The organism is Streptomyces sp. NPDC037301 (assembly GCF_055602785.1).
The window spans coordinates 1-57671 of the sequence record NZ_JBVJWD010000024.1 but is presented as its reverse complement, the minus strand read 5'-3'; the positions used below and the strand labels follow the sequence as shown (position 1 = coordinate 57671).

The window sequence follows — 57671 nt, the reverse complement described above, 5'->3', positions numbered from 1 at the left end:
GATCAGCCAGCCCGCGACGAACAGCAGCACCAGGGTGAACAGACACCCCTTGAGGCAGCCGAGGCCGGGGATCTTCATCGGGTTGGCGCTGCGCTGCCGCGGCTCGCGGGGCTGCCGCGGGGCCGGCTGCTGGGGCGGCGGCTGGGACGGCGGCTGCTGCGGGGGTGCGTACTGCTGCCGCTGGTACTGCTGTTGGGGCTGGTGCTGGGGTTGCGGCTGGTACTGCTGCTGCCGGGGCTGGGGGTACTGCTGCGGCTGCTGCTGGTACTGCTGCGGCGGGTGCTGGCGTCGCTGAGGCTGCTGCTGGGGCTGGGACCGCTGGGGGCGGCGGCGCAGCGGGTCCTGGCTCGGGTCGAGGTACTGGACCTGCGTCTGCTCGTTGCGATCGCGGGCCGCCTGGAGCTGGGACTGCCAGGGGTGCGGCCCCTCGGGCTGCGGAGGGCCGTCCGGGTGCGGCGGCACGGGCGGCATGACCGAGGTCGGGTCGGCGTGCCCGCCCGGGCCGGGTGCGTGCTGCATGACGCTGGTCGCGGCGTTCGGATCGTACGAGCCCGCGTTGCTGGGCAGCACCTGCGTCGGATCTGCCGCACCGGGGGCCTGAGGAACGGCCGCGGGCGCCGGGTCGGGTGCGAGCAGGGCGCCCACGCCGTCCGCCGCGGCGATCTGTGCCGAGCTGGCGTGCACGCCGATGCCCGCCGCGACGGTACGCAGTCCACGGGCCAGGTTCTCGGCGCTGGGCCGCCGGTCGGGGTCCTTGCTCAGGCAGCGCTCTATGACCGTCCACAGCGGCGCCGGGACGGTGGTGGGGCGGCGGGGCTCCTCGCTGAGGTGCCGGTGCAGGACTTCGAGGGCGGTGCCTCCGGAGAACGGCGGGCGCCCGGTGACCAGCTCGTACAGCAGGATGCCCGCGCCGTAGATGTCGACCGCGGACGTCTGCGGCCGGCCCTCGGCGGACTCCGGCGCCACATAGGCCGGCGTGCCGACGAACTCATGGGTCCGGGTCAGCCCCGGGGAGTCGGCCAGGCGCGCGATGCCGAAGTCGGTGAGCATCGGGTGCATCTGGCCGTCGCGCTCGTCGAGCAGGACGTTGGCGGGCTTCAGGTCGCGGTGGACGACGCCGTCGGCGTGGCTGGCGGCGAGCGCGTCCGCGATCTGCGCGGTGAGGAGCGCGGCGGCGACCGGGGTGAGCGGGCCGTTCTCGCGGAGGTAACGGTGCAGGTCGGGGCCGTCGACCAGGTCCATGACGAGGGCGAGGAGGTCCCCCTCGACGACCAGGTCGCGGGTGCGCACGATGTTCTCGTGGGTGAGCCGGAGCAACACGGAGCGCTCGCGCAGGAACCGCATCACGACGTCCGCGTCGTTGGCGAGCTCCTCCTTGAGGACCTTGATCGCCACGGTCTCGCCGGGCTGGCCGGCGACGGCCGCCTCGGCACCTGCGGTCTCCCGTTGGCGGGCACGCCAGACGGTGCCCGTGGCGCCGCGTCCCAGCGGCTCCTCGAGCAGGTACTTGCTGCCTACCGGCCGCACGTCATGCGCTCCCTGCTGATCGTGGTGCTTGCGGTGCTCCCGGATCCCCCGGGAGTTCCGGCCCACTCTAGTGGGGTGACCGGCGAGGTCGGGCGGGTCCGCCCGGTTGCCGTCGCCGTCCTTGCCCACCGGGCCCGATTACCTCCTGAAGGAGGTACCGGCCGGTTGCGGAACAAGACGCTCACACCGGGCGGATGGTTGCCGCACGCACATGCGATGAACCGTTCCGGGCGCTCACCCGGATCCGTTGCGCTGCCGCGGAGAACGTTCCAAGCAGGCACTTATGGGCGCACAGCCGACCTTTCAAGATCACTTAGCGGTGGCCCCCGGGCGTGTTGTCAGTGGCAGGTGCGAGGATGCCTCCAGCACGGACTGTGGGGTAGGGAGCCCTGTGGCACGTGACGAACCTGTACCGGACGACGCGTCCGGGTCGGGTGGGGGGAATCACAGGGCTTCCCCTGCCCGGCGCCCCGCGCAGAAGGGACCGCTGACGGCGATGCAGATCCGGCTGACCGTCCTCGCGCCGCGCAGCGGCCAGACTCCGGCGCGCGCCTGCGACGTGCTGGTCACCGCCCCGACGGGGACGGCGCTCGCCACGGTGGCGTCCAATCTGGCCGCGGCCGTCTCCGGGCCCGACGGCTCGCTCGGCAGCGGTGCGGTGGTGCTGTTCGCCGGGCGTGAGCGGCTCGACGCGCAGCGGTGCGCACTGGGCGAGCCCCCGCTGGTCGACGGAGCGGTGCTCTCGCTCCAGGTCCCGGGCGAGGACGAGGTGGCGGACGACGCCGTTCCGGCGCAGCTGCACGTGGTCGCGGGGCCCGACGCGGGCGGGGTCCATCTGCTGCACGGCGGCCGGATCCGGATCGGCCGCTCCGCCGACGCGGACGTCCCGCTCGACGACCCCGATGTGTCCCGGCTGCACTGCACGGTGACGGTCTCCGCGGACGGCCTGGTCTCGGTGGCCGACCTGGGCTCCACCAACGGCACCCTGCTCGACGGCACGGAGGTCCGCGCCCGCCCGGTCCGTCTGAAGCCCGGCGCGCTGCTGCGGCTCGGCGAATCGACGCTCCGGCTGACCTCGGGCGCGCGTACGCCGACGCTGGCGACAGCCCCGGACGGCGAGGGGCATCTGCGGGTGTCCGGTACGGCAGGCGCGGCCGCCGCCGATGGCGGCTTCACCGAGGAGTACGGCGCCGGCCACGGGTACGCCCCGGCCGCCGCCGACCCCGCGCCCGCCCCGTACGAGGGGCCCGGCGACCGTCACACGTACGAGAGCGGCGAAGGCGGGTGGACCGACACCCGCCGCCAGTCCCCCTCCGAGCGCTCCCCCCGCTTCCCGGGCGACGGGACACCCCGGCGGGGCGGGATAGGCGCCTGGGCGCGCAGGCTCGCGGGCAACAAGGGCGAGCCGGTGCACGAGGCGACGCCCGACGAGACAGGCGCGGCCGAGCTGCCGTTCCCGGCCGCCGCCTCTCCCGCGACACCATCGGGATCCGCCGCGGAGAGCATCTGGCCCGACCCCGCGGCCGTGCTGCTTACCGCGCTCGGACCCGGCCCCCGGCTGTGGGAGCGCGACACCGCGCACCCGGAGGCGCTCGTGGTGCGCCTGGGGACGACGGACCGGTCCGAGCTGCCCGCCGTGCCGGTGACCGTGGGGCTGCGGGAGGCCGGTTCCCTCGGGCTCGCCGGTCCGCGGACCCGGCTGGCCGGACTCGCCCGATCAGCGGTGGCGCAGCTCGCCGCGCTGCACTCCCCCGCCGATCTGGAGATCGTGCTGATCAGCACGGACCGCGCCCGCGGCGCGGACGAGCGCAGGCGCGAATGGGCCTGGCTCGGCTGGCTGCCCCATCTGCGCCCCATGCACGGCCAGGACTGCCGGCTGCTCCTGGCGTACGACCGGGAGCAGGCCGTCGCCCGTACGACGGAGCTGGTGCGCCGGCTGGACGACGGGCCGCTGGGGCCCGGCTGGGCGAGCCTGGACCGCAGCACGGTCGCCGAGGCCGCCGGGCGGTACTCGGGCCCGTACACCGTGGTGATCGTCGACGGCGACCCCGGCTCGGCGGTGCTGCGCGAGAACACCGCCCGGCTGGCCGCCGCGGGTGCCGCTGCCGGAATCCATCTGATCTGTCTGGCCGAGACCCCGGCCGCCACGCCCACCTCACCGGTCGCGGCGACGTACGAGGCCGCCTGCCACGCCTCGATCGCGTTCCGTGAGTGCGGGGCGGTGGCGATGCTGAGCGGCGATGTGGCGACTGCACTGCGGCTGCTGCGCACGGCGGACGGCCGGGCCGCGGGCCGCGGCACGGTCGCCGCGGTGGACGCGGTGTCGGCGCACTGGGCCGAGCGGTTCGGCCGGGCGCTGGCCCCGCTGCGTACGGAGGGTTCGGCGTCGGCCCACGGCCGGCCCGCGTCGGCCGCGCTCCCGCCGACCGCCCGGCTGCTGGACGAACTGGGCCTGGCGCGTGCCACCCCGGCATCCCTGATGGCCCGCTGGGCCTCCACTGCGGACGACCAGCCCGGCGCCACGGTCCGCGGTTCGGGCCGCTGGGCGGGCGGGCCGGCGGGCGCCGGTGGCGGTACGGATGCGGCCGACGCGGATGCCCGCGGCTCGGAACGCACGGAGTACCCGGGCAGTGCGGGCCCCCGCGTGGGCGCCCAGCGCACAGGCAGCGCACCGGGGCCGGACCGCGCGGGCGGGTACCCCCCCGGCTCGGGGCGCACCCCGTACCCCGGCAGCGAGACCACCACCCACATCGGCACCGCGGGCCACGGCCTCATGCGCGACGACGCCCACGACACCGGTGGTTCCGGACGCACCCCGTACCCCGGCACCTCCCGTGCCGGCGGCGGGCGCTACGGCAGTTCGCCCGGAGACACCCCGAGCTCCCGCACCGTTCCCGGGTCCGGTACCTGGGGCGGAGGTGATGTCCAGGGGGCCGGCAGTCTCCGTTCCGCCGGATCCGGGCGGACCTCGAACCGGGTCAGCGGACCGCGCGGCGGAGACACACCCCCGGTCGCGGCGCGAGGCGCCGGGAGCGGGGCAGCAGCCGCACGTACCGCAGTGGAAGCGAACACGGGCACCGGCATGCCCGCAGCCGCCTGGGCCGAAAGCACCGCTGCCGTGGCCGCCGGGCGGCCCGTCGTGGTGCTCGGGGCCGGGCCCCGGGGCGCGGTCAGTGTGGATCTGACGGAGGAGGGCCCCCACCTTCTCATCGAGGGGCCGGCCGGCAGCGGACGTACGGAGCTGCTGCGGGCCGTCGCCGCCTCGCTGGCCGCGGCAGCCCGGCCCGACCGGCTGGGCATACTCCTGGTCGACGGCGCCGGCGGCGAGCGCGGTGAGAGCCTGCGCCCGTGTACCGAACTCCCGCACGCGTTCACACACCTGGTGGCCTCGGATCCGGTACGGATGCGCGAGTTCGCGCAGGCGCTGGGCGGCGAACTGAAGCGGCGCGCCGAACTGCTCGACCAGTACGACTTCACCGAGTGGCACCACCGGCACGAGGTGGCGCAGCGGATGGTCGGCCAGCGCCCGCCGAGCGCCGCGGAGCAGCGCGGAGACCTCGACTCCCCGATGAGCGGGACGCTCCGGCTGCGGCCCGCCGCAGCACGGTCCACGGACCCCGGCCCCTCCCCGCTGCCCCGGCTCGTCGTCCTGGTCGACGACTTCGACGCGCTGGTCGCCCCGGCGCTCGGCAGCCCCGGCCGCCCCGCCGCGGGGTCGGTCGTACGGGCCCTGGAGGCCGTGGCCAGGGAGGGCGGCCGGCTCGGCGTCCACCTGGTCGCGACGTCCGCTCGCCCGGACCGTACGGAGGACACGGACCTGGCCCGTGGGGCCCGGCTGCGTATCGTGCTCGACGCACCGGTCGTCCCGCCGTCGCCGGAGGATCCGGCGCCCGGACGCGGCCGGCTGGGGCATCCGGACGGGCGGGTGACACCGTTCCAGGGCGGCAGGGTGACGGGACGTATTCCACGTACGGCGACCCTGCGCCCCACCGTCGTCCCGCTGGAGTGGGAGCGGATGGGTGATCCGCCGGCCCGGCGCCCGGTCCGCGAGCTGGGCAACGGTCCGACGGACCTGGCGCTGCTGGCCAGTGCGCTGGAGCGGGCGGCCAGGTCGGTGAACGCCGAGCCGATAGCCCCGTTCGGGCCCGTCCATTCCTGAGGGGCGCCGGGTCCGGACATCCACTGACATCACGTCACGAGCCCATCACGATCAAGGAGTTGACACGAGAAGCGGTATTGCGGCACCCGTACACCGGGCGTAGGACTGTGCGCACACAACGATGTGAGAGACGGGGAAGCAATGCGCACAACCCTTCGGATCAGCAGGGCCGCTGCGGTGTTCACCGCCATCGGCGCACTGGCCCTCACCGGTTGCAGTGACGACGGCGGCGGAAAAGACAAGACGGACAAGAGCTCCGAGGGCGGCAAAGGGAGCTCGCCGAGCGTCGTACTGCCGAAACTGGACGGCGAGAAGCTCTCGGTCGCGGCGGTCTGGACCGGAGCCGAGCAGGCCAACTTCGTCAAGGTCCTCAAGGAGTTCGAGAACCGCACGGGGGCCACGGTCACCTTCGTCCCGGCGCAGGACCCGATCGTCAACTTCCTCGGTACGAAGATCGCGGGAGGTCAGCCGCCGGACGTCGCGATGATCCCGCAGGTGGGCGCGATCCGGCAGGCCGTGGAGAAGAAGTGGGCCAAGCCGGTCGGCAACGAGGCCAGGGCCCAGCTCGGCCAGAACTACTCGAAGGTCTGGCAGGACCTCGGCGCGGTGGACGGCACCCAGTACGGCGTCTACTTCAAGGCCGCCAACAAGTCCCTGATCTGGTACAACGCCAAGGCGTTCGAGAACGCGGGCGCGAGCGAACCGAAGACCTGGAAGGACTTCCTGGCGACGGCCGAGACGGTCTCCGCCTCGGGTGTCACCCCGGTCTCGGTCGGTGGCGCGGACGGCTGGACCCTCACCGACTGGTTCGAGAACATCTATCTCTCCCAGGCCGGCCCGGAGAAGTACGACCAGCTGGCCCAGCACAAGATCAAGTGGACGGACCCGTCCGTCAAGGACGCGCTGACCACGCTCGCGCAGCTCTTCGGCAAGCCGTCGCTGATCGCGGGCGGCGCCGACGGTGCGCTGCAGACGGAGTTCCCGGCCTCGGTCACCCAGACCTTCACCGGCGGCGACCAGCCCAAGGCCGCGATGGTCTTCGAGGGCGACTTCGTGGGCGTCAACATCGCACAGACGAAGGCGAAGATCGGGACCGACGCCAAGGTGTTCCCGTTCCCGGCGGTCGGCGCCGAGTCCCCCGTCGTGACGGGCGGCGACGCGGCGGTGGCACTGAAGGACGGCAAGGGCGCCCAGGCCCTGCTGACCTGGCTGGGCTCGACCGACGCGGCGAAGATCATGGCCGAGCAGGGCGGGTTCATCTCGCCGAACAAGGCCCTGGACGCCGCCGCATACCCGAACGAGGTACAGCGCACGATGGCGAAGGCGCTGGTCGCGGCAGGTGACGCCGTCCGGTTCGACATGTCCGACCAGGCCCCGCAGTCGTTCGGCGGGACGCCCGGGAAGGGCGAGTGGAAGACCCTCCAGGACTTCCTGAAGAACCCGAAGGACATCGCGGGGACTCAAGCCGAGCTGGAGTCCGACGCGGCCAAGGCGTACAAGAGCTGACGGGATGACGACAGCCGCAGCGGGGGACGCCGACGCGGTGCCCCCCGCCGACAAGCATCCGTCCGGACAGTCGTCGGTACCCGCGCCCAGGAAGCCGTCCGATGCCTCGGCCGGTGGCCCGGGACGCAGCCGCAGAAGTGTGACCGGCACCCGCCGGGTCATCGCGGCTCTGTTCCTGGCGCCCACGCTGGTGCTGCTGGGCGCGCTCGTGGTCTATCCGATCGTGTACTCCGTCTACCGGTCGTTCTTCGACCAGTCGGGTACGGGCTTCGCCGGACTCGACAACTACAAAGCGCTGTTCACGGACGACACGATCCGTACAGCGGTCAAGAACAATGCGATCTGGGTCGTGTTCGCGCCGACGGTGTCCACCGTCCTCGGGCTGATCTTCGCGGTGCTGACGGAGCGGATCCGCTGGGGTACGGCGTTCAAGCTGATCGTCTTCATGCCGATGGCGATCTCCATGCTCGCCGCGGGCATCATCTTCCGGCTGGTGTACGACGCGGCCCCGGAGCGCGGGGTCGCCAACGCCGTATGGGTGGGTGTGCACGACACATTCGCCGAGTCGGCGGGCTATCCGAAGGCGCATCCGCTGCCCGTCCACCCGCTCAAGGCGGGCGCCGGCGGTTCGTTCGTCACCAAGGCGCCGGTACGGGCCGGGCAGCCGGTGCAGCTGCCGCTGGTCGGTGTGGCACCGGCGAAGATGCCGACGGACGCGAAGCCCGCGAAGGCCGCGGCGGCGGGGGCCGGAAAGATCACCGGTACCGCGTGGCTGGACTTCACCAGGGGTGGCGGCGGCAGCCCCAATGTCATCGACGCCAAGGAGCTGGGGCTCAAGGGCATCGAGGTGGAGGCGGTCAAGCACGGCAAGGTGGTCGCCTCGGCGACGGCGGCCGCGGACGGTACGTTCACCCTGCCCGCTTCGGCGGACGGCGCCGAACTCCGGCTCCCCGCCTCCAACTTCAAGGAGCCGTACAACGGAGTCGAGTGGCTCGGCCCGACCCTGGTCACACCGGGGATCATCGGTTCCTACGTGTGGATGTGGGCCGGGTTCGCGATGGTGCTGATCGCCGCGGGCCTGGCGGGCCTGCCACGTGAACTCCTGGAAGCGGCCCGGGTGGACGGCGCGAACGAGTGGCAGGTGTTCCGCCGGATCACGGTGCCGATGCTCGCGCCCGTTCTCGCGGTGGTGCTGGTCACCTTGATGATCAACGTTCTGAAGATCTTCGACCTGGTCTTCATCATCGCGCCGGGCTCCTCGCAGGACGATGCGAACGTGCTGGCGCTCCAGCTCTACCGCTCCTCGTTCGGCACGGACGCGGACCTCGGGATCGGCAGCGCCATCGCCGTGCTCCTGCTGCTGCTGGTACTCCCGGTGATGTATTTCAACGTCCGCCGGATCCGGAAGGAGGGGCGCCGATGACGACAGCGTCGAACACGACCGCCACCCCCTGCCGGGGGTCCGGGGGTTGTCCCCCGGGACGGCACAGCAACGTCCGCCGGATCCGGAAGGAGGGACGCCGATGACGACAGCGTCGAACACGGCCACGAGCACGACAGCCGCAACCGAACCGGTGAAGGCCGAACAGTCCCTCGGCGCACGCATCGCCGCCCGTGCCGGCGGCGGTGTGATGCGGGTCTTCCTCATCCTGGTGGGCCTGTTCTGGCTGATGCCGACCATCGGGCTGCTGCTGTCCTCGCTGCGCGGTGCGGACGACATCGCGTCGACCGGCTGGTGGAAGGTCTTCACGGCCCCGTCCCAGCTCACCTTCGACAACTACTCCCGGCTGCTGGACAATTCGACCATCACCCACTCCCTCCTCAGCACGGTCATGATCACCGTCCCGGCGACCGTCCTGGTCGTCGTGATCGGTTCGCTGGCCGGATACGCCTTCGCCTGGATGGAGTTCCCCGGCCGCGACTGGTGGTTCCTCGTGGTCGTGGGGCTGTTGGTGGTGCCGGTGCAGGTCGCCCTGGTCCCCGTCTCCAAGCTCTTCGGCGCGGTCGGGATCTTCGAGACGACCTTCGGTGTGATCATCTTCCACACGGCCTTCGGTCTGCCCTTCGCGATCTTCCTGCTGCGGAACTTCTTCGCGGAGATCCCGAAAGAGCTGCTGGAGGCGGCCCGGCTCGACGGGGCCGGCGAGATCCGGCTCTTCACCCGGGTCGTGATGCCGCTGGGCGGTCCGGCGATCGCCTCGCTCGGGATCTTCCAGTTCCTCTGGGTGTGGAACGACATGCTGGTCGCACTGATCTTCGCGGACTCCGACTCCCCGCCGATCACGGTGGCCCTGCAGCAGCAGGTACGGCAGTTCGGCAACAACATCGATGTGCTGGCACCCGGCGCCTTCGTGTCGATGGTCATTCCGCTTGCGGTCTTCTTCGCCTTCCAGCGTCAGTTCGTCTCCGGCGTGATGGCGGGCGCGGTGAAGTAGTCACACAGCTGCACGTCAACACGGGGTGGTCCTGTTCACCGCAACAGGACCACCCCACCTGCAATTTTGCGGATTTGCCACGTTTTGGCGTAACCCTGTCACTCCATCGGAAGTTTGCGGAGCACCCGCCCGCGCTGCGAACGACCCATGGATGTGTTGTGCCCCGGTTCAGTGTCATCGTGCCCGCGTACCGGGTTCAGGCGTATCTGCACGAGAGCCTGGACTCGGTGCTGACCCAGTCCTTCGAGGACTTCGAGCTCATCGCGGTTGACGACTGCTCACCCGATGCCTGCGGCGCCGTCATCGACGAGTTCGCCGCCCGCGACCAACGGGTGCGGGCCCTGCATCTGCCGGAGAACGTGGGTCTGGGCCGTGCCCGTAACGCCGGGATCGCACAGGCCACCGGCGACTATCTGATCTTCCTGGACAGCGACGACACCCTCGCCCCCGGCGCCCTGCGGGCCGTCGCCGACCGGATCGAGGAGACCGGGGAACCGGACGTCCTGGTATACGACTACGCCCGTACGTACTGGACGGGCGAGAGCGTACGCAACACCTTCGCCGAACACCTCGCCGAGACCGGCCCCGCCACCTTCACGCTCGCCGGCCGGCCCGGGCTGCTGAAGGTCCTGATGGTCGTCTGGAACAAGGCGTACCGCCGGGCGTTCGTCGAGGCCGAGGGATTCGCCTTCCCGCCCGGCTACTACGAGGACACGCCCTGGACGTACCCGGTGCTGCTGGCCGCCCGCTCGATCGCGGTACTCGACCGGGTGTGCGTCGGCTACCGGCAGCGGCGCCAGGGCAACATCCTGGCCACCACCAGCCGCAAGCACTTCGACATCTTCGAACAGTACGACCGGGTCTTCGCGTTCATCGACGCCCGCCCCGAACTCGCGCCCTGGCGGCCGCTGATCTTCCGCAGGATGCTCGACCACTTCTGCACCCTGTTCACCACCCCCGGCCGACTGCCGCGCCGCAGCCGCGCCGAGTTCTTCCGCCGCGCCCACGCCCATTGCGGCCACTACCGCACTCCGGGCGCCCCCGCCCCGCGCCGCGCCCGGCTGCGCCACGGCCTGATCCGGCTGGGCGCGCACCGCACGTACCGTGCGCTGTGGACCGCGCAGTTGCTGCACGGCCGGCTGCGGAAGGTCACCACGGCTGTCCACCGGGTGCTGCGGGCCGCCGCGCTCCAGGCGTACTACCGCATCCAGCTGCGGCTGCCCGTCCAGGCGGACCGGGCGGTGTTCGCGGCGTACTGGCACCGCGGCTACGCCTGCAATCCGGCCGCGATCGAGGCGAAGGCCCGCGAACTGGTCCCCGGCCTGCGGACCGCCTGGATCTGCCGCCCCGAGGACGCGCACACCGTGCCCACCGCAACACAGCGGCTCACCCCCGGAACGTACGGCTACTGGCGGGCGCTGGCCCGCTCCAGGTATCTGGTGAACAACGTCAATTTCGACCGGCGGCTGGTCAAGCGGCGCGGCCAGGTGCTGCTCCAGACCCACCACGGCACACCGCTCAAGACCATGGGCCTCGACCTCCAGGACCGGCCCGCGGCGGCCCGCGGGATGGACTTCGGCCGGCTGCTGGCCAATGTCGACAAGTGGGATTACTCCCTCTCCGCGAACCAGCACTCCACTCTCGTCTGGGAGAAGGCCTATCCGTCGGCCTCCGCGAGCTGCGCGACGCTGGAGTACGGCTATCCGCGCAATGACGTCTACCAGCGGGCAACCGCCGACGACGTGGCGCGGCTGCGCGAGTCGATCGGCATCCCCGAGGGCACGCTGGCCCTGCTGTACGCGCCCACGCACCGCGACTACCGGCGCGACCAGCACATCGCGCTCGACCTGGCACGCGTGCTGCGGGTCCTCGGTCCGGGCTTTGTGATCCTGAGCCGCGCCCACTACTCGTACGCGGCTCCGCCGGTCCGCGAACCGCACCCGGGGATCATCGACGTCAGCGGCCACCCCTGCGTCGAGGCGCTCGCGCTCGCCTCGGACGCGCTGATCACGGACTACTCGTCGCTGATGTTCGACTACGCCAATCTGGACCGGCCCGTCGTCATCCACTGCGCCGACCGCGAGGCATACGAAGCGGCCCGCGGCACCTACTTCGACCTGCACTCCTGCCCGCCCGGCGCGATCGCGCACAACGAGGACGAACTGCTCGACGTCTTCGCGACCGGCCACTGGTGCGGCACCCGCTCCGCCCGGCTGCGCGCTGCGTTCCGGGAGCGTTTCTGTCCGTACGACGACGGGCACGCGGCGGAGCGGGTGGTGCGCCGGGTCTTCCTGGGCGACACGTCCGCGCAGCCGCCCGCGATTCCTCCGGCAGTGCGGCGTCCCGCACCGGCGGCGGGCAACCCGGCGCAGGTCCCGGTCCCCGCACCGGCCACGGCCACGGTCCCGGTCCCGGCGGACCGGCAGGCGTCCGAGGGCCTCGGCCTCGCCGGGGCACAGCCCACCAACCACCCCTGAGCGCACCCCTCCCCCGTAGACCCGAGTCCGAGAAAGAGCCTGTATGCCCCGGCTGAGTGTCATCATCCCCGTCCGCCGCGCCCGAGGGCAGTTGCGCGAGTGCCTGGAGTCGGTGCTCACGCAGTCGTTCACGGACATCGAGGTGATCGGGGTCGTCGACGGTTCGCCGGACGGTTCGGGGCTGCTGTTCGACGAGTTCGCCGCACGGGACGACCGGGTGCAGGCCATCCATCTGCCGCCGGGGGCCGGGCCGGACGGGCGGCGCAACGCCGGGGCCGAGCGGGCCGTCGGGGACTATCTCCTCTTCCTGGAGGGCAACTTCGTCCACCTGCCGGGCGCCCTGCAGGCCGTCGCCGACCGGCTGGACGCCGCCGGTGACCCCGAACTGCTGCTGTTCGGCCATCACAGGCGCCCGTTCCGGGGCCGTCCCCGCCCGACCCGGTCGCTGGAGCTGCTCGGCGAACTGCCCGAGGGCCGGCTCACCCTGCTCGAACACCCCGTACTCCTGGACATCGCACCGGTCTCCTGGAACCGCGCCGTGCGCCGCACCCTCCACGAGGGCGAGAAGCTGTCCTTCGGACCGGGGCAGCACGGGGAGCGGATGTACGCACTGCAGACCCTCGCCGCGGCCGAGTCCGTCGCCGTGCTCCCCACCGCCTGCGTCGAGCACCGCAGCCGGCGCCACCTGCCCGTTCCGGCCGACGCGACGGAACCGGCGGACGGCTCGGCACCGCACCAGCTCGTCGACGCGTACGCCGGTCTGATGGAGTTCGTACGGGACCGGCCGCTCCTGCATCCCGTGCGGACCCTGGTCTTCGAGCGGGCGGCCTGGGAACTCCTTTCCGGGTACTCGTCGGTGCCCCGGCGGCGCAGGCGCTACGTACGGTCCGTGGCGGCGTTCCACCGTGCGCACCGGCCGGAGGGGCACCGCTTCGCGGGCGGCGCCCAGGGCCTGCGGCCGAAGCTGATGGGCGGTGGCCGGTACGTCCTGCTCGGCGCCCTCGACACGGTCCTGGCCCTGCGCCGGGGCCTGCGGGCGGCGCCCGGCGCGGTCCGGGCCCGGGCCAGGCGCACCCTGTCCGCGCGCTACTACTGGTGGCAGCGCAGGCTTCCGCTGGACCCCGGGCTCGCCGTCTACGCCGCATACTGGAACCGCGGGATGAGCTGCAATCCGGAGGCCGTCTTCCGCAAGGCCCAGGAGCTTGCCCCGCAGGTGCGCGGCGTGTGGGTGGTGTCGAAGAACCAGGTGGACGCGGTGCCCGAGGGCATCGACCACGTGGTGCCGGGAACCCGCCGCTACTGGCAGTTGCTGGCCCGGGCCACGTACTTCTTCAACAACGTCAACTTCCCCGACCATCTGGCCAAGCGCCCCGGCCAGATCCATGTGATGACCCATCACGGCACCCCGCTGAAGATCATGGGGCTCGACCAGCAGGACTATCCGGCGGCGGCCCAGGGGCTGAACTTCGACCGGCTGCTCCAGCGCGTCGACCGGTGGGACTGGAGCGTCTCCGCCAACCCGCACTCCACCGAGGTGTGGGCACGCGCCTATCCGGGCGCCGCACGGTCCCTCGAATCGGGCTATCCGCGCAATGACGTCTTCGCGACGGCGACGGACGAGCGGATCGCACAGATCCGCGAGGGCCTCGGCATCCGGCCCGGTCGCCGCGCCATCCTGTACGCGCCGACGCATCGCGACTACGAGGCGGGGTTCACCAGCCGGCTCGATCTGGTCCGCCTCTGCGAGGCGCTCGGCCCGGACACCGCGGTGATGGTCCGCGCCCACTACTTCTACGAGGGTGCCGGGCTGCCGGAGCACCCTTCGCTCGTCGATGTCTGCGACCATCCGCGGATCGAGGAGCTGTGCCTGGCGGCGGACGCGCTGGTGACGGACTACTCGTCGGTGATGTTCGACTACGCCCATCTGGACCGTCCGATCGTGGTGCACGCCCCCGACTGGGAGACGTACCGCACAGTCCGGGGAGTCTGCTTCGATCTGCTGTCCGGGAAGCCCGGCGACACCCCCGGGGCAGTCTCCACCGATACGGACGAGCTGGCCCGGATCTTCCTCGACGGCAGCTGGCGGAGCCCGGCGAACGAGGCACTGCGCGCCGCGTTCCGGGCCCGGTTCTGCCCGTACGACGACGGGCGCGCAGCGGAGCGGGTGGTGCGTAGGGTGTTGCTGGGCGAGTGTGCTGTGCCGGGCCCGTCCGGCGGCGTGTCCTCGAACGCCGGACGGGCTTGACTCTGCTCAGCGTTGCTGGCCCGCCATCACCGTGAAGAGGCCGACGACCACGAGCAGCGAGCCTCCCCAGGTCCACATCGAGGTCCGCTCGTGCAGCACGGTCGCCCCGGCCAGCACGATCAGCAGATACCCGAGGGCGTTGAACGGATAGGCGATGGACAGCGGCACCTTGGCCAGGGTGGTCATCCAGGCGACGGCGGACACCGCGAAGACCACCAGGCCGAGGACGACCCAGGGGCTGGTCGCGGCGCGCACGGCGAGGGACCCGCCGCCCTGCGCGGCGGCGGCCGCGGCGCCCTTCATCCCGTGCTTGAGCATGATCTGGCCGCCCGCCGACGAGAACACGGCGAACAGCAGCAGCATCAGACTGGGGAGGGTCAAGGCCTTGCTCCTGACTGCGGCGACCGGGGTTTCGGACGTCGGGGCGGGGGTGGGACGGGGGACGGCGGCCTCAGACGCCGACCCGGTCGGCAGGGGCGTACTGTCGGTCGAGGATGTCCTGTACATCGACGTGCTCTCCAGCGATGATCGTCTCGGCCGCATGCGGGGTGAGCAGTGCGACGTGCTGATAGCCGAACAGCGTCGGCCGGATCCGGGTGAGCAGCTTCGACACCCCGCCGAGGACCGCGGGGAGCGGTCCGCCTCCGAGCAGCGCCCAGAACGGGGCTCCGGTGGAGGCGATGTGGAGGACGTCGTAGCCCGCGTTCCTGACCGTGCGGCGCAGGCTGGCCCGGGTGAAGAAGCGCAGATGCGTTTCGTCGAGGATGCCCCGCCGGTCGTAGTCGAAGACGCCGAGCGCGACCCGCAGCCGTGAGTACCAGTGGCTGAAGTTCGGTACGGAGAGCAGCACATGGCCGCCGGGCCGCAGCACGGTGGCGACCTCGGCGAGCACGCGCTCGGGGCGGGAGAGGTGCTCGATGACATCGCCGGCGACGACGTAGTCGTAATCGGTGCCGATCTCCGCGGGCAGCCCCTCCTCCAGGTCGGCGAGGTGGAAGTGGGTGCATTTCTCGCGTACGCCGGGGACCTCGACGTAGTCCACACCCGTCACTTCGTGGCCGAGGGCTTCGAGTCGCTGTGCGAACAGGCCGCCGGAGCAGCCGAGATCGAGGACCCGGCCGGGCGGGAGGCTGCGCATCTTCTCCAGGATGACGGCGTGCGAGGAACCGTCGCCCTCCTTGAATGCGTACTCGACGGGCTTGGGGATCCAGGCGCAGGTGCCGAATCCCTTGACGGCGAGCCGGTATTCGAGGACGTCCTTGACGACGTCCTTCGCGTACTTCATGCCGTTGACGTAGCAGATCTCGTCGCCGTAGTAGGTGGGGACGGGGATCTCCTTGATCCGCATTCCTTCGTTGAGCAGCTGGACGATGATCTGGGTGTCGAAGTCGAACGCGTCGGTGTTCCGGTGGATCGGCAGCCTCTTGAGTGCCGCGACGCTGTAGGCGCGGTACCCGGAGTGGAATTCGGTGAGCTGCGAGCCGAGAAGGGTGTTCTCCAGGCGGGTGAGAATGCGGTTGCCCAGCCATTTGTACATCGGCATGCCGCCCTTGAGAGCGGATCCGGGTTTCATCATCCGCGAGCCGAACACGGCATCGCATTCGCCGCGTTCGATCGGTGCGACCATGTCGGGCAGGAATTCGGGGGCGTACTGTCCGTCGCCGTGCAGCAGCACGATGATGTCGAGTCCGTGTTCGGCGGCCAGCGCGTATCCGGCCTTCTGGTTTCCGCCGTATCCGAGATTCTTGGTGTGCCGCATCACCACGGTCCGCGGCAGCCCCTCCGTCTGCGACCAGCGGCAGCCTGCGGTGAAGGTCGCGTCATGGCTCGCGTCGTCGAGAATCAGGACCTCGGCGACCTTGGACCGGAAGTCTTCCGGAATGCGGTCGAGGGTTCTCTCCAGCGTCGTCTCGGCGTTGTACGCGACCACCAGGATGCCGATCCTGGGGCTCGGGCTTTCCTTCACGGGGCGTTCTCCAGTTGCGCTCGGTGCATGGGAGGGGCGGTCAGTTGACGGGGGAACCGGTGGGCCGCGGGGTGCAGGGCGCCGGGACCGAGGTCCGCTCGGCGGGGGATTTCGGGGGTGCGGCCGGCTGCGCGGCGAGGATCTTGCGGACCCCGCTGACAAGGCCGGCGGCGAGGACGAACCAGCCGGCCTCGCCCAGATGCAGCACCGTTTCGCTCCAGCGCACGGCGGAGCGCCCCTGGTATCCGAGGACCGCCGTCAGGCCGAGCAGACAGCCGTACGCGGCGCCCTCCCAGAACCCGATGACGAACAGCCCGGCGGCCGCCCAGGTCAGGTACTGCAGGGCGGACGCGGTGGAGAGCAGCAGCAGGAGGCCCATCGTTACGGCGACGACACCGGGCAGCTGCGCGGGCCGCAGCCAGGCGAGCCAGACCCCGACCGACACGCAGACCAGCACGAAGAGGAAGTGGCCCTCGCCCTGGATGAAGGTGATGAAGGACTGCGACAGGCCGAGCGCATCGGCGAACCGGACGAGGCCCCAGAGCCGGTAGCTGCCGCCCGCGTACTCCAGGACGTTCTCCTTGAGGCTCTGCGGCACGGTCACCAGGACCGGTCCCCAGACGAGGGCCACGAGGGCGGTGAACCCGGCGGTGAAACGGATGAGCGCCGGCCGGCCGCAGCGCAGCGCGACGATGAACAGCGCCGGGATCACCACCACCGGGACGAACTTGACACTGATCGAGAGCGCGGCACACACCCCGGCGGCCAGCGGCGACTTCCGGTCCACGAGCAGATGGGCGGCGGCCAGGGCGAACGTGATGGCGACCGCGTCGGTGTTGCCGTGATAGCCGGAGGTGGCGATCAGTACGGGACTGACGGCCACGCCCACACCGCAGGCGACCGCCGTACCGGCGGAGCTGCGCCGGCGCACGATTTCGAACACGAGGAGAGCGCAGAAGAAGTCGGCGATCGAGGCGGGTGATCTGATCAGCGTTCCGAAGGGAATTCCGAGTTCGGAGAGTTCATGCAGACCGAGGAGCATCCAGCCGGCCAGTGGCGGATGGTTGTAGACGGGCAGTCCCGGCAGCGGCTGTTCGTAAATCCGAATGGGGCCGTACCGCACGATGGCCTTTGCGAAACCTTGAAAGATCCGCACGTCGGCCGGTCCGGGCGTGTTCGCCGCGATCAGCATTCGGGTGAGGAGGCCGGCGGCCGCAGCAATGAGCACCACCGCTCTCGCCCGTCGTACGTCCCAGGTTTCGCATCGCATTCGGATACCCATGAAAACAGAACGTAGCAACCCGACGACGCTGAGCAACACACCGATGACCACACTTACATGGCTCGCGACTTCGATGCCCTGCGCATCTGTGCAAACGTCCGAATCCCTGAATCACTCGAACGGTTCAGGCGGGGCGTGATGGCCCCGGGGCCCCTGCCCGGCCGGCACCGGGACCGGCCGGGCTGCACGTGCCGCGGTCCGGCGGATCAGGGCCGGTCAAGGCCCAGGAGCATCCGGTCGACCACCCGCGCCGCCGCGTGTCCGTCGTCCAGGTCGCAGAAGTCCCGGAGAAATGCCTCGTACGCCTGCGCGTGTCCCCTGGTGGCCCGCTCCGGGTCGCGCAGCGCCTCGATGAGTCCGGCGGAGCCGGGGATCAGGGGGCCGGGGGCGCGGGCCTCGAAGTCGAAGCAGAAGCCGCGCAGGGTGTCGCGGTAGTGCGCCAGATCGTGGGTGTGAAAGAGCATCGGTCGGCCGGTCTGCGCGAAGTCGAACATCAGCGAGGAGTAGTCGGTGACCAACGCGTCGCTGACCAGCATCAGCTCGCCGACGTCCCCGTAGCGCGAGACGTCACGGACGAAGCCGCTGCCGCTGTCCGGGAGGCGGTCGGTGACCAGATAGTGGCGGCGGACCAACAGGACAGTGTCCGCGCCGAGTTCGCGTTCGGCGACGGCCAGGTCGAGCTGCAGGTCGAGGGCGTAGCGGCCGCCGCCCTGCGGCCGGTCCTCGCGCCAGGTCGGCGCGTACAGCACGACCCGCTTGCCCTCGGGGATGCTGAGCCGCTCCCGTACCGCCGCGGCGACCTTGGCCCGGTCCGAGGCGTGGAACAGGTCGTTGCGGGGATAGCCGCACTCCAGGACCTCGCCCCGATAGCCGAACGAGCGCCGCAGGACGGGGGTGGAGAAGCGGTTCGGGGAGACCAGGAGGCTCCACTGGCGGGCGCGCCGCTCGATGGTGGCGATATAGGCGGTGTTGGCCTGGGCGGTGCCCGCGAGGTCGAGACCGATGCGCTTGAGGGGGGTCCCGTGCCAGGTCTGGACGACGCACTGGCCCTCGCGCCGCTCGAACCACTCCGGCAGCTGGGTGTTGGTGACGATGTGACGGCTGCGGGCCAGCGCCTCGTGCCAGGCGGCGGAGCCGTGCTCGACGGCCGTGGCTTCCGCCGGGATACGAGCCTGCTGGTCGCGCACCGTCCACAGATGCTCCAACTCGGCTCCCCGCCGTGCCACTTCCTCATGGATCGCGCGCGGCGAGTCGGAGTACTGGCGTCCGTCGAAGCTGCTGTACAGCACGGTGTCGCGCAGAGGTGCCATGCGCAGGCCCCGGTACGCCTCGCGCAGCAGCCGCTTGCCGCGTGCACCGCGTTCCGCGGCGGTGAGCACCGATGCGCAGTTGATCAGCAGCTGGTCGTGGAAGCGCCGCTCGATGAGGTACTTCCGGCCCGCGAGGGTGCGGGCGGCGGGCAGGGTGCGGTGGGCGGCGGCCGGGATGCGCAGCGGGGCGTCGTACGCGTCGTCCCTCGCACCCTTCTCGCGGAGGAAGAGGTACCAATGGCCCTGGCCCAGCGGCAGTTTCCCACCGGGTCCCTCGACGGCGTCCGGCCGGAGCGCGGCCCTGAACCGCCGCGCCCCGACGGCCCCGGAGGAGGTGAGGGGGAAGACGGCCTCCTCGCCGTGCCCGCTGTGCCGGGCCACCAGCTCGACGGGCCGTTCCGGGTCGTCGGGGAAGGTGCCCTCCAGGAGGAGCAGTCCGTCCTCCGTCCAGGTCGCCAGGTCGACGGCGGGTTGTACGGTGCGGTCGCTGATCAGCAGATTGCCGCGGGAGCTTGCGGTCAGACCGAGTTCGCGCCGCTGGTCACCCTCCCTGCCCAGCGGGTAGCGGCCCGGCAGTACGGGCCCCGGCACATCGATCGGTGTCCTGCGCCCGTCCGGGCCGACGAGTTGCAGGCTGTACGGCAACTGTGCGGGCGCCGCCCCCTCCCCCGCTCCCTGCCGGGCGTCGGCGAAGGCGCCGAGCGGGACATCGGCGGTGAAGCGCCGCCACCCCGCCGCCGACGGCACCGCCCCCTCGTGCACGGTCACCGGGCAGTCGAAGGAGGTACCGGAGGCCCGGTGGATGAGTGCGAGGCGCAGCGGCCCCTTGCCGAGACGGTCGCGGATCATCCCGTGGATCACCACGGTGCCTGCGCCGTCGCCCGTGCCGCCCGCGCGGTGCGTCTCGAAGCGGGCATCGATCCGCTCGGCGTGCAGCGCGAGCCTGCCGCTCTCGAAGGCGGGCACGATCCGGTGGTCGCCGTCGGGCCGGTGCACGGGCGGCGGTGCGGCCGCCTCGCTCGTCGAGAGGCCGGAGCGGCGCAGCATGCCGTGCCCGGCGATGCCGATCTCCAGGTGCCAGGTGAGCCGGTCGAGGCTGCCGGCCGCATCGATGCGGAGCCTCGCCGGGTCGATGACGGTCTCGAAGCCGGAGCGGTCGTAGTCGTGCAGGCTCTGCCGGGACCGGGCGGTGGCCTCGGGTTCGGCGACCGTGCGCAGCCGGAGCGGCAGCACATGCCGTCGCCCCGCCCGCAGCCAGCCGGCCCGGAACTCGGTGCCGCGCGTGGTGGCGGGCAGATTCCGGATGTACGCGTACCCCTTGAGGTGCAGCTTGCCGCCCCGCCACTGGGCGTCCCGCAGCCGGGCGGTGAGGGGCAGATCCCGGTCGGTGACCCGCAGCACCGAGCGCGGCACCTGCCGGATGAGGGCCGGGAAGGAGGCGCTGCGGCGCCGCACGCCCCGTACCGCGAATGCTCCCGGCTCGGCCTTGTCGAAGGCGAGCAGGGCCAGCAGTTCGTCGGTCCGCCGCTCGCGCACGAGGTGCCACATCAGGCGCAGCCGCAGCGGGAGCGCGTCGAGGACGGCCGGGTCGACCTGGTCGGTGAACTCGTTCGTGTAGGTGAGGAAGGCGCGCCGGTACTCCTCGTCGCCGTCGGGCAGCGCCTCCATGAAGTACCAGAGGTCGTTGGCGAGGACGTGCGCCTCGTACTGCCGTTTGTCGGCGGCGCCGCGGTGCTCGTCGAGGAAGGTGGAGACGCCCAGCACGTGCGAGGCCCGGTCCTGGATACCGCGGACGACGGCGCGACGGGTGGTGATCGAGCCCGCCCGGTCGCGCCAGTGGTAGACCGCGTCCTTCAGCACATCGACGGAGCAGGCCAGGAAGTGGGCGGGCAGGACGACCGGGATGTCCTCGTAGAGGGCGCCGACCGGGAAGGCGAAGGCGTGCTCGTCCCAGAAGGACCGGCGGAAGACCTTGTTGCAGGCGATCCGGTCGGCGGCGAGGTCCCAGTCGCGGGAGATGTGGGTGCGCAGCCGGGTCGTCGCCATGGGCTTGCGGAAGTTGGGCGACTGCTGGAGCTTTCCGGAGGCCCGCAGCCGCAGCACATTGCCGGACGCGATGTCCGAGCCGGTCTCGTCCAGGGCGCCGACGAGGAGTTCGTACGCGCGGGGCGGGAGCACATCGTCGCTGTCGACGAAGGCGAGATGGCGGGCGCCCGGGTCGCAGTTGCGGACCCCGGTGTTGCGGGCGTGCCCGAGTCCGCCGTTCTCCTGGCTCACCAGCCGGAACCGGCCGTCCTGTTCGGCGAACTCGGCGGCCAGGGCCGCGCTGTTGTCGGTGGACCCGTCGTCGACCATCACCACCTCCAGATCGGCCATGGTCTGCTCCGCGAGGGACTTCAGGCAGTCCGTCAGATAGAGCTCGACGTTGTGGACGGGTACGACGACACTGAGCCGTGGCGGCATGTTGAGCACGTCCGTTCATCGGGGGCCTGGTTGTCCGTACGGCTCAACCCTGTGCAGGGCCGGGGGTCACCGGTTGCGGTCTTTCCCGAACGGGTGACATCGGCTGCGCCGCGCTTACTCTCTGTCGCTCAGGAACAGCCGCCGCACCACGCGCTCGGCCGCGTGTCCGTCGTCGTACGGGCAGAAGCGCACCCGGAACGCCGCCCGCAACTCCGCTGTCCGCGCCGAGCGCCACTCGCCCGTCCTGAACAGTTCCAGCAGCTCGTCCTCGTCGGTGGCGACCGCGCCCGGAGTGTCGCCGGGGAGTCCGGACAGCAGATCGAAGTAGGTGCCGCGCGAGGCCCGGTAGGCGGCCCAGTCCGGGGCGTAGCTGATGATCGGGCGGTCCAGGCAGGCGTAGTCGAACATCAGCGACGAGTAGTCGGTGATCAACGCGTCGGAGACCAGGCAGAGTTCCTCGACGGACGGATATGCCGTCACGTCCACCACCCGGGCGCCGTCCAGCTGCGCCGAGCGGCCGTAGAAGTAGTGCGCCCTGACCAACACGACGTAGTCCGGTCCGAGTTCGCGGGCGAGTCGTTCCAGGTCGAGGTGGGGGACGAAGCCCTTGCGGTAGTCGCGGTGGGTAGGCGCGTACAGCAGCACCGTCCGGTCCGGGGCGAGGGAGAGTCGCTGCCGGATCGCGGCGGTCTGCTCGGGGGTTGCGGTGAAGAAGATGTCGTTGCGCGGGTAGCCGAGGTTCAGATGCTCGTAGCCGGACGGGTAGACCCGGTCCCAGATCTCGGTGGTGTGCGGGTTGGCGGAGAGGGAGAAGTCCCACTGGTCGGCGTGGGCGACGATCTTCTCGAAGCTGATGCCGTTGGTGAGGGCCGGGTAGGCGCGCTGATCCAGACCCATGGTCTTGAGCGGGGTGCCGTGGTGGGTCTGGAGATAGCGCTGGCCGGGGCGTTTGGTGAAGCCGCCGGGAAAGCTGGAGTTGTTGATCAGGTACGTGGCGGTGGCCATCGCCCGCCAGTAGGCGCGGGAGCCCTCGATGACGTACGGGATGCCGGGCGGCATGCGGTCGCGGTGACGGGAGGAGACGGCCCAGACGCCCCGGATGTGCGGGGCGAGTTCGAGGGCCTTGGCGTGGATCGCGGCCGGGTTGCAGGCGACTCCCCGGTTCCAATAGGCCCCGTACACAGCGAGGTTGGAATCCAGGGGGCGGAGCAGATCCGTTCGATAGGCGGCGCGCATGATGCGGGCCCGGAGCGTCTTCTTGCGGTGGCTCAGGGCGGCCCGGGTGCGGGTGCGGCCGGTGCGGACGGCTTCCCGGGCGCGGTGGACGGCGTAGTTGCCGGGGAGGGCTGCGGCGCGGTGGAAGGCGGCGCGGTCCTCGGGAGCGGTCCGGCCGGGGTCGGCGAGGACGGCGCGCAGGTGGTGGGTGCGCGCCGTCCGGATCCGTGGGTCGTGACCCGTCTCGGCGAGCAGCCGTTCGTATGCGTCGAGGATCGCGAAGTGGTGGCGTCCCGGGGTGGTGGCGAAGGTGCCGGAGCGGCGGATGCGGTGGCGGACACAGATCCGGTCGAGGGTGTCGAGCGTGCCGGCGTCGGAGGCCAGGAGGGTGGCGCGGTGGACGGGGAGGACGTCCTCATAGGGGCCGTCGGTGAAGTGGAGACCGTGCGCGGTCCAGAAGGCGCGGCGGAAGAGGCGCGGGACGGCGGTGGAGAAGCCCTCGGCGAGGGACACCGGGGACGAGACGTCCCCCCACCAGTCGATGCGGTCGTGTCCGAGAAGGAGTACGTCCGGTTCGCTCGCGGCCAGCCTGCCGGTGATCGCTTCCAGGGCGCCCGGTCGCAGCAGGTCGTCGCCGTCGAGGAAGAGGAGATACCGCCCCCGTGCCTCTGCCGCCCCGGCGTTGCGGGCCGGGCCCGCCCCGCGGTGCTCGGTGAGGGTGATCACCCCGACGCTCGGGTCGCGCGCCGCGAACTCGGCGGCGATCTCGGCGCTGCCGTCCCTCGACCCGTCGTCGACGACGAGAAGCTCCCATTCACCGGGGCCCTGGCCCAGCACGGACTCCAGGCTCGTCCTGAGATATCCCTGAACGCGGTGGACGGGCACGACAACACTGAGGAGCATGGCAGCCGAGGGTAGTCGCGCACCCACCGCGCACCGAATCGCGTGTTCACCCGTTCGGGGCAGTGCCGGTGACCAGGCGCGTCCGCCCCGGTTGACCTGGCATGAAGCCGCGCCTCAGTGTCGTCGTCCCGGTCCACAACGTCGAGGACTATCTGGAGGACTGCCTGCGGTCGGTGGCCGAACAGTCGGTCTCCGACATCGAGGTGGTCCTCGTCGACGACGGTTCGACGGACGGCAGCGCGGCCCTCGCCAAGGCGTTCGCAGCCCGCGACCGCCGCTTCCACTACGTCCGTCAGCCCAACGCGGGGCTGAGCGCGGCCCGCAACACCGGCGTGCGGCACACCACGGCGGACGTGCCGTATCTGGCGTTCGTCGACAGCGACGACATCGTCGTCCACGACGCCTTTGAGCGGATGCTGGCGTCACTGGAGTCGACCGGCTCCGACCTCGCGACCGGCAATGTGTGGCGGCTGAACGAGCAGGGGCGGCAGCAGGCCTGGCAGTACCGCTGGCTGACCGCCACCCGGGCCCGCACCCACATCAGCCGCGATCCGCGACTGCTCGCCGACCGGGTCGCCTGGAACAAGGTGTTCCGGCGCTCCTTCTGGGACCGGCACGCCTTCGCCTTCCCGGAGGGGAAGCTCTACGAGGACACCCCGGTGATGATCCCGGCGCACTTCCTCGCAGGCTCGGTCGATGTGCTGCACAAGCATGTCTACTACTGGCGGGTCCGGGAGGGGTCGATCACCCGGCGGCGTACGGATGTGCAGGGGGTACGGGACCGTATCTCGGCGTGCGAGCAGGTCAGCGCGTTCCTGGCGGGCCGGGGCGGGGTGGCGAACGGCGCTGCGCGGCGCCGCTACGACCTCTCATGCCTGCGCGACGACTTCGTGTACTTCCTGGAGGGGCTCGCGATGGGCGGGCCCGCGTACCGGGATGCGTTCATGGCGGACGCGGGGGCGTTCCTGGACCGGATGGAGCGGATGGACGGGGCGGCCAGGTCGGGCCGGGCAGTGGCCCATGAACTGCCGGTGGAGCTGCGGATCAAGTGGCAGCTGGTGAAGGAGCGCAGGCTCGCGGAGCTGCTGGCCGTGCTCGCCTTCGAACGGGCCAACGGCGCCGGAACGTTCACGGTCGGCGGCGTGCCGGGGCGGCGGCAGGCCGGTTTCCCCGGCATCCCGGACAGCACCCGCCTTGCCCGTACCGATCTCCCGGCCGTGGCGCGGCTGTTGGAGGCTCGGTGGGGCGACGACGGGAAGCTGCTGCTGCGCGGTTACGCGTACATCCGCAATCTGCCGGCCGCGGCTCCGCGCCACTCGCTGAAGGTGGGCATGGTGCGCGCGACCCGCGGTCAGCATCTGCGGACGGTGCCGGTACGGAACGTTCCCGCACCCGAGGCGACCATCAACTCCGGTCAACAGTTGCACAGTTACGACCACGCGGGTTTCGAGTTGACTCTCGACCCGCGTCGGCTGCGGCCCGGCGGCTGGCTGGTGGGCATGATGGTGGCCGCTCATGGCACGGTCCGCCGGGTGGCCGTGCGGGCCGTGGAGGCGGGGTCCGTACAGCCGCTCGTCCATGACCTGGGCGAGGGACGGCGGGCGGTGCTCGACTACCTGGACGGGCGGCTGAGGCTGACCCTGGCGCAGCTGCCGGCCCGGTGCGAGGACCGTCGCATCGGCGAGGAGCTGGAGTTGACCGGCCAGGTGTACGAGGGCGCCCGGCCGAAGGCCCTGTCGCTGACCTGCGAAGGGGTGGCGGACCAGGAGTTCGGCCACCCGGTCGAGTGCCGGGCCGACGGCCGTTTCGCGGTACGGATTCCGCTCACCGACCTCGCCGGGATGGCGGCCGCACCACAGGTGCCGCACCGGGCGCCCCGCGAGGTCGAGCCGGAGCCCGGCGGGCGGTGGCGGGCGCGGCTGGTGCTGGCGGACGGGTCGAGGGTGCCGCTGGCCGCGGCCCCGGAGGCGGCGCCGCCGGTCGTGGCCGATGCGGCGGGCGAGCTGGTGCTGGACCTGAGCGGGCAGCCGTTCGTGGACGGGGCGGCGTGGACGTCGGGCGGTGCGCTGCGGGTGGAGGGGGTGACCGGCGCCGGAACGGGCGTACGGGAGGAGGAAGGCCCGACCCACCTCGTACTGCGGCACGAGGCACTGCGCGAGACGGTGACGGTCCCCGTCACACATGAGGAGCCGCGCGCGGCAACGTACGGGGAAGCACGCGCAGGGGCGCCCGAAGGGACTTACGAAGGGGCTTACGAGGGGCGCCGCTTCACCGCGTTCCTCGCGCCCTCGGTGGCCGCGGGGCTGCACGAGGGCCGCTGGGACGCGTATCTGGGCGGTCGGCCGGTCCGTGTGCTGACCGCACTCACCGCCCGTCTGCCGCTCCGGCGCACGGGGGCGGACTCCACAGCCCCCGCACCCGGCCGGGAGTTCGCCCTGGACCGCAGGTTCGGCGACCGGCTGACCGTGCAGGCCGGACCGGTACTCGCGGTCGCCGAGCGGGGTGCGTACCGCCGGGCCGAACTGCGCGGCACGCACTATCCGGCCCGGCGCGCGATGCCGCTGCGGGACGCCGTCCTCTACACGGGCGGCGCCTCACCGCGCGCCGTCCACACCGAACTCCTGCGCCGGGGCGTGGAGTCGGAACACCTCTGGGTCACCGACGGACTCCACGGACACATCCCGTCCGCCGCCGTCCCCGTCATCGAGCACAGCGCCGCCTGGTACGAAGCGCTGGCGCGGTCCCGCCGGATCGTCACCGCCGACCAGCTGCCCGAGTGGTTCGAGCGGCGGCCCGGCCAGACCGTCGTGCAGACCTGGCACGGCACACCACTCGGCCGCTTCGGCACGGATCTGGGCGGCACCCTGTACGCCGACCACCACCAGCTCGCCTCGCTGCCGCGCCGGGCGGCCCAGTGGTCCGTCCTGGTCTCCCCCAGCCGCCACTCCACCCCGCTGCTGCGCCGCGCTCTCGACTACGGGGGCGAGGTCCTGGAGGCGGGTTCCCCCGCCAACGATCTGCTCTTCTCGGCCGACCGGGCCAAGACCGCCGAGCGGGTACGGCGCAGGCTCGGCATCCCCGACGGCCGCCGGGTCGTGCTGTACGCGCCGACCTACCGTGACCAGCTGGCCCACCCGCCCGGCACCGGTGGCGAGCGGCCCCGCTACCGCTGGGATCCGGCGCTCGACCTGACAGGGCTGGCGCGGTCCCTCGGCGACGGCCACACCGTGCTGGTGCGGCGCCATCCACGGGTGACCGGGAGCGTGCCCGAGGGACACGGCGTACGCGATGTGTCGGCGCACCCGGACACCGCGGAGCTGCTGCTGATCGCCGATGTGCTGGTCACGGACTATTCGGGGCTGATGTTCGACTACGCACACACGGGCCGTCCGATGCTCTTCCACACCTACGACCTGGAGCACTACCGCGACACGGTGCGCGGTTTCTGTCTGGACTTCGAGACCCGGGCGCCGGGGCCGCTGCTCGTCGGCACGGACGAGATCGCCGGGATCCTGCGCGATGCCGGCGCACTGACCGCGTCGGCGGCCCGGCACGCGGAGGCTTACGAGAGTTTCCGCCGGGACTTCTGCGACCTGGACGACGGCGGGGCGGCGGCGCGGGTCGCGGACCGGCTGCTCGCCGAGGAGTAGTACCTACCCGGCTCGGTTCTCGAGTGCGGCGACGGCGGATGCCGCCAGATCGTCGAGGTAGCCCTTGGGCAGCGGGGTGCGGACGACGGCGAGCCGCCAGTAGAGCGGGCCGACGATCAGGTCCAGCGCACGGTCCGGGTCACTGTCCTCGGGCAGCTCACCGCGCGCCACGGCGTCGCGTACGACGACGGCCGCGATGCCCCGATGCGGGTCCAGCAGGGCGGCCTTGATCGTCTCGGAGATCTCCGGACTGCGGGCCGCCTCGACCAGCAGGTCCGGGATGACCTGTGAGGCGACGGGGTGGCGCAGGGCGTAGGAGGCGAGTTCCAGCACGGCGCGGACATCCCCGTACAGCGAACCGGTCGCCGGAGCCGGCATGCCCTGGACGGCGACGGCGGAGACCAGGTCGAGGACCAGGGCCAGCTTGGACTTCCAGCGGCGGTAGACGGCGGTCTTGCCGACGCCCGCGCGCCGGGCGATGCCCTCGATCGACATCCGGGCGAAGCCCACCGCGGCCAGCTCCTCGAAGACGGCGCCGCGAATCGCGTCGGTGACGTCCTCGCGCAGCACAGCGGCTCCGGCGGGGACACGGCGGCGGGTTCCCGGGTCGGTGGTCATGACCGAATCATAGTCCGTAACGACGAAACGGTTGCGTTGCGACGTGGATGCGCCCTACCCTCGGCGTTGCGACGATACGGTTCCGTCCCGTCGGCCTTCGTGTTCCTGCCCTCTCGCCGAAAGCGAACGTGGTGAGCCAGACAACAACACCAGCGGCCCCGGCCGACACCCCTGCCGGTACGCCCTTCCCGGTGTACGCACCGGGTGAGCTCGCCGCGCTCGCCGCCCGGCACGGACTGACCATGAGCGGAGCCCGGCCCACGCTGGGCGCGTACATCCGGCAACTGTGGGGGCGGCGGCACTTCATCACGGCGTTCGCCACCGCCAAGCTGACCGCGCAGTACAGCCAGGCGAAGCTCGGCCAGATCTGGCAGATCATGACCCCGCTCCTGAACGCGACGGTCTACTACTTCATCTTCGGCGTCCTGATGAACACCAAGCGCAACGTCGAGGACTTCGTGCCGTTCCTCGTCACCGGCGTCTTCATCTGGACCTTCACCGCCAGCTCGATCACCGCGGGGACCCGTGCGATCAGCGGCAACCTGGGCCTGGTCCGGGCCCTGCACTTCCCGCGCGCCTCGCTGCCGGTCGCGCTGGCCCTGCAGCAGCTCCAGCAACTGCTGTTCTCGCTGGGCGCACTGGTGATGATCCTGGTGGGGTTCGGGCAGTTCCCCAAGCCGTCCTGGCTACTGGCGATTCCGGCACTGTTCCTCCAGGCGGTGTTCAACACCGGTGTCTCCATGGTGGTGGCGCGGCTGGCCGCGCGGACGCCGGACATCGCCCAGCTGATGCCGTTCATCCTGCGCACCTGGATGTACGCCTCGGGCGTCATGTGGAGTGTGGACACGATGCTCAAGGGCGACCGGGTTCCGCACTTCGTGATGGTGATGCTGGAGTGCAATCCGGCGGCCGTCTTCATCGACCTGATGCGGTTCGCGCTCATCGACAGCTTCGACGCTTCCCATCTGCCGCCGCATGTGTGGGCGATCGCCGCGGGCTGGGCGCTCGTGTGCGGCGTGGGCGGATTCGTGTACTTCTGGCAGGCGGAGGAGCGGTACGGACGTGGCTGACAACGTGACTGACTACAACGAGCGGGTACCGACCGTCGTCGTGGACGACGTGCACATCACGTACAAGGTCAATGGCGCCCGTACCGGAAGGGGCAGCGCCACCTCGGCGCTCAGCCGGATCGTCTCGCGTCGGCAGACCCCCGGGGTGCGCGAGGTGCACGCCGTGAAGGGGGTGAGCTTCGCCGCGTACAAGGGCGAGGCCATCGGCCTGATCGGTTCCAACGGCTCGGGGAAGTCGACGCTGCTGAAGGCGATCGCCGGTCTGCTGCCCGCGACGAAGGGCCGGGTGCACACCCAGGGCCAGCCCTCGCTGCTCGGGGTGAACGCGGCGCTGATGAGCGATCTGACCGGCGAGCGCAACGTCGTGCTCGGCGGCCTCGCGATGGGGATGACACGGGCCGAGATCCGCGAGCGCTACCAGGGGATCGTGGACTTCTCGGGCATCAACGAGAAGGGCGACTTCATCACCCTGCCGATGCGGACCTACTCCTCCGGCATGGGCGCCCGGCTGCGCTTCTCGATCGCTGCCGCCAAGAGCCATGACGTCCTCCTGATCGACGAGGCGCTGTCCACCGGCGATGCGAGGTTCCAGCGGCGCAGCAAGGAACGGATCATCGAGCTGCGCAAGGAGGCCGGCACGGTCTTCCTGGTCAGCCACAGCAACAATTCGATCACCGAGACCTGCGACCGGGCGATCTGGCTGGAGGCGGGGACGCTGCGGATGGACGGTCCGGCGGACGAGGTCGTGGCCGAGTACGAGAAGTTCACCGGCAAGAAGTAGCAGTGCGGGAAGGAGCGGTGCGGGCGGCGGTCCGGGCGGTGCGTAGCGGCTGCCCCGCCGGCGCGCTGGACGCCGTCCACACCGCCAGGGTCATCCACCGCGACATCAAACCCGGCAACCTGCTGCAGGACTGAGTCCTGTCTCACCGGCACGCCCCGAACGGTCTTGGGCGCACTGGTCCTCCGCTTTCACGTCCTGGGCGGCGACGCATATCCCGTATGCGCTCCGTCCCAGGCGGGCGGAATCCCTACGATCCGGCCATGTGGGTGTGGCCAGAGGCGACGGGGAGGCCCCGAACCATCACTCCGGTGACACGGGGGGCCGACTGCTGACACCACACCCGGCGTCCCAGATCGTGGCAGCAGTAAATATCGAGCGCGTCCGGCGATTGGGGGCGGGGCGGCTGCCGGGCACCCCCGACAACCGCCCCGCCCCCACCAATCCCTAGGCGTGCGTACGCAGCAGCGTCCGCATCGTCCGCATGGCCACCGACAGATTCGCCAGATCGAACGCGTCCGACCCCCGAATCTCCTCGAGCGTGGAGCGCGACCGGGTAAGGATCGCCGCGTTCTTCTCCTCCCACGCCTTGAACCGTTCCTCCGGCGTAGAGGTCCCGTTGCCCACGGACAGCACATCCGCGGTGAGCGCGGCGTGCGCGGCGTACAGGTCCTCACGGATGGAGGCGCGGGCCATGGACTGCCAGCGGTCGGCCCGCGGCAGCTCGATGATCCGGTCCATCAGCTGGGTGATGCCCAGCCGGTCCGCGAGGTCGTAGTACACCTCGGCGACGGAGAGCGGGTCCTTGCCGGTGCGGTCCGCGATCGCCACGATGTCCAGCGCCGGGAAGGCGGAGGAGAATCCGGCGACCCGCTGGGCCAGCTCGCCCGGGACACCCGCCTCGGTGAGCTCGTCCAGGATCGACTGGTACCAGTCCAGGTCGGCGCCCATCAGCATCTTGGGCAGCTCGGCCCAGACCTGCTCGACACCCGCCTTGAAGAAGTCGATCGTCCCGGCGATCTCCAGCGGCTGCGGCCGGTTGCCGAGCAGCCAGCGCGAACCGCGCTCGACGAGCCGGCGCGAGTGCAGCCGGATCCGGGTCTGCACATCGGCGGCGACCTTGTTGTCGAGCGCCTCGACGGCGTCCCACACCTGGCCGAGGCCGAAGATCTCGCGGGCCGCGAACTGCGCCCGCACGATCTCCTCGATCGAGGCACCGGTCTCTTCCCGCAGCCGGTGCAGGAAGGTCGAACCCCCGGTGTTCACGGTGTCGTTGACCAGGACCGTGGTGATGATCTCGCGACGCAGCGCGTGCCCGTCGACCGCCGTCGGGAACTGCTCCCGAAGCTGCTGCGGGAAGTAGGCGTGCAGCAGCTTCTGCAGGTGCGGATCGTCCGGCAGGCTGGTCTTGATCAGCTCCCGGGCTGCCGTGATCTTCGTGTACGCGAGCAGCACGGCCAGCTCGGGCTGACTGAGACCCTTGCCGGCGTTCAGCAGTTCGCGGATCTGCCGGTCGGTGGGCAGGAACTCCAGCCCGCGGTCGAGGTCCCCGTCACGGACCAGCCGGCGCATGAAGCGCTGGTGGGCGTGGAGCAGGGAGGACGCCTGGGTCGTGGCGTTCGCCAGGGCCACGTTCTGCGCGTAGTTGTTGCGCAGCACCAGACGGCCGATCTCGTCGGTCATCTCGGCGAGCAGCTTGTTGCGCTGCTTGACGGTCATGTCGCCGTCCCGGACCAGACCGTTGAGCAGGATCTTGATGTTCACCTCGTGGTCGGAGGTGTCCACGCCGGCGCTGTTGTCGATCGCGTCGGTGTTGATCCGGCCGCCGTTGCGGGCGAACTCGATCCGGCCGAGCTGGGTGGCACCGAGGTTGCCGCCCTCGCCGACGACCTTGGCCCGCAGGTCCTGGCCGTTGACACGGATCGCGTCGTTGGCCTTGTCGCCGACGTCGGGGTTCGACTCGGCGGACGACTTGATGTACGTACCGATGCCGCCGTTCCACAGCAGATCGACGCGGGCCTTGAGGATGGTCTGCATCAGCTCGGCGGGCGTCATCTTCGTGACACCCGGCTCGATCCCGAGCGCCTCACGGATGTGCGCGTTGACCGGGATGGACTTGGCGCTGCGCGGGTGGATGCCACCGCCCGCGGAGAGCAGTTCCTTGTTGTAGTCGGCCCAGGAGCTGCGCGGCAGGTCGAAGAGGCGGCGCCGCTCGGCGTACGAGGTGGCGGCGTCCGGGCTGGGGTCGATGAAGATGTGCCGGTGGTCGAAGGCGGCGACGAGCCTGATGTGCTCGGAGAGCAGCATGCCGTTGCCGAACACGTCGCCCGACATGTCGCCGACGCCGACGACGGTGAAGTCCTCGGTCTGGGTGTCGTGGCCGAGCTCGCGGAAGTGCCGCTTGACGGACTCCCAGGCGCCGCGGGCGGTGATGCCCATGCCCTTGTGGTCGTACCCGGCGGAACCGCCGGAGGCGAATGCGTCGCCGAGCCAGAAGCCGTACCCGACGGCGACCTCGTTGGCGATGTCGGAGAACTTCGCGGTGCCCTTGTCGGCGGCGACGACCAGGTATGTGTCGTCCTCGTCGTGACGGACGACGTCCCTGGGCGGCACGACCTCGCCGGCCACCATGTTGTCGGTGATGTCGAGCAGCGCCGAGATGAAGGTGCGGTAGGAGGCGATGCCCTCGGCCATCCAGGCGTCACGGTCGACGGCCGGGTCCGGAAGCTGCTTGGCGACGAAGCCGCCCTTGGCACCGACCGGCACGATGACGGTGTTCTTCACCATCTGCGCCTTGACCAGGCCGAGGATCTCCGTACGGAAGTCCTCGCGCCGGTCGGACCAGCGCAGACCGCCTCGGGCGACCTTGCCGAAGCGCAGGTGCACGCCCTCGACGCGCGGCGAGTAGACCCAGATCTCGAACGCCGGACGGGGCGCCGGCAGATCCGGGATGGACTGCGGGTCGAACTTCATCGAGACGTAACCGTGCGGCTTGCCGTCGTCCGCCATCTGGAAGAAGTTGGTGCGCAGGGTGGCCTTGATGACGGTGAGGAAGGACCGCAGGATCCGGTCCTCGTCGAGCGAGGCGACCTGGTCCAGGGCCCCGTCCAGCTCCTCGAGGAGCCCGTCGGTCAGCTCCGTACCGGCCCGCTGACGCTCGGGCGACATCCGCGCCTCGAAGAGCGAGACCAGCAGCCGGGTGGTGTGGACGTTGTTACGGAGAGTGCTCTCCATATAGTCCTGGCTGAAGGTCGATCCGGCCTGACGCAGGTACTTCGCGTAGGCGCGCAGCACCATCGCCTGCCGCCAGTTCAGACCGGCGCCCAGCACGAGCGAGTTGAAGCCGTCGTTCTCCGCCTCACCGGTCCACACGGCGGCGAAGGCGTCCTGGAACCGGTCGCGGGCGTCGTCGGCGAGGTAGTTGCCGTTGCCATTGGTCTGCGGCATCCGCAGACCGAAGTCGTAGATCCAGGCGTGCGTACGGTCCGCGCAGCGCAGCTCGTACGGACGCTCGTCGACGACCTCGACACCGAGCCGCTGGAGCGCCGGAAGCACGGCGGACAGGGAGACCTGCTCGCCGGTCCGGTAGATCTTGAAGCGGCGCTCACCGGGGCCTGCGCCGACCGGCTCGTACAGGCTGAGAGCGAAGTCCTTCTGGTCCTTCTTGAGCGCTTCGAGGTGGACCAGGTCGGCCACGGCGGCGCGCGGCGTGTGGTCGGCCTTGTAGCCCTCGGGGAACGAGTGGCCGTACTGACGCATCAGCTCGGCGGCGCGCTCCTCGCCGCACTCGGCGTTCAGCGCCTCCTGGAAGCCGTCGGCCCAGGAGCGGGCGGCCTCGACGAGCCGGGCCTCGATGCGGTCGGCCTCGGCGTCGGTGAGGTCGGGCAGCTCGCTGCCGGGGGCGACCCGGACGACGAAGTGCAGCCGGGAGAGGATCGACTCGGTGTTCCAGGCGGTGAAGTCGACGCTGGTGCCGCCCAGCTCCTCCTTGAGGATGTCGATCAGGCGGAGCCGTACACCGGTGGTGTAGCGGTCACGCGGCAGGTAGACGAGCGCGGAGTAGTAGCGCCCGTACTCGTCCTGGCGCAGGTAGAGCCGCAGCCGGCGGCGCTCCTGGAGGTACAGCACGGAGGTGACGATGGAGCGCAGCTGGTCGACGGGCGTCTGGAAGAGCTCGTCGCGCGGGTACGTCTCCAGGATCTGCACCAGGTCGCGGCCGTCGTGGCTGTTGGGCGAGAAGCCCGCGCCCTCCAGCACCTCGGCGACCTTGCGGCGGATGACGGGCACCCGGCGCACGGACTCGGTGTAGGCGGCGGACGAGAACAGCCCGAGGAAGCGGCGCTCACCGACGACATTGCCGTCGGCGTCGAACTTCTTCACGCCGACGTAGTCGAGGTAGCTGGGGCGGTGGACGGTCGACCGGCTGTTGGCCTTGGTGAGGATGAGGAGCTTGCGCTCGCGGGCCTTGGCCCGGGCGTCGGCGGGCAGCCGGTCGAAGGACGGGCTGACGGGGTGCGCCTCGTCGACGCTGTGGTGCGGGTCGGAGCGCAGGATGCCGAGACCGGTGCCGGGGACGGCGGCCAGCGCGTCGGTGTCCTTCAGCTCGTACTCGCGGTAGCCGAGGAAGGTGAAGTGGTCGGCGGCGAGCCAGCGCAGCAGCTCCCTGGCCTCGTTCACCTCTTCGTCGGCGAGGTCGTCGAGCGGCTCGCCGGGCAGGTCGTCGGCGATGCGCAGTGCGGCGTCGCGCATCTTGTCCCAGTCCTCGACGGTCTCCCGTACGTCGGACAGCACCCGCAGCAGATCGGTGGCGATCTGCTGGAGGTCGGAGCGGTCGGTCTCGCGGTCGATCTCGACATGGATCCAGGACTCGACGAGCGCGTCGTGCGGCAGCTCGGTCCCGGCGCCCTTGGCACCCTTGGCGTCCTGGCGGCCCTGCAGGCTCGTCGCGATGCCGTTGCCCTCGGCGAGGACCTCGATGAGCTTGCCGGTGACGTCGCGGCGTACGACGACCTGCGGGTGGATCACGACATGGATGCCGCGCCCCTGCCGGGACAGCTCATTGGTGACGGAGTCGACCAGGAACGGCATGTCGTCGGTGACGACCTCGACGACGGAGTGGCTGCACGTCCAGCCGTTCTCCTCGACGGTCGGGGTGTGCACCCGGACGTTCGCGGTGCCCTGAGGGCGTGTCTCCGCGAGCCGGTAGTGGGAGGAGGCCGCGCCGAAGACGTCCACGGGGTCGCGGCCCGCGATGTCCTCCGGAGCGGTGTGCAGGTAGTAGCGCTGGAGGTAGGCGAGGAGTACGTCCTGCCCGGGACGCTCCTGGTCGGTCCCGGGGGTACCGCCCGGGCCACCGACACCACCGCCCGGGCTGTTGTCAGCTACCTTGGCGGCCCGTGCGAGCAGCTCGGCCTTGGCTTCGTCCAGCTTGGTCTGCATGTCCTCTGGCTCCTGTCGCGCGCCGTTGCGTGACGTAGGTGAAAAAGACGACGTACCGCCACGACACGGGGTTTCCGGTCTGAGTCGACGCTATGCCGCTATGAGAGATACCCGGGACCATATTGGCCATTTTTGGCAGTCGGCCCGGGCTGTGAGGATCAGTGATAGCCCGGGTGCTGTGGCACTCCGGGCGCAGGCCGGGGGCTTCACTGCCCCCGAGGCGTATCGCGCTGATCACGGGGTCCAGGCTATCTCGCCCGCCCCCGTAACCGTCACGAGCCGTATGTGTACAAAAGATGGCCCCGAAGTTTGACACTCTGGACAGCGCGTCGGCCCGTATTGCCGCACTCTGGTAGACGGAACAGGCCGACGAACCGTGGGAGCCCCGCCATGGCACCGAAAATCCTGATCGTCACCGGCGACGCCGCCGAGTCCCTGGAAGTCCTCTATCCCTACCAGCGGCTGCGCGAGGAGGGTTACGACGTCCATATCGCGGCCCCCGCCCGCAAGACGCTCCGCTTCGTGGTCCACGACTTCGAGCCCGGCTTCGACACGTACACCGAGAAGCCCGGCTACACCTGGCCCGCCGACCTGGCCTTCTCCGAGGTCGACGCCGGAGATTACGTGGCCCTGGTCGTACCGGGCGGCCGGGCGCCCGAGTATCTGCGCAACGACGCCGAGCTGCGCAAGATCCTCAAGGCGTTCTTCGACTCGGACCGGCCGGTGGCCCAGATCTGCCACGGCCCGCTGATGACGGCGGCGGTCGGCGCACTGGTCGGCCGGCACGTCACCGCGTACCCCGCGCTGGAGCTCGACATGCAGTCGGCGGGCGCCGTCTTCGAGGACCACGAGGCGGTGGTCGACGGCACCCTGGTCTCGTCCCGTGCGTGGCCGGACCACTCGGCGTGGATGCGCGAATTCCTGAAGGTGCTCCGCGCAAAGGCCCCGGTAACCACCTGACGGCGCTCACGAGGGACCGGGCCCCCTCGTCGGTCCCTCCCTATCCAGCCATCCGCTCGGCGAGGTCGGCGGCCTCGGCCAGGCTGTCGACCACCGGTACCCCGGCCGCCTCCAGGCTGGCCCTGCTGTGCGATCCGCCGGTGTAGAGCACGGCCTTCGCACCGACATGGGCGGCGGCCACGGCGTCGTCCACCGCATCGCCGATGACCACCGTGTGCTCCGGGGACACCCCGTCCAGCGCGGCGATGTGCCGCTCCATGTGCAGCGCCTTGCTGCCGCCGGACGGCCCGGTGCGCCCGTCGACCCGTACGAAGTGCCGCTCGATGCCGTACCCCCGGACCACGGGGACCAGCTGGTCGTGTCCGTACATGCTCAGCAGAGACTGGCTGCGTCCGGCCAACTGCCACTGCGTGAGAAGCTCCTCGGCACCCTCGGTGAGCCCGCAGGCGGCCCGCTGCTCGGTGTAGTGCAGGTGAAATATCCCGTCCATCCGCTCCCACTCGGCCTCTGTGGGCAGCCGGCCCATCAGCCGTTCGTAGAAGCGGGGGATCGGGACGCAGTACATCTCGCGGTACTGCTCCAGGGTGATCGGCTCCAGGCCGACCTCGCCGAACGCGGCGTTGGTCGCGCCGACGACCGCGGCGTTGTCGTCGAGCAGTGTGCCGTTCCAGTCCCAGACCAGATGCGTGCGGTGCTTCCCATGCGTCCCCATGCATAAGAAAGTACCCGCCGGGTCCGACACCCGTTCCGGCAGCGGGGCAGCAACCGCAACGCCCCTCTTCCCCCCTCCGCCCCCGTCCCTCTCATCCGATCAGATTCGGAATCTCCTGAATGCCGAACCAAAGCAGCTCATGATCCTCGGCGCCGTCCACGGTGAACTGCGCGTCGTCGTCACCGAGGTCCGCCGCGCCCAGTGCAGCCGCGGCGGCCGTGACGTCCTTCTCGGCATCGTCCGCGTCGACATGCACGGCAGCAGCCTCGGCCAGCGCCACGGAGGACGCGATCCGCACCTCGCCGAGCGACGACGAGTCGAGGCTGCGGTCCGGGTCGGCCACGGCCGCACCGTCCGGTACGTCGACGGCGACGACGACCCGCCGGCGGACCGCGTCGGGATTCCCGGCGATCAGGCGCAGCGAGGCGGAAGCGGCCCGGTTGAGCGCCGCGTACTCCAGCTCCTCGATGTCGTCGGAGACGTACCACTCACGCAGTCCGGGGGTCACCGCATAGGCGGTCAGCGGACCGGGACCGATCTCGCCCGCCTTGTGCGCCGCTGCGAGACCGGGGAGCGTCAGGGGGACGTACACGCGCATGGCTGGCCGCTTTCGTAGTCGGAAACGCCCTCAGGATACGTGCGACGTCCCCCTTTGGGGTTACGTGCACCGCCCCTGTGCCGTCCACCCCGCAACCACGACTCACCCTCCCCATGCCTTCCTCACACCCCACACAGCACCGGGCTCATCACCCGGATAGGTGATTCCTCCCGATCGCGTCCGGCGCCCCATCGGCGCTTGCGGCCACCTCCGCCGTCGCCGTAGAAGGTCCACAGCAGAAGTTACCGCCCGGTATTCGGCCGGGCCTCTGAAGCACGGGGCGATGAGCGATGAGCACGAACAGGACCCGGCCCACCGGACGACACGACCAGCGCAGGCCCGAGTCGGTACCACCACAACGCGCAAGGACTCCCCGACGCGTCCGCCCCCACCACTGGTTCGCCGAGCGCCTCCTGGCGGTCCTCAGCGGCCAGCGCCCGGTGCACTGGATGCTCGGACACACCATCGGCGAGGCATACGACCAACTGGCCGAACTGGCCCCCCGCACCCCCCTCAGGGCCCGCGGCGCGCGCCCGGTCATCCGCATGTGCCACGGCGCGCAGCCGGCTCCGGGCGTGGTGGAGGCCTGCGCGAGCATCGCAGCGGGCGAACAGGTAAGGGCCATGGCCTTCCGCCTGGAACAGGGCACAGACCTCCGCTGGCGCTGCGCAGCAGTAGAGCTGGGCGACGAACACCTACAGGCAACGCCCACCCGATAGACACCCAGCCAGGGACTTCCCCAGGCCCGCAGCCACACGAGCCACGGGTCCAGGGGAAGCCCCCGGAAACCACTGGCCACCCACCCCACACCCGCGTTCCGCACTCTCAGCCTTTCCGGCACTTGAGGAGCGGCGCCCAAGCCGGAACCCCGTCTACCACCGGACGCCCCGCCCACGGCGGCCTCACCCGCACCACAGCCGCCTCACCTCACATCCGCCCGACCCCCGTCCCACCCCACCCACGCCCCGTACTCCAAGTCCCTCCGGCGTTTGAGGAGCGGGGTCCGGGGCAGAGCCCCGGTTCGGGAAGGGGCGGGGAAAAGACAGCCCCGCGCAGCGGCCCACCCACCCGCACCAAGGACACCCCCGCGCCCCGCCCCCACTTGCTCCACCCGCCCCGCGCCCCCGGCAACGCGACCCAGGGCCCGGGCCCAAAACAAACCGGGGCCGGCCACCCACAAAAGGTGCCCGACCCCGGTCAAAACCCCACCGGCGCCAACAACGCCGACGCCACCGCTACTTCTTGCGGCGCCGCCCACCCCCACCATTCTTCTGCGCCTTGCGCCGCTCCGCCCGAGTCAACCCGTCCGACTCGGACGCGACCCCACCGTCGCCGTTGGAGAAGTCGCCCTCGACGACCCCGCCCTCCCCGTCCACCGTGGGAGCGGAGAAGTGCAGCCGGTCCGGTCGCTGCGGAGCATCGAGCCCCTTGGCCCGGATCTCCGGACGCGCCGCCGGCACGAGGTCCTCCTTGGCGAGCGAGGTCCGCTCGGCCTCGTCCTGCACCGGAACCTCCTCGACCTGCTGCTCGACCTGGACCTCCAGGTTGAACAGGTAGCCGACGGACTCCTCCTTGATGCCCTCCATCATGGCGTTGAACATGTCGAAGCCCTCGCGCTGGTACTCGACCAGCGGGTCCTTCTGCGCCATGGCACGAAGGCCGATGCCCTCCTGGAGGTAGTCCATCTCGTAGAGGTGCTCACGCCACTTGCGGTCCAGGACGGACAGCACCACACGCCGCTCCAGCTCACGCATGATGTCCGAGCCGAGCTGCTTCTCGCGCTCGTCGTACTGCTCGTGGATGTCGTCCTTGATGGACTCACCGATGAACTCGGCGGTGATCCCTGCCCGGTCACCGGCCGCCTCCTCCAGCTCCTCGACGGTGACCTTCACCGGGTAGAGCTGCTTGAACGCACCCCAGAGCCGGTCCAGGTCCCACTCCTCGGCGAAGCCCTCGGCGGTCTCCTGGCGGATGTAGTCGTCGATCGTGTCGTCCATGAAGTGGCGGATCTGGTCCTGCAGATCCTCGCCCTCCAGGACCCGGCGACGCTCGCCGTAGATGACCTCGCGCTGCCGGTTGAGCACCTCGTCGTACTTCAGGACGTTCTTACGCGTCTCGAAGTTCTGCTGCTCGACCTGCGACTGGGCCGACGCGATCGCCCGCGTCACCATCTTGTTCTCGATCGGCACGTCGTCCGGCACATTGGCCATCGACATGACGCGCTCGACCATCTGCGCCTTGAACAGCCGCATCAGGTCGTCGCCGAGCGACAGATAGAAGCGGGACTCGCCCGGGTCGCCCTGACGGCCGGAACGGCCGCGCAGCTGGTTGTCGATACGCCGCGACTCGTGCCGCTCGGTGCCCAGGACATAGAGCCCGCCGAGCTCCCTGACCTCTTCGAACTCCGCCTTCACGGCCTGCTCGGCCTTCTCCAGCGCGGCGGGCAGCGCGGCCGCCCACTCCTCGACGTGCTCGACGGGGTCGAGGCCGCGCTGGCGCAGCTCCGCCTCGGCGAGGTCATCGGGGTTGCCCCCGAGCTTGATGTCGGTGCCTCGTCCGGCCATGTTCGTCGCGACCGTGACCGCGCCCTTGCGGCCGGCCTGAGCGACGATCGTCGCCTCACGGTCGTGCTGCTTGGCGTTGAGGACCTCGTGCTGGACACCACGCTTGGAGAGCTGCTGCGAGAGGTACTCGGACTTCTCGACCGATGTGGTGCCGACCAGGATCGGCTGGCCCTTCTCGTGCTTCTCGGCGATGTCGTCGACGACGGCGGCGAACTTCGCGACTTCGGTGCGGTAGATCAGGTCCGACTGGTCGGCACGGACCATCGGCCGGTTGGTCGGGATCGGCACCACACCGAGCTTGTAGATCTGGTGGAACTCGGCGGCCTCGGTCATCGCCGTACCGGTCATGCCGGAGAGCTTGCCGTAAAGGCGGAAGAAGTTCTGCAGGGTGATCGTGGCGAGCGTCTGGTTCTCGTCCTTGATGTCCACCCCTTCCTTCGCCTCGATCGCCTGGTGCATGCCCTCGTTGTAGCGGCGGCCGGCGAGGATACGGCCGGTGTGCTCATCGACGATCATGACTTCGCCGTCGATGACGACGTAGTCCTTGTCCTTCTTGAAGAGTTCCTTGGCCTTGATGGCGTTGTTGAGGTACCCGACGAGGGGGGTGTTCACCGACTCGTAGAGGTTCTCGATGCCGAGCCAGTCCTCGACCTTCGCGACACCGGGCTCATGGATGGCGACGGTCCGCTTCTTCTCGTCGACCTCGTAGTCGCCGGTCTCCTCGATTCCCTTGAGCGGGTTGCCCGCCTCGCCCTTGGTGAGGCGGGTGACCAACTTGGCGAAGTCGCCGTACCACTTGGTGGCCTGGTCGGCCGGGCCGGAGATGATCAACGGCGTACGGGCTTCGTCGACGAGGATCGAGTCGACCTCGTCGACCACAGCGAAGTTGTGGCCGCGCTGGACGAGCTCGTCCGCGGACCACGCCATGTTGTCGCGGAGGTAGTCGAAGCCGAACTCGTTGTTCGTGCCGTACGTGATGTCGCAGGCGTACTGCTCACGGCGCTGGGCCGGCGTCATGTTGGCGAGGATGCAGCCGACGGTCAGGCCGAGGAACTTGTGGACCCGGCCCATCATTTCGGAGTCACGCTCGGCCAGATAGTCATTGACCGTGATCAGGTGCACGCCCTTGCCGGAGAGTGCGTTGAGATACGCCGGCAGGGTGCCGACCAGGGTCTTGCCCTCGCCGGTCTTCATCTCGGCCACATAGCCGAGGTGCAGGGCTGCGCCGCCCATCATCTGGACGTCGTAGTGGCGCTGTCCGAGGACCCGCTTGGCGGCCTCACGGACGGTTGCGAATGCCTCGGGGAGCAGGTCGTCCAGGCTCTCGCCGTCCGCGTACCGTTCCTTGTACTCGTCGGTGAGCGCCCGCAGCTCGGCGTCGGAGAGGTTGACGAAGTCCTCTTCGATGGAGCTGACCTGGTCCGCGATGCGGTGCAGTTTGCGCAGGATCTTGCCTTCGCCTGCACGCATGAGCTTGTTGAAGACGGACACTGAGGCTGGTCTCCTTGCCGGTCGGGCCTGGCACTGGGTCGTGTTATGGACTCTGGCGCGGGCACGGCAGGTGGGCCCCACCGCAACGGCCATCGTAAGCGAGGACCCCGCCGCGCCGGGAGGGCTGCCGCCGCGTCGGCTCCGCCGTCCCTTCCAAGTCAACGGCCGGGGGGCTCGGAAGGTGCCGGGAAGTCCGAAAAGTGTTCGCTTCACGGCCGGCGCCTCACCAGAATCCGTACATGGAGCCGATCACCCTCACCACCGAGCGTCTGCTGCTGCGCCCCTTCACGATCGGCGACGCGGACGAGGTCCACGCCGCTTGTCAGGACCCGGACATCCAGCGCTGGACGGTGGTGCCCTCGCCGTACAGCCGCGCCGACGCCGAGCTCTTCGCGGGGAAGCTGTCCCCCGGCGGCTGGCGCGACGACTCCATGTACAACTTCGCGGTGGTCCCGCGCGAGGGCGGGGCCCTGGCGGGCGCGCTCGGCATCAATCGCAGCAATCTGCCGGGCACGTACGAGGTGGGGTTCTGGACCGCCAAGGAGCACCGGGGTCGCGGCTACATGACGGAGGCCGTGCTGTCCGTCGCCCGCTGGACCTTCACCTCGCTCGGCGGCGACCGGCTGGAATGGCGGGCCGAGGCCGGCAACGTCCCCTCGCGTGCCGTGGCGCTTCGGACGGGATTCCGGATGGAGGGCGAGCAGCGGTCGGGACTGCTCAACAAGGGCGTCCGGCGCGACGCGTGGGTGGGGGCGCTGCTCCCGTCCGATCTCGGCCTGCAGGGCACCCACGCCTACCTGCCCGCCACCGCCTGACTCACCGGCCTCCTGCCATCGCGGGGAGCTCCACGGCCGGATGTCAGTGCCTCCCTCTAAGGTGCGAGGCATGACGTCTGCGCCGCCTCCCGCTGCCGAACTCTCCACCGACCAGGCGCGCAGGATCGCCCTGCGCGCCCAGGGCTTCCTGGGCGCTCCGGACCGCAGGGCCGGGGTTCCGGGCGTGTTGCGGCACCTCGGTGCCGTACAGCTGGACACGATCTCGGTGCTCGCTCGTTCGCACGAGCTGATTCCGTACGCGCGCCTCGGCGCGGTCGGTCGGCGCGCGGTCGAGCAGGCGTACTGGTCGGGTGGCCGCACCTTCGAATACTGGTCGCACGCGGCGTGCATCCTGCCGGTCGAGGAGTGGCCGCACTTCGCGTTCCGCCGCCGCGCCTACCGCTCGCGACCCCACTGGCACCACGACCTGCCGGACGGCGCCTACGAAACGGTGATCAAGCAGCTGCGCGCCGAGGGCCCACTGACGGCGACGGAGCTGGGCGGTGCGAAGAACGGCGGGGAGTGGTGGGACTGGTCGGCGTCGAAGGTCGCCGTCGAGCGCGCCCTGATGTACGGCGAGGTGGTGTGCACCGAGCGGCGCAGCTGGAAGCGGGTGTACGACCTCGCCGAGCGGGCCCTGCCCGATGCCGTGCTGCACGACGATCTGGACGACGCGGAGTGCCTGCGACGGCTGGTCGCGCTCGCGGGGCAGTCCCTGGGCGTCGGCACCCGCGCGGACATCGCGGACTACCACCGGCTCAAGGGTGAGCAGTTCGACGCGGTGGTGGCGGACTCCGGTCTGGTGCCGGTGACGGTGCAGGGCTGGGCGAAGCCGGCCTGGGCGGACCCGGCAGCGCTGGCCTCCGAGCCGCGCGGGCGGCACCGTACGACCCTGTTGTCGCCGTTCGACTCGCTGGTCTGGGAGCGGGCGCGCACCGAGCGGATCTTCGGTTTCACCCATCGCCTGGAAGCCTACGTCCCCAAGCCCAAGCGGATACATGGTTACTTCGCGATGCCGCTGCTGGCGGGCGGAAAGCTGCAGGGCCGCGTCGATCCGGCGCGCGAGGGAAGCACGCTGGTCGCCCGCCAGGTGTCCCTGGAGGGCGGGAAGGCCGTGGCGCCGATGGCCGAGGCGCTGGTGGAGGCCGCGTCCTGGGTCGGTTGTACGGATGTCCGGCTGGAGCGGGTCGACGCACCGGAACTGCGCGGGCCGCTGGCTCAGGAAATCGCCCGCGCTCTGGCGTGAGCGCGCGTTCCCGTCCCTTTACCCGGCGTCGTCCCTTGCGGTCCCGTCCTGGGACCGGTCATCCGATCTCCAGGATCTTCTCCCGCATGGCGTAGACCACGGCTTCCATCCTGGAGTGCAGCTGCAACTTCTCCAGAATGTTGCGGACGTGGTTCTTCACGGTGTTCTCGGAAATGAACAGTTCCTTCGCGATATCGCGATTATTCATGCCCGTTGCAACGAGTTTCAGGACTTCGAGTTCCCGGTCGGTGAGCCGCGGCGCCGGCACCAGCCTGCGCTCGTCGGTCCGCTGGATCATCGACTTGAACTCGGTGAGCAGTTTGGACGCCATGGAGGGGCTGATCTGAGACTGCCCGTCGGCGACCGCGCGAATCGCGGTGGCCACCTCGTCCGTGGAGATCTCCTTGAGAAGATAGCCGGTGGCGCCCGCCTTGATCGCGTCGTAGAGATCGGCCTCCTCGTCGCTGATCGTCAGCATGATGATCTTCGCGCTGGGGGCCACCTCCTTGATCGACGTGCAGGCCTCGATGCCACCGCGCTTGGGCATCCGTACATCCATCAGCACGATGTCGGGCAGCAGATCGGCTGCCTTGCCGACTGCCTCCGCCCCGTCACCTGCCTCGCCGACGACCTGGATGTCCTCCTCCTGGGCGAGGACGATCTCCAGACCTCTACGGAAGAGCGCGTGGTCATCCACCACGAGGACCCGGATCGGCTCCTTGCAGGAACCACTGTCCGCGTCCGCCCCGGTATCGGCAGCGCCGTCGGCATCATTCGCATCGCGCACGGGCCCGAAGGTGTCCGCCATCGTTCCTCCCCCTGAAAGCCATGGCCTGAAGTTCACAAGCTGTCCGCCAACGGCAGTTCACAGAGCACTGGTTGGCTTGGGACGACATGATTTCATGCCCGGACGTCGAAGCGGTGATTCCGTGGCCGCACACGGGTGCCCCTGGGGGCGCACAGGCGCTCCCAGGGGCACCGCAGAAGGGGGCGTCAGCCGCCGAGCGCACCGCCCGCGCCGCCCGCCTCATCGGCGGCCAGCGGATCGGTCCTCAGGTGAATGACACCGTAGTCATAGGCATGCCGTCGGTAGACGACACTGGGTTCCTTCGTCTCGGAGTCGACGAACAGATAGAAGTCGTGCCCGACCAGCTCCATCTCGTAGAGCGCCTGATCGAGCGACATCGGTGCGGCGACGTGCGTCTTCTCCCGCATCACCAGCGGGCCCTCGCCCTGCACCTCCAGCGAGCCGAACCTGGTGGTGGGTACGGACTGAGCCGCCTCGTTACCGACCAGATCGCCCTCGCCGTTGAACGACGCCGCGCCCGGCACGGCCTCAGCGACTTCGGCAGCGGGAATCCGGCCGTTGCCACGACGGCTGTAGCGCTTGTCGTGCTGCTTGCGCAGCCGCGCCTCCAGCTTGCCGGTGGCCAGGTCCAGCGCTGCGTACGGGTCGCCTGCGGCCGCTTCCGCCCGGATGACCGGCCCACGCGAGCGGAGCGTGATCTCCACCCGGTCGGAACGGTCGGCCTGACGGGGGTTCGGCTCCTTGGACACCTCGACGTCGAGGCTGATCACCTTGCCGTCGAACTTCTGGATCTTGTCCAGCTTCAGCTTTTCGGCCACGTGCTTGCGGAACCGCTCGGGCACCTCGGTCTTGCGGCCCTTGACGACGATGTCCACGCAGAACTCCGTTCCCGGATCACTCCGCTCAGTGGCGGAGCATCTCCCTTTTGCACCAGGCCCCGGTGGTAGCCGGAGCCGCGGACTCGGTGGCTTCCACCTCCTCCTCCCCCATCGACAGGGTCTCCACCCCACCGAATTTTCTACATCTGGACTACCGGTGAGTTACCTGCCCGAAACCTGGTGTTGCATTCATCGAGGTCTGGCATTCACCATTCCTCATAACCGAACATAGCCTGCCTGGCCTGATGTCGGCACCCGCTACTCGCACGTACCTCCGCTCAGGTCTTTTTACCCACTCACCACCTGCAACGATGCAAGTTCACTGGCAGTTCCGGTTTATTTCGAAGGCCGACGGAGAAACTGCGACAACCGCCGCCTGCCCGCTGCCTTGCAGGGCACCCGTGTGCCCGCCCGCTGTCCCGATCGCCCGGGCCGCCTCGGCCAACGAGGCACCGGTCGTCAAAAGGTCGTCCACCAGCACCACCCGTCCGGCCGCAAGCAGCCGTTCGCCCCCGGCCACGACTTCCAGTGCCCCCGCAAGATTCGCCTGCCTCTGCCGGGCTCCCAGCCCCGCCTGATCGGCTACCGGGCGCCGCTGCCGAAGCACCGAGACCACCCGGGCGCGGGTACCTCCGCGCCGCAGTTCGCCCGCGGCGGCCAACGCGATCCGGCGCATCGGATCATGCCCCCGCGCCGCCACGGCCCGCCGCGTCGACGGCACAGGCACGAGCAGAACCGGGCCGCTGACACCCACCTGCCCCGTCCCGGCCCGTACGGCCCCCGCCAGCGCCTTGCCGAGTGCCCCGGCCAGCCCCAGTGCACCCCGCTCCTTATGGGCCAGGAGCACCGCACGTACCGCGTTCTCGTACGCGGCGGCCGCATGCACCACTGGCAGGCCGACGGGCTCCGGCACGGGCCTGACCCGGCGCGGCACCTCGCCGTACAGCTCCGCACGGCATTTCTCGCACAGCTCGGTACGCGTCCTGCCGCAGCCACCACAGGACACCGGCAGAACCAGTCCGGAGACCTCCCGCCACCATCCCCGCATGACTCCACTGTGCCCTCCCTGAAGGGGCCGGGCCACCCCTGTGGAAAACGCGGAAGCGACCTGGCGGGGTCTCAGCCCGGGTAGACCAGCGACCAGCCTTCCTTGACCACCGTCTGCCAGTTGTCACCCGGCGACAGCTTCACTATCCCGTCGCTCGACGTGGCCGCCATCAGCGGCAACTGCTCGTCGTCCGCCGCCGCGACCGACGACACCTGGTTCACACCGGGCAGAACACCCGATGCGGCCGTCGAGCCGTCCGCCTGCACATAGCGCACCTGCTGCACGCCGCCCTGCTCCTTGCCTACCACCACGAGACGGCTCCGGCCCGACCACGACATCGCAGTCACATCCGTCAGCTGCGGTGCGGCCTGTCGCAGCTCCACCACCGAGACCTTCTGCTCCTTCTCCGGCCCGCGCCGCTCGATCCGGCCGATCTTCAGCGTGTTGTGGCCGTCCTGGCTCACCAGGAGAGCGATCCGCACGCCGTCCGCGGACATCCGCAGCGCCTCGATCTGCCCGCCGTCCAGGCTCGGCACGGTGACCTCCTGCGGCTTGCCGGTACCGCCGGTCAGCCGCAGCAGTCTGGGGTTGCCGGGATCCCGGTCGGCCACCCAGAGATCGCCCCGACCGTCCCAGCTCGGCACCGACAGACGGTTGTTCGGGTTCTGGGCCTTGCTGGTCACCGCGGCCGCAGGAAGCTCGCCGTCCGAGACAATGGACGACACGTAGAGGGCTGCCTTGTCGCGCGAGACCGCCGCCGCCCACTGCTCGTCCCTGGCCACACCGACCGCACCCATCCGCACCGGTCCGTCGCCGAGCGGACCGGACACCACCTCCGGGGTGCCACTGCCCTTGGTGCTGCCAGGAATTCGCTCCACATGCCCCTTGGCATCGACGAAGTACTGGCTGTCCGGCCCACTCGACGAACCGTCAGGTGCGAACTCCTCCGCCTGATCCGTCCCGAGGACGCACAGCGGGGAGCCATCGGAGCGCTGCAGTTCGACCTGCTCGACCCGTGCGGACGTCAGGTCCCGCAAGGTGTAGAGGACCTGTGAGGCCATCATGCGGCAGGAGCGCTGTCCGACGCCGTCCGCCTTCTTGTTGAGCGGGACCTTCAGTACGTTGCGGTCGTCGGGCGCCAGCGAGGTGACGCCCTTCTTCAGCGCCGTACCTGCGGGGAAACGGGAGTCGACCACCGGCCGCAGCCAACTGGTCGGCCCTGCCAGGAGGCTGCGGACCGCCTGTGTCACGGTGTCCATCCCCGTGACAGGGTCCGTCCGGCTGCGGAGATAGACGGGGTCGGCTACCAGAGTCGACTGCTCCGACGTCCGCCCCGCGGCGAAGTAGTACTTGTCCACAGAGCGGTAGAGACGCTTGAAGTCCGACTGGCCGAGCAGAAGGCCGTCCGGCACGAGGTCGATGCGCCACTCCTTGCCCTCCGGCCCGTTCTCCTTCACCAGATGCAGGGACTGGTTGTAGTCCGTGGGCGCGAGTGGCTGATAGGCGCTCTGGGCGTCGACCGTTGCCACCTTCTCACCGGTCAGGGTGTAGGTGATCTCCGTGATGCCGGGGTCGCTGTCGCGGAACGGGCGGTCGCTCCGGTTCGGCGCCTTGGTGAGCACCGTCGTGAACGCGCTCGGCTTCCAGGTGCTGGCTGCCTTCCTCGTCAGGTACTTGCGGGTCGTCCTGAAGTCCGAGTCATCACTCGTCATGGACTCCAGGAAGCCGTCGACGACCTCGTTGGGGGTGGCGTTGTCACGCGGCGCCACGGCATACACCTGCACCTGGGAGTCGCCGGGCTGTGAGGCGTCGACAGCCTTGACATCCCCGGTGACGGGCATCGAGCCGCACGCGGACAGCAGCACGACACCGCATCCGAGCAGCGCGAACAGCCCCAGCACACGTCCATGGCCGTCCCTACGACGGTCAGTGCCCACGATTCGTGTCCCCCTGCTCCGGGTCCTGCACTACAGAGTCGAAATCGCCACCCGGCCGGTCCTCGGCAGCGCGCGCGACCACCCTTGCACCGCTCCCCGGCAGGGCCGCCGGATGCACCGAGATCGGCGTCGTCCGGGGTGCCACGGGGGTACGCGAGGATACGGGCAGCGCGGACCGATCATTGCCACCCGGCTGGGCCGGCACTGCCGTCAGCCGGTGTTCACTCCCGGTCATGGAAGCGACCGCGGTTCGCTCCCGGTTCTCCCGGTTGCGCCGGGAGTCCTCGGGTTCCAGCGGTATCGGCGATCCGCGCAGCGGTTCGTCCGCCGTGCGCGGCAGAGTCAGCCGGAACTGCGAACCGCCGCCCGGCTCGCCCCATGCCTGTAGCCAGCCGCCGTGCAGCCGGGCGTCCTCCACGGCGATGGACAGTCCGAGTCCGGTGCCGCCGGTCGTCCGTGCGCGAGCCGGATCGGCCCGCCAGAAACGGTTGAACACCCGCGTCGCCTCGCCGGGCTTGAGTCCCACACCGTAGTCCCGGACGGCCACGGCGACCGCACCTCCAGCCACCGCCATCCGCACCACGACGTCCCTGCCCTCGCCGTGCTCGACGGCGTTGACCACAAGGTTGCGCAGGACGCGTTCGACCCGCCGCGCATCGGCCTCCGCGATCACCGGCTGCTCATCGCCGACCACCCGGATACGGGTGCCCTTGCGCTCGGCCAGCGGCTCGGCCCCGCCGATCACCCGTCGTACGACCTGTCGCAGATCTATCGGCTCGGCCTCCAGCGCGGCGGCGCCCGCGTCGAACCGGCTGATCTCCAGCAGATCGGAGAGCAGCGACTCGAACCGGTCGAGCTGATCCCCGAGCAGCTCCGCGGAACGCGCCGTCACGGGATCGAAGTCGCTGCGGGCCTCGTGGATGACATCGGCGGCCATCCGTACGGTCGTCAGCGGTGTCCGCAGCTCGTGGGAGACGTCGGAGACGAAGCGCCGCTGCATCCGGGACAGCTCCTCCAACTGCTGGATCTTCAGCTGCAGGTTCTGCGCCATCTTGTTGAATGCCTCACCGAGCCGGGCGATGTCGTCCTCGCCGGTGACCTTCATCCGCTCCTGGAGCCTGCCGGCGGAGAGCCGCTCAGCGATGCCCGCCGCCATCCGTACGGGCGTGACGACCTGTCGCACCACGAACCAGGCGATGGCTCCGAGCAGCACGACCACGAACAGTCCCGCAGTCGCCAGCGTGCCCTTGACCAGCGTCAATGACTTCTCCTCCTGCGTCAGCGGGAAGAGGTAGTAGAGCTGGTACGGATTGTGGTCGATGTCGTAGAGCCGCTTGCCCACCACGAGTCCGGGCTGCGGCTCCTGCCCGTTCGCGTACTGGATCAGGGAGTACGTCTGAAACGCTCCCGGGCCCTTGTTCACGGAGTCCCGCAGGCTCTGCGGAATGCTCGCCGCCTCCACACTGCCCGAGCCGCGCGGCGCACGGGTGCCCTCGTCGGCGCTGAGTGCCACCACGTTGAAGGCGTTCTTGCCGCCACTGGCGAGCTGATCGACGAGCTCGGTCCGCCAGGAGTTGTTGGCCGAGGTGCCGTCCACAGCGTCGCCGCCCTGCCCACCGGGGGTGAGCGGGGCGTTCGCCTTCTCCTGGGCCGCCGCGAAACCGCCGGCGGCCTGGGTCTGGGCAGCCTTGCCCTTCGCGTCGAGCAGGCCGTTGCGCACCTGGCCGATCACGACCAGCCCGAGGAGCAGCACCACACCGAGCGACATGAGCAGCGTGCCCGCGACGACCCGCAACTGGAGGTTGCGTCGCCAAAGCCGCACGGCGGGCAACAGCGGACGCCGCACCCAGCGCATCAGCAGTCGCGGCACAGGACCGCCGGGCGCCCGGTCGTGGAACAACCGGCCACCCTGCAAAAGACGTCGGACCTGGGACGCCTTGTGTCCTGGAGCAGTAGCCCGCTCCGCACGGGCTCCCGGCTCCCCGGGCTGCGGAGCAGCGCTACTCAGGGACATATCAGCTCGGTCCGGCCTTGTAACCGACACCTCGGACGGTCACCACGATCTCGGGCCGCTCCGGGTCCTTCTCGACCTTGGAACGCAGGCGCTGGACATGCACATTCACCAGCCGGGTGTCGGCGGCGTGGCGGTATCCCCAGACCTGCTCCAGCAGTACCTCACGGGTGAAGACCTGCCACGGCTTACGGGCGAGTGCGACCAGCAGGTCGAACTCCAGCGGAGTGAGGGCGATCGACTGTCCCTCCCGCTTCACCGAATGACCGGCCACATCAATGACCAGATCCCCGATGGCCAGCTGCTCCGGCGCCGGTTCCTCGGACCTCCGCAGACGTGCCCTGATCCGGGCAACCAACTCCTTAGGTTTGAACGGCTTGACGATGTAGTCGTCGGCCCCGGACTCCAGGCCCACCACCACGTCAACCGTGTCGCTCTTGGCAGTGAGCATGACGATCGGCACACCCGACTCGGCCCTGATCAGCCTGCAGACCTCGATGCCGTCCCTACCGGGCAGCATCAGATCCAGCAGGACCAGGTCCGGCTTGGCCTCACGAAATGCGGCAAGTGCCTTGTCGCCGTCCGCTACGAACGACGGTTCGAACCCTTCACCACGCAGCACAATCCCGAGCATCTCGGCCAGTGCGGTGTCGTCGTCGACGACAAGGACGCGTCCCTTCATAATCGACATCATCCCATTAGCTAATCGTTACCTGCGATGATCTGGCACACAGCTCTGCCAGTCCGACCCCCGTGACCGGGGAAACTGCGCCCTCCTCCGTGACTATCGCCGTGACCAGCTCCGGCGGTGTGATGTCGAACGCGGGGTTGTACGCCGGGGTTCCCGCCGGTGCCACGAGCAATCCGCCGGTGTCTCCGCCTGCCGCCCCGATCTGCAGGAATGTGAGCTCCGTCACTTCATTCCTCGGTCGCTGCTCCACGTTGATCGATGCCCCGTCCGCAGTGTCCAGATCCACGGTCGTGGTCGGCGCCACCACGATGAACGGTACGTGGTGGTATTTCGCGAGCACAGCCAGCGCATAGCTTCCCACCTTGTTCGCCACCGATCCGTCCGCGGTGATGCGGTCCGCCCCGATGAGCACGGCATCCACCTCCCCCGCGGCGAACAGCGAACCTGCGGCGCTGTCCACGAGCAAGCTGTACGGCATGCCATTGCGCGCCGCCTCGTACGCGGTCAGCCGGGCACCCTGCAGCAGCGGACGCGTCTCGTCCACCCATAGCCGACGCAGCCGCCCCTCCCGATGTGCCCCGAGCGCCACCGCGAAGGCAGTGCCCTCACCACCCGAGACGAGCGCCCCCGTATTGCAGTGGGTCAGCAGTCGATGCCCGCCACCGGGCAGCAGTTCGTCCAGAAGTGCGAGCCCGTACCGCGCCATACGCCCGCTGGCCTCGGCATCCTCCCGGTGCAGCGCCCTGGCCTCGGCCAGCGCAACCGCCGCAGCCCGCTCCGGATCCCCCTCCATGGCCGCCCTGTACGCCCCGGCAGTCCGCCGCACCCCGTAACCGAGATTCACCGCGGTGGGCCGCGCCCGCTCCAGCAGCTCTGCGGCCTCCGCCACGTCGTCTCCTCGCACCGCTGCCAGAGCCACGCCGTAGGCCCCTGTGATGCCCAGCAACGGCGCCCCGCGCACCGCCAGCGTCCGGATCGCCTGCACCAGCGCGGGCACATCGGTGCACACCAGCTCGGCCTCCTCGGCAGGCAGCCGAGTCTGGTCGAGGAGCACCAGCACGGGGCCTTCCGGAAGCTCGTCCCAGCGAAGTACGGGGAGCGCGGGAGGCCCGATGCCCGCCAACGATTGCGCATCCTGATCAGCCATCCGCCCAGTCTGCCCGGTGAGCCACCCACAAATGAAGGTAGGAAGGAGATAGAGGGCCAGGCCCATACCGGAGCAACGCGTGGCACGATGGCTGCCAACCTGCCGCGCCGATGGGCGGACAGGACCGTGAAGGAGCGAGAATGAACGACACTCCGGGCTGGGCCTCGCCCGGATCTGCCCCCTCCGAGGGTCAGGGGGCGGGCGTCCCCCGGCCTTCCGAGCCCGTCGACGGCAACGGTCCGGCAGGGAACTGGTCTCCCACGCAGCCGCCCACAGGGCAGTGGTCCCCACCGAGCACTCCCGGCACAGGTCCCGGCGCGCCACCCCCCACCCCCGGCTGGGGCGGTGGGCCGCACGGCTCCGGCTGGAGGCAGCCTGTCGCGGCCAAGCCCGGTGTCATCCCGCTCCGGCCACTCGGCGTCGGCGAGATCCTCGACGGCGCGGTCTCCACGATGCGCGCCCACTGGCGCACGGTCCTCGGAATCACGCTGACCGTGTCCGTGATCGCCCAGATCGCGATCATCCTCGTGCAACGCTATCTGCTGCCGGAACCCGCAGCGATCGACCCGAACGCCACCGGTTCGGAGGCACTCCGGCAAACCGCCGACTCGGCTCAGTCGGCGCTGGTCAACAGTGTGCCGTCCCTGCTCATCACCATGATCGCCACACTGATCACGACATCCGTACTGACCGTGGTGATCAGCCGCTCCGTACTGGGCCGCCCGGTGACGCTCTCCGACGCATGGGCCGAGGCCCGGCCCCGGCTTGCTCAGCTGCTGGGTCTGACATTGCTGCTGGCCTTGATCAGCGCCGCCATCATGACGGCGGGCCTGCTGCCAGGCATGCTGGTCGGCTCCGCCGCAGGCGCCGGGCTCGTCGTCATCGGACTTATGGCCGCCTTCGTCGTCGTCATCTGGCTGATGGTCCGCTTCTGTCTCGCCTCGCCGGCGCTGATGTTGGAGCGGCAATCGATCACGGCCTCCATGCGCCGCTCCGCGAAGCTGGTCAGGGGCGCATGGTGGCGGACCTTCGGCATCCTGGCGCTCACCTGGCTGCTGACCCTCATCGTGAGCGTGATCATCGCCATCCCGTTCAGCCTCATCGCGATGGCCATGGACGGCGACGGTATCGGCTCCCTCCTCACTGACGGCTCCACGGGCTTCGGCTGGCCGTTCCTGATCGTCTCCGGCATCGGTCAGGTGATCACCGCAACGATCACTTACCCGCTTTCCGCCGGTGTGATGGCCCTGCTCTACATCGATCAACGCATCCGCCGCGAGGCACTCGACCTCGAGCTCGCCCGGGCAGCGGGTCTGCCCGGATACGACACCAGGAGCTGATGCCGTGTCGGGGGCGGGGGGCACAACAGCAGCACGGCTACTCATCCACGCGAGCAGTGACATACCCGTGGACACTCCACGTGTCCCCGCCCGCGAGGCCGCGAAGCACGAGCTGTCCAAACCGATGTACCACGAGAACGATCCCAACCTCCTCCAGCGCGGCCTCGACCGCCTCTGGAGCTGGATCGGCGATCTCCTGAACACGGCCTCCGGCGCCGCACCCGGCGGCCCACTCGGTCTCGTCGTGCTCGTACTGGTCGTCATCGGCCTGGTCGCCGCACTCTGGTGGAGGCTGGGCACCCCGCACCGCACCGTGCGTTCCGCAGACGCCCTGTTCGACGACAGCCCCCGCAGCGCGGCCGAACACCGAATGGCCGCCGAGGCCCACGCGGCCGCCCACCGCTGGAACGAGGCGGTCCAGGAGCGCATGCGCGCCATCGTCCGCTCCCTGGAGGAGCGCGCCCTGCTCGCTCCCCGCCCCGGGCGCACCGCCGACGAGGCCGCCGCCGAAGCGGGCCGTCCACTGCCCGCACACGCCACGCGACTCCATGCCGCCGCCAGAGAATTCGACGATGTCACATACGGCGGCCGAACCGCGGACCAGCAGGCGTATCTGGACGTACGAGCTCTGGACCTCGATCTTGAAACCGCCAAGCCTCTCCTGACAGCCGCGGCCCAGGGAGCAGCCGAATGATCGAGGTCACCGCCGCCCCCACCACCTCGGCATCCCTCGCCCCGCACCAGATCTGGATCCGCACCCGCGGTCTGCTGCTCGCCCTCCTCGTACTCGTCGCTGCCGGAATCGCTCTGGCAACCATGCGCTCCGGAGACCAGCACGGCCGCCTCGACCCCCGTTCCGCCGACCGCTACGGCAGCCGGGCCGTCGCCGAACTCCTCAAGGCGCGTGGCGTCTCCGTTCACGTGGTCACCACGCTCGACGAAGCCATGGCCCAGGCCGGCCCTGAAACCACGCTGCTCGTCGCCTCCCCCAATCTGCTGACAGCACACCAGCAGGGCGAACTCCGTGCTACGACCGACCACTCGGCTGGCCGCACCGTCCTTCTCGCGGCGGGCCCTCCGTCCGTGGGCACGCTGGTCCCCGGTGTCCGCGCGGAGTCCCCCGGACCGGTAGCCTCCCGCGCCCCTCAGTGCTCCCTGGCCGCCGCCCGCAACGCCGGCGGCGTCGAAACGGGGGGCTTCCACTACGCCTCGGACGGCCTCGACAACACCACCGCCTGCTTCCCGAGCGACGGCCTCCCCACCCTGCTCCTGGTCGAACAGGGCGCGGGTGACACCGTTCTCCTCGGTTCTCCCGACTTTCTCTACAACGACCGGCTCGGAAACCAGGGCAATGCCTCCCTGGCCCTGCAGCTCCTCGGTTCCCGCCCCCATCTGGTCTGGTACCTCCCCTCGCTCACTGATACCTCTGCTGCCACCGAGAACGGCGGGGACGGCGGCAATGGCGCCCACGACGACCGCAGCTTCATCGACCTGATCCCCCGGGGCTGGCTGTGGGGCACCCTGCAACTCGCACTGGCCGCCGTACTCGCCGCCATCTGGCGCGCCCGTCGTCTGGGCCCGCTGGTGGCCGAGCGGCTGCCCGTAGCCATCCGCGCCTCCGAATCCACCGAGGGCCGAGCCCGCCTCTACCGCAGGGCGAACGCCCGCGACCGGGCCGCCGACTCACTGCGCGCCGCCACCCGCACCCGAATCGCCCCACTCATCGGCGTCCCCCCAAGCGATGCACACTCCCCCGCAACACTCGTCCCTGCCATTTCCGCCCGTCTCAGCACCACCGGCAGCGACCTCCAAGCCGTGCTCTTCGGACCCGCCCCGTCCGACGACGCCGCTCTTGTACAGCTGGCAGACCAACTCGACACCCTCGAAAGAGAGGTACGCACGTCATGAGCGTCCCGCCCCCAGAGCCCGCCGGGACTACCGAGACCGTCGGGCACGGCGACACAGCCCGCGCATCCCTGGAAGCGCTGCGCTCCGAGATCGCCAAGGCCGTGGTCGGCCAGGACCCGGCAGTCACCGGGCTTGTCGTAGCTCTGCTCTGCCGAGGCCATGTCCTCCTCGAAGGCGTCCCCGGCGTGGCCAAGACCCTCTTGGTCCGGGCTCTCGCGGCCTCACTCGAACTCGACACCAAGCGTGTCCAGTTCACCCCCGACCTGATGCCGAGCGACGTCACCGGCTCACTGGTCTACGACGCCCGCACGGCACAGTTCTCCTTCCAGCCCGGGCCTGTCTTCACCAACCTGCTTCTCGCCGACGAGATCAACCGCACCCCTCCCAAGACGCAGTCCTCCCTTCTGGAAGCGATGGAAGAGCGCCAGGTCACCGTCGACGGAACCCCTCGGCTGCTGCCCGAGCCCTTCCTCGTAGCCGCCACGCAGAATCCCGTCGAATACGAGGGCACCTACCCGCTCCCCGAGGCCCAGCTGGACCGGTTTCTCCTTAAACTGACGGTGCCATTGCCGTCCCGCGACGAGGAGATCAACGTCCTCACCCGTCATTCCGACGGCTTCAATCCGCGCGACCTCCAGTCAGCGGGCATCCACCCCGTCGCCGGCCCGGCCGATCTGGAAGCCGCCCGCAACGCAGTCGCCCAGACCAAGGTCTCCCCCGAGATCGCCGGCTATGTCGTCGATATCTGTCGTGCCACGCGTGAATCCCCCTCGCTCTCCCTCGGTGTCTCTCCCCGAGGCGCCACCGCGCTGTTGTCGACCGCCCGTGCCTGGGCCTGGCTCACCGGCCGTGACTACGTCATTCCGGATGACGTGAAAGCCCTGGCACTCCCCACGCTTCGCCATCGCATCCAACTGCGGCCCGAGGCGGAGATGGAGGGAGTCACCCCCGACTCCGTCATCACCGCAGTCCTCGCCCACGTACCCGTACCCCGATGAGGCGGTGACCGTGGCCCTCACCGGACGTACCGCCTTGCTGGCCGCCCTGGGGTCACTCCCCGTAGGCGTCCTGGCCCCCAGTTGGACAGGCATGCTCGCGGTCAATGCACCGCTCTCCCTAGCGATTCTGTGCGACTACGCCCTGGCTGCGCCAGTGCGAACGCTTCAGTTCACCCGATCCGGTGAAACAACCGTTCGACTTGGCGAGGCCACCGAAGTGCAACTCACCGTAACCAATCCTTCCCGTCGCCGCCTGCGGGCACACCTCCGCGACGCCTGGCCGCCCAGCAGTTGGCCCACCGGCAGCACGGAGCAGGCCTCATCCCGTCACACGCTGACGATCCCGGCGGGGGAACGCCGCCGGTTGACCACCTTCCTGCGACCGACACGACGAGGTGACCGCCGAGTCGAACGCGTCACCGTGCGCTCGTTCGGACCTCTAGGGCTTGCGGCCCGCCAGGGAAATCACGAAGTCCCGTGGACGGTACGTGTCCTGCCACCCTTCACCAGCCGCAAGCATCTGCCATCCCGCCTCGCCAGGCTCCGCGAGCTGGACGGCCGCACCAGCGTCCTCACTCGTGGAGAGGGCACGGAGTTCGACAGCCTGCGTGCCTACGTGCCCGGTGACGACACACGCTCCATCGACTGGCGCGCTACAGCACGTCAGTCCGCCGTCGCAGTGCGAACGTGGCGGCCCGAGCGGGACCGTCACATCCTCGTTGTCCTGGACACCGGCCGTACTTCGGCGGGTCGTGTCGGTGACGTGCCCCGTCTCGACGCCGCTCTGGACGCGGCCCTGCTCCTCACAACGCTTGCCACTCGTGCGGGCGACCGCGTGGATCTGCTCGCCTACGACCGCCGCATCCGCGCCCAGGTCCAGGGCAGGTCCGCGGGAGAAGTCCTGTCGGCCATGGTGAATGCACTGGCGCCGGTCGAACCCGCACTCGTGGAAACGGATGCCCGGGGACTCAGCGCGGCCGTACTCGCCAACGCTCCTCGTCGCTCCCTGATCGTGCTCCTCACCGGTCTGGACGCGGCGCCCGTAGAAGAGGGCCTGCTCCCTGTCCTCCGCCGACTGACCCAGCGCCACACGGTGCTGGTGGCTTCAGTGGCCGACCCGCACATCGAACAGATGGCAGAAGCCAGGGGCACCGTGGACGCGATCTACGAGGCCGCAGCCGGCGCACAGGCCCAAGCACGGCGACTCCGCACCTCAGAGCAGCTCCAGCGCCACGGCGCGGTGGTCGTCGATGCCACCCCGGACAACCTCGCCCCGGCTCTCGCCGACGCCTACCTGGCTCTCAAGGGAGCGGGTCGCCTCTGACCGACCGCTCGCGTCAAAGAATTCACTCATCGGGAAAGGGCCCTCCCGACGGACCGTGAACGCAGAAAAGCCCCGTGCCACAAGGGCACGGGGCTTTCCCGTAAAAGGAGTTCGGCGGCGTCCTACTCTCCCACAGGGTCCCCCCTGCAGTA

General features: G+C 70.2%; 37 protein-coding genes (1 of these 37 running past the window's edge). 19 read left to right on the top strand and 18 right to left on the bottom strand.

Features of this window, described 5'->3' with window-relative positions; genetic code table 11:
* A protein-coding gene (locus tag ACZ7IB_RS30955; RefSeq protein ID WP_470917126.1) for a serine/threonine-protein kinase crosses the window boundary here: on the bottom strand, window positions 1-1527 show its 5' portion. It extends 123 nt beyond the left edge of the window; the window shows 1527 of its 1650 coding nt (coding positions 1-1527); the start codon lies at window positions 1525-1527; its stop codon lies beyond the left edge, outside the window.
* A gap of 496 nt (window positions 1528-2023) precedes the next feature.
* On the opposite strand from ACZ7IB_RS30955, the gene ACZ7IB_RS30950 reads away from it, so the two are divergent.
* From ACZ7IB_RS30950 to ACZ7IB_RS30925, 6 genes are all read left to right on the top strand, one after another.
* Window positions 2024-5686, top strand: a complete 3663-nt coding sequence (locus ACZ7IB_RS30950; RefSeq protein WP_470917084.1) for an FtsK/SpoIIIE domain-containing protein — start codon at window positions 2024-2026, stop codon at window positions 5684-5686.
* 141 nt (window positions 5687-5827) lie between these two features.
* A complete protein-coding gene (locus tag ACZ7IB_RS30945) occupies window positions 5828-7192 on the top strand; it encodes an ABC transporter substrate-binding protein (protein ID WP_470917083.1) in 1365 nt (454 codons plus the stop codon).
* A 4-nt stretch (window positions 7193-7196) separates the two neighbouring features.
* A complete protein-coding gene (locus tag ACZ7IB_RS30940; RefSeq protein ID WP_470917082.1) occupies window positions 7197-8615 on the top strand; it encodes a carbohydrate ABC transporter permease in 1419 nt (472 codons plus the stop codon).
* A 100-nt stretch (window positions 8616-8715) separates the two neighbouring features.
* Window positions 8716-9627 carry a carbohydrate ABC transporter permease gene (locus tag ACZ7IB_RS30935; protein ID WP_470917081.1) on the top strand — a complete coding sequence of 304 codons (912 nt, stop codon included), beginning with the start codon at window positions 8716-8718 and terminating at the stop codon, window positions 9625-9627.
* A 158-nt stretch (window positions 9628-9785) separates the two neighbouring features.
* Window positions 9786-12104 carry a bifunctional glycosyltransferase/CDP-glycerol:glycerophosphate glycerophosphotransferase gene (locus tag ACZ7IB_RS30930; RefSeq protein ID WP_470917080.1) on the top strand — a complete coding sequence of 773 codons (2319 nt, stop codon included), beginning with the start codon at window positions 9786-9788 and terminating at the stop codon, window positions 12102-12104.
* Between the two features lie 43 nt (window positions 12105-12147).
* On the top strand, window positions 12148-14349 hold the full coding sequence (locus ACZ7IB_RS30925) for a bifunctional glycosyltransferase/CDP-glycerol:glycerophosphate glycerophosphotransferase (protein ID WP_470917079.1): 2202 nt from the start codon (window positions 12148-12150) through the stop codon (window positions 14347-14349).
* Window positions 14350-14355: 6 nt separating this feature from the next.
* Here ACZ7IB_RS30925 and ACZ7IB_RS30920 read toward each other — a convergent pair whose 3' ends face one another.
* From ACZ7IB_RS30920 to ACZ7IB_RS30900, 5 genes are all read right to left on the bottom strand, one after another.
* A complete protein-coding gene (locus ACZ7IB_RS30920) occupies window positions 14356-14730 on the bottom strand; it encodes a DMT family transporter (RefSeq protein ID WP_256102395.1) in 375 nt (124 codons plus the stop codon).
* Between the two features lie 70 nt (window positions 14731-14800).
* The gene (locus ACZ7IB_RS30915) at window positions 14801-16315 is read right to left on the bottom strand and encodes a methyltransferase domain-containing protein (protein ID WP_470917078.1); all 1515 of its coding nucleotides are present in this window, start codon (window positions 16313-16315) and stop codon (window positions 14801-14803) included.
* A 40-nt stretch (window positions 16316-16355) separates the two neighbouring features.
* A complete protein-coding gene (locus ACZ7IB_RS30910) occupies window positions 16356-17597 on the bottom strand; it encodes a glycosyltransferase family 39 protein (RefSeq protein ID WP_470917077.1) in 1242 nt (413 codons plus the stop codon).
* A 206-nt stretch (window positions 17598-17803) separates the two neighbouring features.
* Complete coding sequence (locus ACZ7IB_RS30905) at window positions 17804-21370, bottom strand: bifunctional glycosyltransferase/CDP-glycerol:glycerophosphate glycerophosphotransferase (RefSeq protein WP_470917125.1); 3567 nt, start codon at window positions 21368-21370, stop codon at window positions 17804-17806.
* 114 nt (window positions 21371-21484) lie between these two features.
* Window positions 21485-23488, bottom strand: coding sequence for a bifunctional glycosyltransferase/CDP-glycerol:glycerophosphate glycerophosphotransferase (locus ACZ7IB_RS30900; protein ID WP_470917076.1), 2004 nt, complete (start codon window positions 23486-23488; stop codon window positions 21485-21487).
* Between the two features lie 101 nt (window positions 23489-23589).
* Here ACZ7IB_RS30900 and ACZ7IB_RS30895 point away from each other — a divergent pair, with 101 nt between their 5' ends.
* The gene (locus ACZ7IB_RS30895) at window positions 23590-27138 is read left to right on the top strand and encodes a bifunctional glycosyltransferase/CDP-glycerol:glycerophosphate glycerophosphotransferase (RefSeq protein WP_470917075.1); all 3549 of its coding nucleotides are present in this window, start codon (window positions 23590-23592) and stop codon (window positions 27136-27138) included.
* A 3-nt stretch (window positions 27139-27141) separates the two neighbouring features.
* Here the strand turns inward: ACZ7IB_RS30895 and ACZ7IB_RS30890 are convergent, their stop codons facing one another.
* Window positions 27142-27756: a TetR/AcrR family transcriptional regulator gene (locus tag ACZ7IB_RS30890; protein WP_470917074.1), complete on the bottom strand. Its 615-nt coding sequence runs from the start codon at window positions 27754-27756 to the stop codon at window positions 27142-27144.
* A gap of 128 nt (window positions 27757-27884) precedes the next feature.
* Here ACZ7IB_RS30890 and ACZ7IB_RS30885 point away from each other — a divergent pair, with 128 nt between their 5' ends.
* Genes ACZ7IB_RS30885 through ACZ7IB_RS30875 form a run of 3 tightly spaced genes read left to right on the top strand, consistent with a single transcriptional unit; the run spans window position 27885 to window position 29741 of the window.
* Window positions 27885-28826, top strand: coding sequence for an ABC transporter permease (locus ACZ7IB_RS30885; protein WP_470917073.1), 942 nt, complete (start codon window positions 27885-27887; stop codon window positions 28824-28826).
* Complete coding sequence (locus ACZ7IB_RS30880) at window positions 28819-29607, top strand: ABC transporter ATP-binding protein (RefSeq protein WP_470917072.1); 789 nt, start codon at window positions 28819-28821, stop codon at window positions 29605-29607. Before ACZ7IB_RS30885 ends, ACZ7IB_RS30880 begins: the two co-directional genes overlap by 8 nt.
* A gap of 2 nt (window positions 29608-29609) precedes the next feature.
* Window positions 29610-29741, top strand: a complete 132-nt coding sequence (locus ACZ7IB_RS30875; protein WP_470917071.1) for a hypothetical protein — start codon at window positions 29610-29612, stop codon at window positions 29739-29741.
* Window positions 29742-30051: 310 nt separating this feature from the next.
* Here ACZ7IB_RS30875 and ACZ7IB_RS30870 read toward each other — a convergent pair whose 3' ends face one another.
* Window positions 30052-35043 (bottom strand): NAD-glutamate dehydrogenase, encoded by a 4992-nt coding sequence (locus ACZ7IB_RS30870; protein WP_470917070.1) that lies wholly within the window; start codon window positions 35041-35043, stop codon window positions 30052-30054.
* Window positions 35044-35433: 390 nt separating this feature from the next.
* Here ACZ7IB_RS30870 and ACZ7IB_RS30865 point away from each other — a divergent pair, with 390 nt between their 5' ends.
* Window positions 35434-36003 carry a DJ-1/PfpI family protein gene (locus tag ACZ7IB_RS30865; protein ID WP_470917069.1) on the top strand — a complete coding sequence of 190 codons (570 nt, stop codon included), beginning with the start codon at window positions 35434-35436 and terminating at the stop codon, window positions 36001-36003.
* A 40-nt stretch (window positions 36004-36043) separates the two neighbouring features.
* Here ACZ7IB_RS30865 and ACZ7IB_RS30860 read toward each other — a convergent pair whose 3' ends face one another.
* A complete protein-coding gene (locus tag ACZ7IB_RS30860) occupies window positions 36044-36715 on the bottom strand; it encodes an HAD family hydrolase (RefSeq protein ID WP_470917068.1) in 672 nt (223 codons plus the stop codon).
* Window positions 36716-36806: 91 nt separating this feature from the next.
* Window positions 36807-37313: a DUF6912 family protein gene (locus tag ACZ7IB_RS30855; RefSeq protein WP_470917067.1), complete on the bottom strand. Its 507-nt coding sequence runs from the start codon at window positions 37311-37313 to the stop codon at window positions 36807-36809.
* A 290-nt stretch (window positions 37314-37603) separates the two neighbouring features.
* Between ACZ7IB_RS30855 and ACZ7IB_RS30850 the strand changes: the two genes are divergently transcribed.
* Window positions 37604-38032, top strand: coding sequence for an Rv3235 family protein (locus ACZ7IB_RS30850; RefSeq protein ID WP_114244834.1), 429 nt, complete (start codon window positions 37604-37606; stop codon window positions 38030-38032).
* A 516-nt stretch (window positions 38033-38548) separates the two neighbouring features.
* On the opposite strand, the gene secA is transcribed toward ACZ7IB_RS30850, so the two are convergent.
* Window positions 38549-41368 carry a preprotein translocase subunit SecA gene (gene secA, locus ACZ7IB_RS30845; RefSeq protein ID WP_398631920.1) on the bottom strand — a complete coding sequence of 940 codons (2820 nt, stop codon included), beginning with the start codon at window positions 41366-41368 and terminating at the stop codon, window positions 38549-38551.
* 239 nt (window positions 41369-41607) lie between these two features.
* Here secA and ACZ7IB_RS30840 point away from each other — a divergent pair, with 239 nt between their 5' ends.
* Together ACZ7IB_RS30840 and ACZ7IB_RS30835 are read left to right on the top strand one after the other, a co-directional pair.
* The gene (locus ACZ7IB_RS30840; RefSeq protein WP_470917066.1) at window positions 41608-42183 is read left to right on the top strand and encodes a GNAT family N-acetyltransferase; all 576 of its coding nucleotides are present in this window, start codon (window positions 41608-41610) and stop codon (window positions 42181-42183) included.
* Between the two features lie 70 nt (window positions 42184-42253).
* Window positions 42254-43429: a winged helix-turn-helix domain-containing protein gene (locus ACZ7IB_RS30835; protein WP_470917065.1), complete on the top strand. Its 1176-nt coding sequence runs from the start codon at window positions 42254-42256 to the stop codon at window positions 43427-43429.
* 58 nt (window positions 43430-43487) lie between these two features.
* Here ACZ7IB_RS30835 and ACZ7IB_RS30830 read toward each other — a convergent pair whose 3' ends face one another.
* The 7 genes from ACZ7IB_RS30830 to mtnA form a co-directional block, all read right to left on the bottom strand.
* A complete protein-coding gene (locus ACZ7IB_RS30830; protein ID WP_470917064.1) occupies window positions 43488-44237 on the bottom strand; it encodes a response regulator in 750 nt (249 codons plus the stop codon).
* 185 nt (window positions 44238-44422) lie between these two features.
* Window positions 44423-45112 (bottom strand): ribosome hibernation-promoting factor, HPF/YfiA family, encoded by a 690-nt coding sequence (gene hpf / locus ACZ7IB_RS30825; RefSeq protein WP_470917063.1) that lies wholly within the window; start codon window positions 45110-45112, stop codon window positions 44423-44425.
* Window positions 45113-45434: 322 nt separating this feature from the next.
* Window positions 45435-46163, bottom strand: coding sequence for a ComF family protein (locus ACZ7IB_RS30820; RefSeq protein ID WP_470917062.1), 729 nt, complete (start codon window positions 46161-46163; stop codon window positions 45435-45437).
* A gap of 71 nt (window positions 46164-46234) precedes the next feature.
* The gene (locus ACZ7IB_RS30815; protein ID WP_470917061.1) at window positions 46235-48100 is read right to left on the bottom strand and encodes an LpqB family beta-propeller domain-containing protein; all 1866 of its coding nucleotides are present in this window, start codon (window positions 48098-48100) and stop codon (window positions 46235-46237) included.
* A complete protein-coding gene (gene mtrB, locus ACZ7IB_RS30810) occupies window positions 48090-50114 on the bottom strand; it encodes an MtrAB system histidine kinase MtrB (RefSeq protein ID WP_470917060.1) in 2025 nt (674 codons plus the stop codon). The genes ACZ7IB_RS30815 and mtrB overlap by 11 nt, the downstream gene beginning before the upstream one ends.
* A gap of 1 nt (window position 50115) precedes the next feature.
* Window positions 50116-50805: a two-component system response regulator MtrA gene (gene mtrA / locus ACZ7IB_RS30805; protein WP_187438793.1), complete on the bottom strand. Its 690-nt coding sequence runs from the start codon at window positions 50803-50805 to the stop codon at window positions 50116-50118.
* 4 nt (window positions 50806-50809) lie between these two features.
* Window positions 50810-51949 carry an S-methyl-5-thioribose-1-phosphate isomerase gene (gene mtnA, locus ACZ7IB_RS30800; RefSeq protein WP_470917059.1) on the bottom strand — a complete coding sequence of 380 codons (1140 nt, stop codon included), beginning with the start codon at window positions 51947-51949 and terminating at the stop codon, window positions 50810-50812.
* A 140-nt stretch (window positions 51950-52089) separates the two neighbouring features.
* Between mtnA and ACZ7IB_RS30795 the strand changes: the two genes are divergently transcribed.
* From ACZ7IB_RS30795 to ACZ7IB_RS30775, 5 genes are read left to right on the top strand one after another with little or no spacing between them, the layout of a single operon-like run.
* Window positions 52090-53289 (top strand): DUF7847 domain-containing protein, encoded by a 1200-nt coding sequence (locus ACZ7IB_RS30795; protein ID WP_470917058.1) that lies wholly within the window; start codon window positions 52090-52092, stop codon window positions 53287-53289.
* 4 nt (window positions 53290-53293) lie between these two features.
* The gene (locus ACZ7IB_RS30790; protein ID WP_470917057.1) at window positions 53294-53983 is read left to right on the top strand and encodes a DUF4129 domain-containing protein; all 690 of its coding nucleotides are present in this window, start codon (window positions 53294-53296) and stop codon (window positions 53981-53983) included.
* Complete coding sequence (locus tag ACZ7IB_RS30785) at window positions 53980-55197, top strand: DUF4350 domain-containing protein (protein ID WP_470917056.1); 1218 nt, start codon at window positions 53980-53982, stop codon at window positions 55195-55197. Before ACZ7IB_RS30790 ends, ACZ7IB_RS30785 begins: the two co-directional genes overlap by 4 nt.
* Window positions 55194-56195, top strand: coding sequence for an AAA family ATPase (locus ACZ7IB_RS30780; protein WP_470917055.1), 1002 nt, complete (start codon window positions 55194-55196; stop codon window positions 56193-56195). Before ACZ7IB_RS30785 ends, ACZ7IB_RS30780 begins: the two co-directional genes overlap by 4 nt.
* 10 nt (window positions 56196-56205) lie before the next feature.
* Window positions 56206-57519, top strand: coding sequence for a DUF58 domain-containing protein (locus tag ACZ7IB_RS30775; protein ID WP_470917124.1), 1314 nt, complete (start codon window positions 56206-56208; stop codon window positions 57517-57519).
* The last annotated feature ends 152 nt before the right edge of the window (window positions 57520-57671 follow it).

Coding starts and splice junctions, on each gene's coding strand:
- ACZ7IB_RS30950 (WP_470917084.1), top strand. CDS start 2,024: ATGCAGATCCGGCTGACCGTCCTCGCGCCGCGCAGCGGCCAGACTCCG.
- ACZ7IB_RS30945 (WP_470917083.1), top strand. CDS start 5,828: ATGCGCACAACCCTTCGGATCAGCAGGGCCGCTGCGGTGTTCACCGCC.
- ACZ7IB_RS30940 (WP_470917082.1), top strand. CDS start 7,197: ATGACGACAGCCGCAGCGGGGGACGCCGACGCGGTGCCCCCCGCCGAC.
- ACZ7IB_RS30935 (WP_470917081.1), top strand. CDS start 8,716: ATGACGACAGCGTCGAACACGGCCACGAGCACGACAGCCGCAACCGAA.
- ACZ7IB_RS30925 (WP_470917079.1), top strand. CDS start 12,148: ATGCCCCGGCTGAGTGTCATCATCCCCGTCCGCCGCGCCCGAGGGCAG.
- ACZ7IB_RS30910 (WP_470917077.1), bottom strand. CDS start 17,597: ATGGGTATCCGAATGCGATGCGAAACCTGGGACGTACGACGGGCGAGA.
- ACZ7IB_RS30905 (WP_470917125.1), bottom strand. CDS start 21,370: ATGCCGCCACGGCTCAGTGTCGTCGTACCCGTCCACAACGTCGAGCTC.
- ACZ7IB_RS30900 (WP_470917076.1), bottom strand. CDS start 23,488: ATGCTCCTCAGTGTTGTCGTGCCCGTCCACCGCGTTCAGGGATATCTC.
- ACZ7IB_RS30895 (WP_470917075.1), top strand. CDS start 23,590: ATGAAGCCGCGCCTCAGTGTCGTCGTCCCGGTCCACAACGTCGAGGAC.
- ACZ7IB_RS30890 (WP_470917074.1), bottom strand. CDS start 27,756: ATGACCACCGACCCGGGAACCCGCCGCCGTGTCCCCGCCGGAGCCGCT.
- ACZ7IB_RS30870 (WP_470917070.1), bottom strand. CDS start 35,043: ATGCAGACCAAGCTGGACGAAGCCAAGGCCGAGCTGCTCGCACGGGCC.
- ACZ7IB_RS30865 (WP_470917069.1), top strand. CDS start 35,434: ATGGCACCGAAAATCCTGATCGTCACCGGCGACGCCGCCGAGTCCCTG.
- ACZ7IB_RS30860 (WP_470917068.1), bottom strand. CDS start 36,715: ATGGGGACGCATGGGAAGCACCGCACGCATCTGGTCTGGGACTGGAAC.
- ACZ7IB_RS30855 (WP_470917067.1), bottom strand. CDS start 37,313: ATGCGCGTGTACGTCCCCCTGACGCTCCCCGGTCTCGCAGCGGCGCAC.
- ACZ7IB_RS30850 (WP_114244834.1), top strand. CDS start 37,604: ATGAGCACGAACAGGACCCGGCCCACCGGACGACACGACCAGCGCAGG.
- ACZ7IB_RS30840 (WP_470917066.1), top strand. CDS start 41,608: ATGGAGCCGATCACCCTCACCACCGAGCGTCTGCTGCTGCGCCCCTTC.
- ACZ7IB_RS30835 (WP_470917065.1), top strand. CDS start 42,254: ATGACGTCTGCGCCGCCTCCCGCTGCCGAACTCTCCACCGACCAGGCG.
- ACZ7IB_RS30830 (WP_470917064.1), bottom strand. CDS start 44,237: ATGGCGGACACCTTCGGGCCCGTGCGCGATGCGAATGATGCCGACGGC.
- ACZ7IB_RS30820 (WP_470917062.1), bottom strand. CDS start 46,163: ATGCGGGGATGGTGGCGGGAGGTCTCCGGACTGGTTCTGCCGGTGTCC.
- mtrB (WP_470917060.1), bottom strand. CDS start 50,114: ATGTCCCTGAGTAGCGCTGCTCCGCAGCCCGGGGAGCCGGGAGCCCGT.
- mtrA (WP_187438793.1), bottom strand. CDS start 50,805: ATGATGTCGATTATGAAGGGACGCGTCCTTGTCGTCGACGACGACACC.
- mtnA (WP_470917059.1), bottom strand. CDS start 51,949: ATGGCTGATCAGGATGCGCAATCGTTGGCGGGCATCGGGCCTCCCGCG.
- ACZ7IB_RS30795 (WP_470917058.1), top strand. CDS start 52,090: ATGAACGACACTCCGGGCTGGGCCTCGCCCGGATCTGCCCCCTCCGAG.
- ACZ7IB_RS30785 (WP_470917056.1), top strand. CDS start 53,980: ATGATCGAGGTCACCGCCGCCCCCACCACCTCGGCATCCCTCGCCCCG.
- ACZ7IB_RS30780 (WP_470917055.1), top strand. CDS start 55,194: ATGAGCGTCCCGCCCCCAGAGCCCGCCGGGACTACCGAGACCGTCGGG.